50 protein-coding genes and 1 pseudogene (2 of these 51 cut by a window edge) are annotated in these 57671 nt (G+C 62.9%); 27 read left to right on the top strand and 24 right to left on the bottom strand.

The features are described 5' to 3' along the window. Nucleotides 1-16: the 5' end (the start) of a phytanoyl-CoA dioxygenase family protein gene (locus HV786_RS12305; RefSeq protein ID WP_128829683.1), read on the bottom strand. It extends 881 nt beyond the left edge of the window; the window shows 16 of its 897 coding nt (coding positions 1-16); the start codon lies at nucleotides 14-16; the stop codon falls past the left edge of the window. A 164-nt stretch (nucleotides 17-180) separates the two neighbouring features. Here HV786_RS12305 and HV786_RS12300 point away from each other — a divergent pair, with 164 nt between their 5' ends. Then, entirely contained in the window at nucleotides 181-477 is a 297-nt protein-coding gene (locus HV786_RS12300) for an acylphosphatase (RefSeq protein WP_128829682.1), read from the top strand. 70 nt (nucleotides 478-547) lie between these two features. On the opposite strand, the gene HV786_RS12295 is transcribed toward HV786_RS12300, so the two are convergent. From HV786_RS12295 to HV786_RS12270, 6 genes are all read right to left on the bottom strand, one after another. Beyond that, nucleotides 548-1456: an EamA family transporter gene (locus HV786_RS12295; protein WP_056327652.1), complete on the bottom strand. Its 909-nt coding sequence runs from the start codon at nucleotides 1454-1456 to the stop codon at nucleotides 548-550. Nucleotides 1457-1496: 40 nt separating this feature from the next. Then, on the bottom strand, nucleotides 1497-2555 hold the full coding sequence (locus HV786_RS12290) for a threonine aldolase family protein (RefSeq protein WP_175210970.1): 1059 nt from the start codon (nucleotides 2553-2555) through the stop codon (nucleotides 1497-1499). Between the two features lie 5 nt (nucleotides 2556-2560). Continuing rightward, a complete protein-coding gene (locus HV786_RS12285; protein ID WP_056327650.1) occupies nucleotides 2561-3295 on the bottom strand; it encodes an amino acid ABC transporter ATP-binding protein in 735 nt (244 codons plus the stop codon). Nucleotides 3296-3347: 52 nt separating this feature from the next. Then, nucleotides 3348-4037, bottom strand: coding sequence for an amino acid ABC transporter permease (locus tag HV786_RS12280; protein WP_128829681.1), 690 nt, complete (start codon nucleotides 4035-4037; stop codon nucleotides 3348-3350). 1 nt (nucleotide 4038) lies between these two features. Next, the gene (locus HV786_RS12275) at nucleotides 4039-4803 is read right to left on the bottom strand and encodes an amino acid ABC transporter permease (RefSeq protein WP_128829680.1); all 765 of its coding nucleotides are present in this window, start codon (nucleotides 4801-4803) and stop codon (nucleotides 4039-4041) included. 90 nt (nucleotides 4804-4893) lie between these two features. After that, entirely contained in the window at nucleotides 4894-5805 is a 912-nt protein-coding gene (locus HV786_RS12270; RefSeq protein ID WP_056327647.1) for an amino acid ABC transporter substrate-binding protein, read from the bottom strand. Nucleotides 5806-5976: 171 nt separating this feature from the next. Here HV786_RS12270 and HV786_RS12265 point away from each other — a divergent pair, with 171 nt between their 5' ends. Then, nucleotides 5977-6909 carry a LysR substrate-binding domain-containing protein gene (locus HV786_RS12265; protein ID WP_062839305.1) on the top strand — a complete coding sequence of 311 codons (933 nt, stop codon included), beginning with the start codon at nucleotides 5977-5979 and terminating at the stop codon, nucleotides 6907-6909. Between the two features lie 191 nt (nucleotides 6910-7100). Here the strand turns inward: HV786_RS12265 and gyrB are convergent, their stop codons facing one another. The 3 genes from gyrB to dnaA all read right to left on the bottom strand — a co-directional run bounded on the left by gyrB (nucleotide 7101) and on the right by dnaA (nucleotide 12218). Further along, complete coding sequence (gene gyrB, locus HV786_RS12260) at nucleotides 7101-9548, bottom strand: DNA topoisomerase (ATP-hydrolyzing) subunit B (RefSeq protein WP_128829679.1); 2448 nt, start codon at nucleotides 9546-9548, stop codon at nucleotides 7101-7103. Nucleotides 9549-9645: 97 nt separating this feature from the next. Next, on the bottom strand, nucleotides 9646-10755 hold the full coding sequence (gene dnaN, locus HV786_RS12255) for a DNA polymerase III subunit beta (RefSeq protein ID WP_056327779.1): 1110 nt from the start codon (nucleotides 10753-10755) through the stop codon (nucleotides 9646-9648). A gap of 2 nt (nucleotides 10756-10757) precedes the next feature. Then, entirely contained in the window at nucleotides 10758-12218 is a 1461-nt protein-coding gene (gene dnaA / locus HV786_RS12250; RefSeq protein ID WP_152383045.1) for a chromosomal replication initiator protein DnaA, read from the bottom strand. A gap of 390 nt (nucleotides 12219-12608) precedes the next feature. Between dnaA and rpmH the strand changes: the two genes are divergently transcribed. The 5 genes from rpmH to HV786_RS12225 all read left to right on the top strand — a co-directional run bounded on the left by rpmH (nucleotide 12609) and on the right by HV786_RS12225 (nucleotide 16945). Further along, a complete protein-coding gene (gene rpmH, locus HV786_RS12245; protein WP_006228069.1) occupies nucleotides 12609-12743 on the top strand; it encodes a 50S ribosomal protein L34 in 135 nt (44 codons plus the stop codon). Nucleotides 12744-12850: 107 nt separating this feature from the next. Then, nucleotides 12851-13222: a ribonuclease P protein component gene (locus HV786_RS12240; protein WP_056327643.1), complete on the top strand. Its 372-nt coding sequence runs from the start codon at nucleotides 12851-12853 to the stop codon at nucleotides 13220-13222. Continuing rightward, nucleotides 13219-13491, top strand: a complete 273-nt coding sequence (gene yidD / locus HV786_RS12235) for a membrane protein insertion efficiency factor YidD (protein WP_128829678.1) — start codon at nucleotides 13219-13221, stop codon at nucleotides 13489-13491. The genes HV786_RS12240 and yidD overlap by 4 nt, the downstream gene beginning before the upstream one ends. A 48-nt stretch (nucleotides 13492-13539) precedes the next feature. Next, nucleotides 13540-15216 (top strand): membrane protein insertase YidC, encoded by a 1677-nt coding sequence (gene yidC / locus HV786_RS12230; protein WP_062839302.1) that lies wholly within the window; start codon nucleotides 13540-13542, stop codon nucleotides 15214-15216. Nucleotides 15217-15499: 283 nt separating this feature from the next. Continuing rightward, nucleotides 15500-16945, top strand: a complete 1446-nt coding sequence (locus HV786_RS12225; RefSeq protein WP_056327640.1) for a catalase — start codon at nucleotides 15500-15502, stop codon at nucleotides 16943-16945. A 79-nt stretch (nucleotides 16946-17024) separates the two neighbouring features. Here HV786_RS12225 and HV786_RS12220 read toward each other — a convergent pair. Beyond that, nucleotides 17025-17129, bottom strand: a pseudogene (locus HV786_RS12220) (LysR family transcriptional regulator); the annotation flags it as partial. Nucleotides 17130-17144: 15 nt separating this feature from the next. Continuing rightward, nucleotides 17145-17750 (bottom strand): glutathione transferase GstA, encoded by a 606-nt coding sequence (gene gstA, locus HV786_RS12215; protein WP_128829677.1) that lies wholly within the window; start codon nucleotides 17748-17750, stop codon nucleotides 17145-17147. 132 nt (nucleotides 17751-17882) lie between these two features. On the opposite strand from gstA, the gene HV786_RS12210 reads away from it, so the two are divergent. Beyond that, nucleotides 17883-18788 carry a LysR family transcriptional regulator gene (locus HV786_RS12210; protein WP_175210969.1) on the top strand — a complete coding sequence of 302 codons (906 nt, stop codon included), beginning with the start codon at nucleotides 17883-17885 and terminating at the stop codon, nucleotides 18786-18788. A gap of 92 nt (nucleotides 18789-18880) precedes the next feature. Here HV786_RS12210 and HV786_RS12205 read toward each other — a convergent pair whose 3' ends face one another. From HV786_RS12205 to HV786_RS12160, 10 genes are all read right to left on the bottom strand, one after another. Further along, entirely contained in the window at nucleotides 18881-19759 is an 879-nt protein-coding gene (locus tag HV786_RS12205) for an ABC transporter permease (protein WP_128829676.1), read from the bottom strand. A gap of 11 nt (nucleotides 19760-19770) precedes the next feature. Continuing rightward, nucleotides 19771-20601 (bottom strand): ABC transporter ATP-binding protein, encoded by an 831-nt coding sequence (locus tag HV786_RS12200; RefSeq protein ID WP_175210967.1) that lies wholly within the window; start codon nucleotides 20599-20601, stop codon nucleotides 19771-19773. 1 nt (nucleotide 20602) lies between these two features. Then, the gene (locus tag HV786_RS12195) at nucleotides 20603-21646 is read right to left on the bottom strand and encodes an ABC transporter substrate-binding protein (RefSeq protein WP_128829674.1); all 1044 of its coding nucleotides are present in this window, start codon (nucleotides 21644-21646) and stop codon (nucleotides 20603-20605) included. Between the two features lie 43 nt (nucleotides 21647-21689). Next, nucleotides 21690-22598: a TauD/TfdA dioxygenase family protein gene (locus HV786_RS12190; RefSeq protein ID WP_175210965.1), complete on the bottom strand. Its 909-nt coding sequence runs from the start codon at nucleotides 22596-22598 to the stop codon at nucleotides 21690-21692. 178 nt (nucleotides 22599-22776) lie between these two features. Continuing rightward, nucleotides 22777-23976 (bottom strand): M20 aminoacylase family protein, encoded by a 1200-nt coding sequence (locus HV786_RS12185; protein ID WP_062839298.1) that lies wholly within the window; start codon nucleotides 23974-23976, stop codon nucleotides 22777-22779. Between the two features lie 111 nt (nucleotides 23977-24087). Beyond that, on the bottom strand, nucleotides 24088-25104 hold the full coding sequence (locus tag HV786_RS12180; protein WP_175210963.1) for an ABC transporter ATP-binding protein: 1017 nt from the start codon (nucleotides 25102-25104) through the stop codon (nucleotides 24088-24090). Beyond that, nucleotides 25101-26111: an ABC transporter ATP-binding protein gene (locus tag HV786_RS12175; RefSeq protein ID WP_128829667.1), complete on the bottom strand. Its 1011-nt coding sequence runs from the start codon at nucleotides 26109-26111 to the stop codon at nucleotides 25101-25103. The genes HV786_RS12180 and HV786_RS12175 overlap by 4 nt, the downstream gene beginning before the upstream one ends. Nucleotides 26112-26122: 11 nt before the next feature. Further along, on the bottom strand, nucleotides 26123-27043 hold the full coding sequence (locus HV786_RS12170; protein ID WP_056327777.1) for an ABC transporter permease: 921 nt from the start codon (nucleotides 27041-27043) through the stop codon (nucleotides 26123-26125). After that, on the bottom strand, nucleotides 27043-28017 hold the full coding sequence (locus tag HV786_RS12165) for an ABC transporter permease (protein WP_128829672.1): 975 nt from the start codon (nucleotides 28015-28017) through the stop codon (nucleotides 27043-27045). Before HV786_RS12165 ends, HV786_RS12170 begins: the two co-directional genes overlap by 1 nt. 19 nt (nucleotides 28018-28036) lie before the next feature. Beyond that, nucleotides 28037-29623 (bottom strand): ABC transporter substrate-binding protein, encoded by a 1587-nt coding sequence (locus HV786_RS12160; RefSeq protein WP_062839295.1) that lies wholly within the window; start codon nucleotides 29621-29623, stop codon nucleotides 28037-28039. Nucleotides 29624-29738: 115 nt separating this feature from the next. On the opposite strand from HV786_RS12160, the gene mnmE reads away from it, so the two are divergent. The 6 genes from mnmE (at nucleotide 29739) to HV786_RS12130 (ending at nucleotide 38885) form a co-directional block, all read left to right on the top strand. Further along, the gene (gene mnmE / locus HV786_RS12155; RefSeq protein ID WP_056327776.1) at nucleotides 29739-31091 is read left to right on the top strand and encodes a tRNA uridine-5-carboxymethylaminomethyl(34) synthesis GTPase MnmE; all 1353 of its coding nucleotides are present in this window, start codon (nucleotides 29739-29741) and stop codon (nucleotides 31089-31091) included. A 155-nt stretch (nucleotides 31092-31246) separates the two neighbouring features. Next, nucleotides 31247-33319: a type VI secretion system Vgr family protein gene (locus HV786_RS12150; protein WP_128829801.1), complete on the top strand. Its 2073-nt coding sequence runs from the start codon at nucleotides 31247-31249 to the stop codon at nucleotides 33317-33319. Then, nucleotides 33316-34263, top strand: coding sequence for a hypothetical protein (locus HV786_RS12145; RefSeq protein ID WP_128829671.1), 948 nt, complete (start codon nucleotides 33316-33318; stop codon nucleotides 34261-34263). Before HV786_RS12150 ends, HV786_RS12145 begins: the two co-directional genes overlap by 4 nt. Next, nucleotides 34260-37526 (top strand): T6SS effector BTH_I2691 family protein, encoded by a 3267-nt coding sequence (locus HV786_RS12140; protein ID WP_128829670.1) that lies wholly within the window; start codon nucleotides 34260-34262, stop codon nucleotides 37524-37526. Before HV786_RS12145 ends, HV786_RS12140 begins: the two co-directional genes overlap by 4 nt. Nucleotides 37527-37636: 110 nt before the next feature. Next, a complete protein-coding gene (locus HV786_RS12135; RefSeq protein ID WP_175210953.1) occupies nucleotides 37637-38395 on the top strand; it encodes a DUF6708 domain-containing protein in 759 nt (252 codons plus the stop codon). A 16-nt stretch (nucleotides 38396-38411) separates the two neighbouring features. Continuing rightward, the gene (locus HV786_RS12130) at nucleotides 38412-38885 is read left to right on the top strand and encodes a GNAT family N-acetyltransferase (RefSeq protein ID WP_175210951.1); all 474 of its coding nucleotides are present in this window, start codon (nucleotides 38412-38414) and stop codon (nucleotides 38883-38885) included. Between the two features lie 57 nt (nucleotides 38886-38942). Here the strand turns inward: HV786_RS12130 and HV786_RS12125 are convergent, their stop codons facing one another. Continuing rightward, on the bottom strand, nucleotides 38943-40322 hold the full coding sequence (locus tag HV786_RS12125; protein ID WP_128830288.1) for a ClcB-like voltage-gated chloride channel protein: 1380 nt from the start codon (nucleotides 40320-40322) through the stop codon (nucleotides 38943-38945). 489 nt (nucleotides 40323-40811) lie between these two features. On the opposite strand from HV786_RS12125, the gene HV786_RS12120 reads away from it, so the two are divergent. The 5 genes from HV786_RS12120 (at nucleotide 40812) to HV786_RS12100 (ending at nucleotide 46161) form a co-directional block, all read left to right on the top strand. Further along, nucleotides 40812-41489 (top strand): response regulator, encoded by a 678-nt coding sequence (locus HV786_RS12120; RefSeq protein ID WP_175210949.1) that lies wholly within the window; start codon nucleotides 40812-40814, stop codon nucleotides 41487-41489. Beyond that, nucleotides 41479-42963, top strand: a complete 1485-nt coding sequence (locus HV786_RS12115) for a sensor histidine kinase (protein WP_420809638.1) — start codon at nucleotides 41479-41481, stop codon at nucleotides 42961-42963. The genes HV786_RS12120 and HV786_RS12115 overlap by 11 nt, the downstream gene beginning before the upstream one ends. 118 nt (nucleotides 42964-43081) lie before the next feature. Beyond that, nucleotides 43082-44080, top strand: coding sequence for a Bug family tripartite tricarboxylate transporter substrate binding protein (locus tag HV786_RS12110; RefSeq protein WP_062839288.1), 999 nt, complete (start codon nucleotides 43082-43084; stop codon nucleotides 44078-44080). Nucleotides 44081-44200: 120 nt separating this feature from the next. Beyond that, complete coding sequence (locus tag HV786_RS12105; RefSeq protein ID WP_128829666.1) at nucleotides 44201-44638, top strand: tripartite tricarboxylate transporter TctB family protein; 438 nt, start codon at nucleotides 44201-44203, stop codon at nucleotides 44636-44638. Continuing rightward, nucleotides 44635-46161, top strand: a complete 1527-nt coding sequence (locus HV786_RS12100; protein ID WP_128829665.1) for a tripartite tricarboxylate transporter permease — start codon at nucleotides 44635-44637, stop codon at nucleotides 46159-46161. Before HV786_RS12105 ends, HV786_RS12100 begins: the two co-directional genes overlap by 4 nt. 152 nt (nucleotides 46162-46313) lie before the next feature. Here HV786_RS12100 and HV786_RS12095 read toward each other — a convergent pair whose 3' ends face one another. Next, nucleotides 46314-47480, bottom strand: coding sequence for a pyridoxal phosphate-dependent aminotransferase (locus tag HV786_RS12095; RefSeq protein WP_128829664.1), 1167 nt, complete (start codon nucleotides 47478-47480; stop codon nucleotides 46314-46316). 115 nt (nucleotides 47481-47595) lie between these two features. On the opposite strand from HV786_RS12095, the gene HV786_RS12090 reads away from it, so the two are divergent. From HV786_RS12090 to HV786_RS12055, 8 genes are all read left to right on the top strand, one after another. Next, nucleotides 47596-48618 (top strand): AbrB family transcriptional regulator, encoded by a 1023-nt coding sequence (locus HV786_RS12090; protein ID WP_128829663.1) that lies wholly within the window; start codon nucleotides 47596-47598, stop codon nucleotides 48616-48618. Between the two features lie 232 nt (nucleotides 48619-48850). Further along, nucleotides 48851-49057 carry a cold-shock protein gene (locus tag HV786_RS12085; RefSeq protein WP_056320589.1) on the top strand — a complete coding sequence of 69 codons (207 nt, stop codon included), beginning with the start codon at nucleotides 48851-48853 and terminating at the stop codon, nucleotides 49055-49057. Between the two features lie 3010 nt (nucleotides 49058-52067). Then, nucleotides 52068-53987 (top strand): tRNA uridine-5-carboxymethylaminomethyl(34) synthesis enzyme MnmG, encoded by a 1920-nt coding sequence (gene mnmG, locus HV786_RS12080; RefSeq protein ID WP_128829662.1) that lies wholly within the window; start codon nucleotides 52068-52070, stop codon nucleotides 53985-53987. Then, complete coding sequence (gene rsmG / locus HV786_RS12075) at nucleotides 53984-54673, top strand: 16S rRNA (guanine(527)-N(7))-methyltransferase RsmG (protein WP_175210947.1); 690 nt, start codon at nucleotides 53984-53986, stop codon at nucleotides 54671-54673. Before mnmG ends, rsmG begins: the two co-directional genes overlap by 4 nt. After that, complete coding sequence (locus tag HV786_RS12070; protein ID WP_062839281.1) at nucleotides 54670-55470, top strand: ParA family protein; 801 nt, start codon at nucleotides 54670-54672, stop codon at nucleotides 55468-55470. Before rsmG ends, HV786_RS12070 begins: the two co-directional genes overlap by 4 nt. A 9-nt stretch (nucleotides 55471-55479) precedes the next feature. Beyond that, nucleotides 55480-56301, top strand: a complete 822-nt coding sequence (locus tag HV786_RS12065; RefSeq protein ID WP_128829659.1) for a GNAT family N-acetyltransferase — start codon at nucleotides 55480-55482, stop codon at nucleotides 56299-56301. A 45-nt stretch (nucleotides 56302-56346) separates the two neighbouring features. Beyond that, on the top strand, nucleotides 56347-57264 hold the full coding sequence (locus HV786_RS12060) for a ParB/RepB/Spo0J family partition protein (protein WP_062839279.1): 918 nt from the start codon (nucleotides 56347-56349) through the stop codon (nucleotides 57262-57264). Continuing rightward, nucleotides 57257-57671 carry the beginning of an asparaginase gene (locus tag HV786_RS12055; protein ID WP_128829658.1) on the top strand. The gene runs 590 nt beyond the window's last position, so the window shows 415 of its 1005 coding nt (coding positions 1-415); the start codon lies at nucleotides 57257-57259; its stop codon lies off the right edge, out of view. Before HV786_RS12060 ends, HV786_RS12055 begins: the two co-directional genes overlap by 8 nt.

The following is a 57671-nucleotide window of genomic DNA, read 5'->3' as shown; positions in this document are numbered from 1 at the left end:
AACTGGTCTCTTCCATAATGGCTTCTCCAAGCTCTCGGTAATGGGTATTTCTAAGCTGGCACGTTTTGACATGTGCTCTAACGTATCGCTTCGAAGCCCGCCGGGCCTATAGACCATCCGCTGTAGCCGATTCCGCCTACGTATCTGGTGCGTGGCGGCGCATCATCCGAAGGAAAAACCATGCAAGACCCTAAGGCCGATTCCCATATCGAAACCGTCCACGTCACCGTCAGCGGCACGGTCCAAGGCGTGGGCTACCGGCACGCGACGGTGCGGCGCGCCCACATGCTGGGCGCGAAGGGTTGGGTGCAGAACATGCTGGACGGCACGGTCGAGGCGCTGGTTCAGGGCACGCCCGACCAGGTGGACCATATGCTGGAATGGCTGCGGCGCGGTCCACCCGGCGCGTCCGTCGAGGAAATCATCACGCGACGGGAGTACACCGATAAGCGTTACATCCGCTTCGAACAACTTTGATCGCCACCGCCCTAGCCGGCACGATGTAATCCGGCCGGACGAGACGGCAATGGCGCAAGGGCTGACGGCGTCAGCGCGAGCGCATCCAGCGTCCGCCGACCTGGTTGATGACCAGCCCGGCCAGCACGCAGGCAGCGCCCAGCCATTGCAGCGGTTGCAGGCGCTCGCCGAAGGCCATGGACGCGGCCCACAGCCCCACCACCGGCACCAGCAGCGAAAACGGCGCAACCTTTGCGGCGGGGTGGCGCGACAGCAGCTGCGTCCACAACGTGTAGGCCAGCAAGGTCGCCAGCACCGCCAGGTACAGCACCGATAGCGCCTCGCCCCAGCCGATGCCGGTCACCATGCCCACCACCGGCTCCCAGCCGTCGATCAGCACGGCCAGCGCCAAGAAGGGCAGCACCGGCGCGGCGCTGCTCCAGGCAATGAATGCGAAGGGGTCGTAGCCGGGCGCCTTGCGGCTGGCCAGCCGCACGATCATGTTCGATACCGCCCACATGAACGCGGCGCCAAGCGTCAGCACAAAGCCCAGCATCGTCATCTGCCCGGGCCCTTCGCCGCGCCCCCCGGCAATGACGGCCAGACCCATCGCCGCCACGCCAAGACCGAACCAATGATGCCGGCGCGCCCGTTCATGCAGGACCGGCGCGGCCAGCAGCAGCGTGAAGAACGCCTGGGTCTGGATGACGAGCGAGGCCATGCCCGCCGGCATGCCGAAGTTCAACGCGGTAAACAGCAGGCCAAACTGGCCCAGCCCCTGGACCAGCCCATAGGCCGCGACCCAGTGCCACGGCAGCCGCGGCATGCGCACGAAAAGGATCAGGGGGAAGGCCGCCAGCGCGAATCGCAACGCGCCCAGCATCATGGGAGACAGGCCCCGCATGCCGACCTTCATGACGACGAAATTCAGGCCCCAGATGACCACCACCGCAAGGGCGCAGAAATAGTCTTTTCGGGAAAGATGAGTGGGGGTGGACATGCGGGGCATTATCGCATCGCCCACCCCAAAGCCGGCTGAATCAGCGCGCGTCCAGCACCGCGGCAAACGCCTGGACGGCCGCATCGATATCGGCATCGCCGATATGCCGATGCGTGACGCAACGCAGCCGCGTGCGGCCCCAGGGGCGCGTCAGCACGCCTTGCGCCTGCAGGGCCGAGACCCACTGCGCGTTGGTCATGCCGGTATCCGCGGTCTCGACCTGCACGATGTTGGTTTGCGGCACCGTGGCCGTCAGCGCCGGGGCCAGTTTGTTGATGCCGTCGCTCAGGCGGCGCGCCCGCACGTGGTCTTCGGCCAGCCGGCCGCTCATGTGCTGCACGCCCTCCAGGCCCGCGGCGGCCATGATGCCGGATTGGCGCTGCGTGCCGCCCAGCATGCGGCGCAGCGAGCGCGCCTTGGCCACCACCGCCTGGCTGCCGGCCAGCACCGCGCCCACCGGCGCGCTCAGGCCCTTGGACAGGCACAGCGACACCGTATCTGTATGGCGGGTGATCTCACCGGCCGGCACGCCCAGCGCCACGGCCGCGTTGAACAGTCGCGCCCCGTCCAGGTGCACCGGCACGCCGCCCGCGCGCGCCATGCCGTACACGGCCTGCATGTGGTCCAGCGGCAGCACGGTGCCGCCCGCGTTGTTGTGGGACGTCTCCATCGCCACCAGCGCGGTCTTGAGCCGGTGCCCGCCGGTCAGCAGGGCGTCCTCAAGCCGGTTCAGGTCCATCGCGCCCGCGGTTCCCGGCACGCCTTGATAGAACAGTCCCGTGAACGTGGCCGCGCCGCGTTCGGACGTGTACATGTGGGCAGTCGATTCCAGCGCCACCTGCTCGCTGCGCTGCGTCTGCGCCAGCACGGCCAGCAGGTTGGCCATCGTGCAGCTGGGCACGAACAGGCCCGCTTCCTTGCCCAGGCTGGCCGCCACACAGGCTTCCAGCTCGCGCACGGTGGGGTCGCCATCCAGGCCATCATCGCCGATCGGCGCGGTGCGCATCCGCTCGTACATGGCCGCGGTCGGGTGGGTGACCGTGTCGCTGCGCAGGTCGACGGGCGGTGGGGAAGGTTCGGCGGGGGTCCGCTGGGTCATGGCTTTCAGTGCTGCAGAATTTTGGAAAGAAACTGGCGCGTGCGCGGGGCACGTTCCTCGACGTTGCCGAAGAACTGCTCCTTCTGGCAGTCCTCGACGATCTTGCCGCCGTCCATGAAGATCACACGGTCGGCGACGCGGCGCGCGAATCCCATCTCGTGGGTCACCACCATCATGGTCATGCCTTCGCCCGCCAGGTCGGTCATCACGTCCAGCACCTCGTTGACCATCTCCGGGTCCAGCGCCGACGTGGGTTCATCGAACAGCATCACGACCGGGTCCATCGACAGCGCGCGCGCAATCGCCACGCGCTGCTGCTGGCCGCCCGACAGTTCGCCGGGATGCTTGTCCTTGTGCGCCGACAGGCCCACGCGCTCGAGCAGGGCAAGCGCACGCTGGCGCGCTTCGTCCTTGCCGCGCTTGAGCACCTTGATTTGCCCCAGGCACAGGTTTTCGGTCACCGACAGATGCGGAAACAGCTCGAAGTGCTGGAACACCATGCCGGCCACGGCGCGCAGCTTGGGCAGGTTCGTGCGCGGATCGCCCACGGACACGCCGTTGACCACGATCTCGCCCTTCTGGAAGGGCTCGAGCGCGTTCACGGTCTTGATGAGCGTCGACTTGCCCGATCCCGATGGACCGCACACCACCACGACCTCGCCGCGGCGCACCGTGGTCGAGCATTCGTCCAGCACCTGGAAGTCGCCATACCACTTGCTGACCTGGCGGATCTCGATCATCGGAGGATTGGAAGAGAGTTGCATCGTTGAACCTGTGGATAACCTGGACGGCTCAGCGCAGCACGCGCGTGCGCTTTTCCAGATGCTTGACCAGACGCGATGCCGTGAAGCAAATCACGAAATACACCACCGCCACGAAGAGATAAAGTTCGACCAGCCGCCCGTCGCGCTGGCCGATCTTGGACGCCGCGCCCAGAAAGTCGGTCAGCGACAGCACGTAGACCAGCGAGGTGTCCTGGAACAGGATGATGACGCGCGTGAGCAGCGCCGGCACCATGTTGCGCAGCGCCTGCGGCAGCACCACATACCGCATGCCTTGCCAATGGTTCAGGCCCAGCGCCATGCTGGCCGACACCTGGCCGCGTGCAATGGACTGGATGCCGGCGCGCATGATCTCGCAGAAGTACGCGGCCTCGAACAGCGTGAACGTGATCACCGCCGAATTGAACGCCCCTACGCGCAGCGGCGTGGGCGATCCCACGACCCATGCCGCTATGTACGGCATCAGGAAGTAGAACCAGAAGATCACCAAGAGAAGCGGGATCGACCGCATCATGTTCACGTAGATGCCTGCCGGCACCGACAGGATCTTGTAGCGCGACAGCCGCATCATCGCCAGAAGCGTGCCCAGCGCCAGCCCCATCACCGCCGCCAGCACGGTCAGCGTCAGCGTGAACGTCATGCCGGTCTGGAACAGGTACGGCAGCGCGCCCCAGATGACATCGAAATCGAATTTGCCCATGCTAGCGCCCCAATCCCGCGGGCGACTTTGCCGCCGTGCCGATCAGTCCGGGCACCGCGATGCGGCGCTCGAGCGTGCGCATCCCCAGCACGACGATGCCGTTCAGAATCAGGTAAATCACGGTCGCGGCCGAAAACGCCTCGAAGATGTGGAAACTGAACTCCGCCATCGACCGCGCCTGTCCGGTGAGCTCCAACAGGCCGATGGTCAGCGCCACCGACGAATACTTGATCGTGCCCATGAACTCCGAGGTCAGCGGCGGCAGCACGATGCGATAGGCCTCGGGCAGGATGATGTGGCGATAGACCTGCGCCTCGGTCAGGCCCAGGGCGGTCCCCGCCTGAAACTGGCCGCGCGGCAACGACTGGATGCCGGCGCGCAATTGCTCGGCCACGCGCGCCGAACCGTAAAAGCCCAGGCACAGCACCGCGGGCACGAACTGCCCCCACGGCTGCGGCATCTGCTTCATCGCCAGGCCCCATGCATGCGGCAGCAATTCGGGCAGCACGAAATACCACAGGAACATCTGCACCAGCAGCGGGACGTTGCGAAACAGTTCCACGTAGGTGGCGCCGATGGCGTTCATCAGACGGGACTGCACCGTGCGCATCACGCCCAGCCAGGATCCCAGCAGCAGCGAAAACACCCATGCCGTCAACGCCAGCGCAAGCGTCCAGCCCACGCCGATCAGGATCGTCTCCAGGAAGGTATGCACGCCGTCCGGCGACATCTCCAGGAAGACGCTCCAACTCCAGTTGTAATTCATGCACTCGCCCTTGATCGCGGCGCCGGTCGCTGCCGGCGTCCTTGCCCCTTCATGCGCCGCGGGGGCGCGCTGCGCCCCGCGGCATGCTGCTTACTCGTAGGCTTTGGGATCGCCCGAGTCGGTGGGGTTGGCCAACGCGCGCTTGAGCGCGTCGCTCATGGGGTACTTCAGGTTGATCTGCTTGGGCGGGATCGGCGAATTGAAGTACTTGTCGTACAGCGCGGCAACCTTGCCGGTCTTCATGAGATCGATCACGGCGTCGTCGACGACCTTCTTGAACTTCGGATCGTCCTTGGGCTGCATGATGCCGTAGGGCGCCATTTCCAGGCCCTTCTTGCCGATCACGAAGGCATCCGGGTTCTTGGACGACGCGACCGCGCCGTAGGCGATGCCGTCGTCATTGGCCGAACCGGCCGCGCGGCCCGATTCCACCATCAGGATGGTTTCAGCGGTGTCCTTTGTGGGCGCCATCGAAATGCCCAGGTTGCCCTGCGCATTCAGTTGCGAGATCAGCTTGAACGTCTGGCCGCCGGCCTGCGCCGCGATGGTCTTGCCGCGGAACGAGGACAGGTCATTGGGGTCCACGCCGCCGTCCTTGCGCGCCACCAGCACCACTTGCGCCACGAAGGTCGTGGGCGCGAACGACACCAGCTTGTGGCGCGCTTCGTTGTTGGTGGTGTTGCCGCATTCCAGATCGATCGTGCCGTTGGCCAGCAGCGGAATGCGCGTGGCCGACGTCGTCGGGTTGTAGCGCACTTCCAGCTTGGGCAGCTTCAGCGCGGCTTGCACGTACTTGGCGACTTCCTGGCAGATCTCGACCGTGTAGCCAATGGGCTTCTGATTGCCGTCCAGGTAAGCGAACGGCACCGACGTCTCGGGGTGGCCGAGCGTGATGACGCCGGTTTCCCGGATCTTGTCCAGACGGCTGGGACCTTCGGCATGAGCCGTCGCGGCGCTGCCCAGAAGGGTGGCGGCGACGGAGATCGCGGCAAGTGCTTTCATCTGATTCCCTTGGCGCCGTGCGTGCGGCGCGTGTTTATGTTCACGATCGGCGGATCCAGGCTTGCTGGTGACCGCCGCGTCCCGCGATGAGCCCCGCGGCTGGCAAAAAGTATCAACTAGCAGTATGGTTTTATCCAGTTCCAATCAAGTATTCCTCTATACGGATTTGACATGGCCATTCCCCGGATGGGCTTGCGACACATCGAGGCGTTCCGCGCCGTCATGATGACCGGTTCCATGACGGCGGCGGCCCGGCGAGTGCATACCTCGCAGCCGCACGTTAGCCGCTTAATTGCGCAATTGGAAGCCATCACCCAGTTTCCCTTGTTCGACCGCAATGGCAGCCGGCTCAGTCCGACCCAGGACGGCTCGCGCTTCTTTCAAGAGGTGGAAAAGACCTTCATCGGCCTGGCCGGCCTGGAATCGGCGGCGGCCAGCATCCGCTCGTTCAGCGCCAGCCGCCTGAGCGTGGCCGCCATGCCGCGCCTGGCGGGCGGCCTCTTGGCGCGCATCGTGGCCGCCTTCAAGACCGAGTACCCGGAGGTCATGGTGGCGATCCACTCGGGCAACGCCAGCACGGTCCACAACTGGATCAGTTCGGGCTTCTGCGACACTGGCCTGGCCATGCTGTCGGGCGAAACCCCAGGCATCCAGGTCGAACCCGTCCTCACGATGAGCTGCGTGGCCGTGCTGCCGCGCGGACACCGCCTGGCCAAACTGAAAAAGCTCAAGCCCGCCGACTTCGCGGGCGAGCCCTTCATCGCCTTTCCCAGCGGCACGCCGCTGCGCGAAAAGATCGACGCCGTCTTCAAGTCCGCCAAGGTCGAACGCCACACGGTGGCCGAGGCCGGACTGGGTTCGTCGGTCTGCGCGCTGGTGGGCGCGGGCCTGGGCGTGGCGCTGATCAACCCGCTGGCCGCACGCGAGGAATACGAAGCCAACGGCGTCGAGGTCCGCCCGTTCAGCCCGGCGGTGCCGGTCACGGTGGCGCTACTGTATCCGCCGTATCACACGCGCACGCGCCTGGTCAGCGTGTTTTCACGCTACGCGCATCAGCTCATGCTGGAGGAAATGGGAGACCTGAAGGCGCGGCCGCCCAGGTAGAAGGGCGCTACGGCGGGACGCCAGGGCCAGGTAAGCCAGGTGTCTGACACCCGCTGAGACACCACCGCAAGCCCCCGATCATCTCCCCAGGGTGTCAGACACCGTTGCGGCAAGTCTGGAAGACTCTCGGGGCCACAAAACCAAAGGCCAGCCCTCTCGGGCTGGCCTTTGGTGACAAAGCAGGCGTGCGATCAGGCGTCGATGTTACCCGCCGACAGCGCGTGCGTTTCGATGAAGTTGCGGCGCGGTTCGACGTCGTCGCCCATCAGCGTGGTGAAGACTTCGTCGGCCGCAATGGCGTCCTCAATCTGCACGCGCAGGAGACGGCGCACCTTCGGGTCCATCGTGGTTTCCCACAGCTGCTCGGGGTTCATTTCACCCAGACCCTTGTAGCGCTGCTTGGAGATGCTGCGGTCGGCTTCGCTGCGCAGCCATTGCATAGCCTCGCGGAAGTCGGACACCGGCTGCTCCTTGCGCTTGTCACCTTCGCCGCGGGCGGCCAGCGAGCGCGGACCGACCTTGCCCAGGAAGCTCTTGGCGGCCTTGGACAGGATGGCGTAATCCGAGCCATTGATGAAGTCGGCGTCGATGATGCTGACGCGCACGTTGCCGTGATGCATGCGCTGCACGGACAGGCGATGGCGTTCGGTGGCCTCGTCGAACTGCGGCACGACTTCGACGCCGTTGCCGTTGACGGGATCGCGCATCGCGTCGGCCAACCGCTTGGCGGAGTCCGCGGCGGCCTCGGCCGTATCCAGATTGATCTCCACGCCTTCGGCCATGGCCGACAGCGCGCCCACGTCGAACACGCGCGACAGACGCGCGATGACGCCGTCGGCCGCCACGTACTGGCGGGCAAGGTCGTTCAGCTCTTCGCCGCGGATGATGTTGCCGCCCGAGATGATCTCGGCGTCCTTCAGGGCGAGCGTCAGCATGAACTGCGCTTCTTCCTGGTCATCCTTCAGATAGCGCTCTTCGCGGCCAACCTTGACCTTATAGAGCGGCGGCTGAGCGATGTACACATAGCCGCGCTGCACCAGCTCGGGCATCTGGCGGTACAGCAGCGTGAGCAGCAGGGTGCGGATGTGCGCGCCGTCCACGTCCGCGTCGGTCATGATGATGAGGCGGTGGTAGCGCAGCTTTTCCACGTTGAAATCCGGGCCGATGCTGGTGCCCAGCGCCGTGATCAGCGTGGCAATCTGTTCGCTAGCGATCAGGCGGTCAAAGCGTGCCTTCTCGACGTTCAGCACCTTGCCGCGCAGCGGCAGGATGGCCTGGAACTTGCGGTCGCGGCCTTGCTTGGCCGAGCCGCCTGCGGAGTCGCCCTCGACGATGTACAGCTCGCACAGCGCGGGGTCCTTCTCCTGGCAGTCGGCCAGCTTGCCGGGCAGGCCGGCGCCTTCCAGCACGCTCTTGCGGCGCGTCATCTCGCGCGCCTTGCGCGCGGCTTCGCGGGCGCGGGCGGCCTCGACGATCTTGTTGCACAGGGCCTTGGCGTCGTTCGGGTGTTCGAGCAGCCAGGTTTCCAGCGTGCGGGCCACGGCTTCTTCAACGGCCGGACGCACTTCGCTGGACACCAGCTTGTCCTTGGTCTGGCTGCTGAACTTGGGCTCGGGCACCTTCACCGACAGCACGCAGGCCAGGCCTTCGCGCATGTCGTCGCCGGACGTCTCGACCTTGGCCTTCTTGGCCAGTTCGTTGTCGGTGATGTACTTGTTGATGATGCGCGTCATCGCGGCGCGCAGGCCGGTCAGGTGCGAACCGCCGTCGCGCTGCGGGATGTTGTTGGTAAAGCACAGCACGCTTTCGCTATAGCTGTCGTTCCACTGCATCGCCACTTCCACGCCCACGGACACGCCGCCGGCCGCGGACTCGGTGCTAACCGAAAACACGTTCGGATGCAGCACGGTCTTGGCGCGATTGATGTATTCGACGAAACCCTTCACGCCGCCCGAGAAGGCGAAGTTCTCTTCCTTGCCCTGACGCTGGTCGATCAGGCGGATCTTGACGCCGTTGTTCAGGAACGAGAGCTCGCGCAGGCGCTTGGAGAGGATCTCGTAGTGGTATTCGATGTTGTTGAAGATGATCGGATCGGCCAAGAAGCGCACTTCGGTGCCGCGCTTGTCGGTCGTGCCGGTCACGGCCAGGGGCGCCACGCGCTCGCCCTGGCGGAATTCCATCTGGTGCACCTGGCCGTTGCGGCGGATGGTGAGACGCAGCCATTCGGACAGTGCGTTCACGCAGGACACGCCCACGCCGTGCAGGCCGCCGGACACCTTGTACGAGTTCTGGTCGAACTTGCCGCCGGCGTGCAGTTCGGTCATGACGATTTCGGCCGCGCTGCGGTGGAATTCGTCGTCCTTGTGGATATCGGTCGGGATGCCGCGGCCGTTGTCCGTGACGGAAATGGAATTGTCGGTGTGGATCGTGACGACGATGTCGTCGCAATAGCCGGCCAGGGCTTCGTCGATGGCGTTATCGACGACCTCAAACACCATGTGGTGCAGGCCCGTGCCGTCGGACGTGTCGCCGATGTACATGCCGGGGCGCTTGCGCACGGCCTCCAGCCCCTTGAGCATCTTGATCGAGTCAGCGCCGTAGCCGCTGGTCTCGGGAGTGGTGTTCTGCTGATCTGACATGTCTGTATCGATAACGCTTTAAAGAACGGCCTGGCGGCCGGACCGCCCGCGGACCAACCGGTCCGCAAGCGGCACAAACCCACGGGGGGAGTGCGGATCAGATCCGCATGGGCATGACGACGTACTTGAACTGGTCGTCTTCGGGCAGGGTGATGAGCGCCGACGCGTTGGCATCGGGCATGACCGACCACTGGATGTTGTCGACCTTCACGTTGGACAGCACGTCGAGCAGGTAGCCGACGTTAAAGCCCACGTCCAGCGCTTCATGGCTGTAGTCGATGTCGATTTCTTCCTGCGCCTCTTCCTGCTCGGCGTTCGAGGACGAGATCTTCATCTGGTTCTGCGCCAGTTGCAGGCGCACGCCCTTGAACTTGTCCGTGGTCAGGATGGCGGCGCGCTGCAGGCTGCCCTGAAGCGCTTCGCGGCCGACGAGGAAATGGCGCGTGTAGTTCGTGGGGATCACGCGCGTGAAATCGGGGAACTTGCCTTCGACCAGCTTGGAGACCAGCTCGACGTCGCCAAAACGGAAACGGATCTGGCCCGGCGCCACGTCGATGGAGACGGTCTCGTCGGAGTCTTCCAGCAGGCGCTGCATTTCTAGCACGGTCTTGCGCGGCACGATGACTTCGTGGCGCTCGGCGATGCCGTCGGCTTCGGTCGAGCAATGCGCCAGGCGGTGACCGTCGGTGGCCACGGCGCGCACGCGGCCCGGTTCAAACACCAGCAGCATGCCGTTCAGGTAGTAGCGGATGTCCTGCTGGGCCATGGCGAAATGCACCATGTTGAACAGGTGGCGCAGGGTGCGCTGCGGCATGGTCAGCGACACGTCCCACTGCTCGGGCTGAGCGACGGTGGGGAACTCGCTGGCGGCCAGCGTCTGCAGCGCAAAGCGGCTCTTGGCGGATTGCACCGACAGCTTGTTGCTGGCCAGGGCCAGGCGCACGTCGCCGGTATCGGGCAGGGCTTTCAGGATGTCCAGCAGCTTGCGCGCGGCCACCGTGGTGGACTCGTTGTCCTGGCCGACACCAAAGTCGGCGTGCGTGGTGATCTGCACTTCCAGGTCGGTCGCAATGAAGGCAACCTTGTTGCCTTCCTTGCGCATCAGGATGTTCGCAAGAATGGGCAGGGTATGACGTCTTTCGACGATGCCCGCCACAGTCGACAGCGGTTTCAGCAATGCATCGCGTGTGGTTTGTACGAGTTGCATGTTCATCCTTTTAGAGTTTGTTCCAACACGTGCAGGGTATGGTTGAGCTCCGCTTGCTTGGCGCGGGCATCGGAAATCTTGCGAACGGCGTGCAGCACCGTGGTGTGATCACGGCCGCCGAATAAATCGCCGATTTCCGGCAGGCTTTTCTGGGTCAGCTCCTTGGCCAGGTACATCGCGACCTGGCGCGGCAAGGCGATATTGGCCGGCCGGCGTTTCGAGTACATGTCGGCGACCTTGATCTTGTAGAAGTCCGCCACCGTCTTCTGGATGTTTTCGACGGTGATCTGGCCGTTGGACACCGACAGCAGATCCTTCAGCGCTTCCTTGCAGACATCGACCGTCAGCACGTCGCGGCCGTGGAAACGCGCATAGGCAAGCACCTTGCGCAGCGCGCCTTCCAGTTCGCGCACGTTGCTGCGCAGATGCTTGGCGATGAAGAACGCCACTTCCTCGGGCATGGGCACGCCTTCGGACTCGGCCTTGCGCAGCAGGATCGCCACGCGCATCTCCAGTTCCGGCGGCTCGATGGCCACCGTCAGGCCCGAGTCGAAGCGCGAGATCAGGCGGCTGTCGATGCCCGACAGTTCCTTCGGATACGTATCGCTGGTGATGATGATCTGCTTGCGCTGCGCAACCATCGCCTCGAACGCGTAGAAGAATTCTTCCTGCGTGCGGTTCTTGCCGGAGAAGAACTGGATATCGTCGATCAGCAGCAGATCGAGCGAATGGTAGTAACGCTTGAAGTCGTCGAACGCCTTGCGCTGATAGGCCTTCACCACGTCGGACACATACTGGTCCGCATGCACGTAGCGCACGCGCACCCCGGTGCCCGCCGCGACCATGGCGTTGCCGATGGCGTGGATCAGGTGGGTCTTGCCCAGGCCGACGCCGCCATACAGGAACAGCGGGTTGTACGAGGTGCCCGGGTTTTCGGCGACCTGCAGCGCGGCGGCGCGCGCGAGCTGGTTGGCCTTACCGGTCACGAAGTTCTCGAACGTGAGGTCGGTGTTCAGGCGCGACCGCTCGTACACGATGTTGGCGGCGTCCGCGTTCACGGCCTGCGCAGCGGCGGTCGTGGCGGGCGCCGGCGGCGCGGTCGTCACGGTGACGGTCACTGGCGGCGCGGCGCCGGAGGGGGGAGCCGCGGACAGGTGCGGTTGCTGGGCGGGCTGCTGGGCGCGCACGGGCGCGACCGGCATGCGCGGTGCGGCGCCGTGCGAAGGCAGCTCGAACAGAACCTGCACCGGACGCTTGAACCACTCCGCGGCCAACGCTTCGATCTGGTGGGAAAAGTTCTTGCGCACCCAATCCAGCTTGAAGCGGTTGGGCGCGGCAACGCGCAGCACCGCCTGCGTTTCGTCGTACGCAAGCGGGACCAGCGGTCGTATCCACGCGCTGATTTGTTGGGGGGGGAGTTCCTGCTCAAGACGACTGACGCAGGTCTGCCAGAATTCTTTCATGTCGCTCTTATTCAAACCTCGATTCTACCTTGCCTGGGCTGGGGTTATCCACAGGGAGGGCCATAAGCGTCTACATGGCGCCCCCTTAACTGTTTGACAAGACAGGGAAAACTTGCTGAAATGGTGGGCTTTTCCGAATTCTGTCTGTCAGAAGGTTTCGCAGAAAGCTGGCCGGACACGCTCCTACAAGAGCAATTTGTCCGGTTTTTAGCTTTGCTGAATAGGTCGCCCGAGATGAAATTCTCGGTACAGAGCCCCGTCTTAGAGTCGTTTTTTGCACCGGTTGCGAAACCCGTTGCAAAAATGCTCCTAGATACCCGCTTCTGCTTAGCGCGACGTGGAACCCTCCGGGCAGGTCCCTTCTGACTTTGTTCTTTTTGTGGATCGTCCATGAAACGCACCTACCAACCTTCCGTTACCCGCCGCAAGCGCACCCATGGCTTTCGCGTGCGCATGAAAACCCGCGCTGGCCGCGCGATCCTGAGCGCCCGTCGCGCCAAGGGCCGCAAGCGTCTGGCCGTCTAAGTCCAGTTTTCCGGTTTTCCGGAATCTGACTTTCGCACGGACCGACCATATTGCAAGACCTCTCGCAATCCTGTCCCGGTTCCGCGCAACCGCCTGACCCGCAGTCCATGCCGCGCTCCACGCTTCCTCCGGAGGCGCGGCTGCATCGCCCCTCCGAGTTTGCCGCCGCCCTCAAAGGCCGGCGTCTTGCCCGAGGGGCATTCTTCATTGTGAGCGCGGCTCCCAATGATCTGCCTCCCGGCCAGGACGCCTGTGCTCGCCTGGGGCTCGTCATCGCCAAGCGGTTTGCCGCCCACGCTACCACGCGCAACGCCTTGAAGCGGGTCATCCGTGAAGCGTTCCGCCATCGGCGCCTGGCGCTGCCGGCGAAAGATTACGTCGTGCGCCTGCACAGCAAGGTCGCTCCCGCCACGCTCACGGCGCTTAAACGCGCCGCCAGAGCCGAAGTGGACGCTCACTTTGAGCGCATCGCGCGATGATCAAGGCTCTACTCATTGCCCCGATCCGGTTCTACAGGTTTTTCCTGAGTCCCTGGATTGGCAGGCAGTGCCGTTTTACTCCGACCTGCTCGGCGTACGCGATCGAAGCGATCGAGCGCCACGGTGCATGGCGCGGCTTCTGGATGGCGGTCCGGCGCATAGGCCGGTGCCATCCCTGGTCACCCGGCGGGCTGGATCCTGTTCCGCCGGCCAAGGGAACCAACGACGCCCCGTGCTGCTCCCACAGCCACCGCATCGAGCACGATTGACGCTAAACTGGCGGGCTTTGCTGGCCCGTATTCACTTCAGTAGGCACCATGGATATCCGACGAACCGTCCTCTGGATGATTTTTTCCTTTTCGCTGTTGCTCCTTTGGAACAACTGGCAAATCCATAACGGCAAGCCGTCGCTGTTCGGGGCCCCGCCCGCGGCCAGCACGACCGAATCTCCGGCTGCCGCCAACAATGCGACGCCGTCCGTGCCCAGCGCGCCGACCGCGACCGCCGCGCCGGCCTCCACAGTGCCTGGCGCCGCTACCCCCGTCCCCACACGTTCCGAAGAAGTCGTCATCACCACCGACGTGCTGCGCCTGACCTTCGACACGATGGGCGCCCAGCTGGTTCGCGCCGAGCTGCTGAAGTATCCGGCCACCGGCCAGCCCGACAAGCCCACGGTGCTTCTGGACCGCTCGGCGGGCCTGAACTACGTGGTGCAGACCGGCGTGGTCGGCGCACCCAGCGGCCAGAGCTTCCCCACGCACCAGACGCCGTTCCGCCTGGTCTCGCAAGAACGCGAACTGACCGGCGACAACCTGGTCGTCACGTTCGAAGGCGAATCCGGCGGCGTGAAGGTCACCAAGACGTTCACCCTGCATCGCGGCCGCTACGACATCGACGTGCGCCATGACCTGGCCAACGTCGGCGCCGCCCCCGTGGCCCCGTCCCTGTATCTGCAGATCGAGCGCGACGGCAACGATCCGGCCGATACGTCCAGCTTCTATCACACGTTCACGGGCTTTGCCGTCTACTCGGAACAGGACAAGTTCCAGAAGAGCACGTTCAGCGACATCCAGAAGAAGAAGGCCAGCTACATCAAGCAGGCGGACAACGGCTGGATCGCCGTGGTCCAGCACTACTTCGCCACGGCCTGGGTGCCCCCGCAAGGCAAGCCGCGCACGAACGAACTGCTCGAAGTCCAGCCGAACCTGTACGCCGGCCGCAGCATCGAAGCCGTCGGCGAGATCGCCCCGGGCGCCGCCGCACGTGTCGACTCGCATCTGTGGGTCGGTCCGCAAGACCAGAAGGCCATGGCCGCGCTGGCTCCGGGCCTGGAACTGGTCGTCGACTACGGCTGGCTGACCATCATCGCCAAGCCGCTCTTTACCCTGATGACCTGGCTGCATTCCATCCTGGGCAACTGGGGCTGGACGATCGTCGCGCTGACCGTGCTGATCAAGGCCGTGTTCTACCCCCTGGCCGCCGCCAGCTACCGCTCGATGGCCCGCATGAAGCAGGTGGCTCCGCGCCTGCAGGCCCTGAAGGAAAAGTACGGCGACGACAAGCAGAAACTCAATGCGGCCATGATGGAGATGTACCGCACCGAGAAGATCAACCCGCTGGGCGGCTGCTTGCCGATGGTGGTTCAGATTCCGGTGTTCATCTCGCTGTACTGGGTGCTGCTGGCCAGCGTGGAAATGCGCGGCGCGCCGTGGATCCTGTGGGTGCACGACCTGTCCGTCCGCGATCCGTTCTTCATTCTGCCCGCCATCATGATGGCGACCATGTTCCTGCAGATCAAACTGAACCCGACGCCGCCGGATCCCATCCAGGCCAAGGTCATGATGATCATGCCGCTGGTGTTCGGCGGGATGATGTTCTTCTTCCCGGCCGGCTTGGTGCTGTACTGGTGCGTCAACAACATCCTGTCGATTGCACAGCAGTGGTCCATCACCCGCGCCATCCAGAAGAAGTCGGAAGTGGCGGCCAATCGCTGATCGCCCTTCAGAAACAAGAAACCGGCCTTTCGAGGCCGGTTTTTTTTCGCCCGTTGCGACTGAAACGCGGAGGGCACGCTCAGCACTTTCCATGCCCACAAGGCTTATACATAGGTATTACTTATCGCCAAAGCAGGATCAATCAACTTCACACAGCCAACCATGGCACCTATGATGGCTCTGAATTTGCCCTCCGGCGTCCTGCCCGCCGGAGTTTTTGCTGCAACGCGCGCGGCCCGCAAGGCGGATCCGCGACATCCAGGAATGACTTAGGGAGTGTGCCATGACCGACAAGAAGCCTTTGACCACCGCCTCGGGCGCCCCAGTGCCGGACAACAACAACACCTTGACCGCCGGCCCCCGCGGTCCCGCCCTGCTGGAAGATTTCTGGCTCATTGAAAAACTTGCCCACTTCGACCGCGAACGCATCCCCGAGCGCGTCGTCCACGCCAAGGGCTCCGGCGCCTACGGCACCTTTACCGTCACCCACGACATCAGCCGCTACACCCGCGCCAAGATCTTTTCCCAGGTCGGCAAGCAGACGCCGCTGTTTCTGCGCTTTTCGACGGTCGCCGGCGAACGCGGCGCCGCCGACGCCGAACGCGACGTGCGCGGATTTGCGATCAAGTTCTACACCGAGGAAGGCAACTGGGACCTGGTGGGCAACAACACGCCGGTCTTCTTCATCCGCGACCCCCTGAAGTTCCCCGACTTTATCCACACCCAGAAGCGCGATCCGAAGACCAACCTGCGCAACGCCACGGCCGCCTGGGACTTCTGGTCGCTCAACCCCGAATCCCTGCATCAGGTCACCACGCTGATGAGCGATCGCGGCATCCCCGCCAACCTGCGCCAACAGCACGGATTCGGCTCGCACACGTTCAGCTTCATCAACGCCAACAACGAGCGCTTCTACGTGAAGTTCCATTTCAAGTCGCAGCAGGGCATCGCCTGTCTGACGGACGAGGAAGCCGCGCAGGTCGTCGCCCATGACCGCGAAAGCTCGCAGCGCGACCTGTTCCAGAACATCGAAGAGGGCAACTTCCCGAAGTGGACGCTGAAGGTGCAGATCATGCCCGAAGCCGAAGCGGCGACGTATCACATCAACCCCTTTGACCTGACCAAGGTCTGGCCGCATGGCGACTATCCGCTGATCGAAGTCGGCGTGCTGGAACTGAACCGCAACCCCGAAAACTACTTCGCCGAGGTCGAGCAGGCTGCGTTCACGCCGGCAAACGTGGTGCCGGGCATCGGCTTCTCGCCGGACAAGATGCTGCAGGGACGCCTGTTCTCGTACGGCGACACGCACCGCTATCGCCTGGGCATCAACCATCACCAGATCCCGGTGAACGCGCCCAAGTGCCCGTTCCACAGCTTCCATCGCGACGGCGCGGGCCGCGTGGATGGCAACGCCGGCGCCACGATCAACTACGAGCCCAACAGCGCGGGCGAGTGGAAGGAAACCCCGTCCGCCGCCGAACCGCCGCTGGCGCTGGACGGCCAGGCCGCGGCCCGCTGGAACCATCGGGTCGACGACGACTACTACTCGCAGCCAGGCGCGTTGTTCCGCCTGATGACGCCGGCGCAGCAGGAACAGCTCTTTGGCAACATCGGCCGCCACATGGCGGGCGTGCCGGAAGTCATCCAGCGCCGCCAGCTGGACCACTTCAAGAAGGCCGACCCGGCCTATGCCGAAGGCGTGGCCAAGGCGCTGGGGTTGAAGCTGTAAACGTTACGCGCCAATCGTAAGAAAAGGGGGCGGCATCATCATGGCCGCCCCCTTTTTCATTTCACCCTGACTCCAGCCCCGCATTTCGCCGCGGTGATTGCCTGATATGCAACTTCTCCGCTGCACGGTCGAAGAGCAGTTCTTCGGCAACCGCCAGGAAGCAGCGCAGATGCCGAAATTGCATCGCGCCCTCTCGTCGCTACTGCAAGGCTTCGGCCCGTAACGCGGCCTGCACGGCAGGCCGAGCGCCGACCCGCTTCACATAGGCCGGCAGCGCAGGCCAGCGGCTGAGGTCGATAGAGAAGAAAGTGCACCAGCCCAGCACGGTGAACAGGTAGGCATCGGCCACGCTGAAAGCTGCACCGGCCAAATATTCCTGCCGCGCCAGGGTGTCTTGCAGGTAGTCGAATCGCTTGAACAGTTTTTCGCGGAAAAACGCTTTGGCTTCCTCGGGTAACGCAGCGTTGAACAGCGGAGCCGAACCAGCGTGGATTTCGCTGGTGACGAAGTTCAGCCACTCTTGCAGGCGCACCCGCTCCGAGGTGCCCGCAGCTGGTGCCAGTCCGTTCTCCGGCTTGAGGTCGGCTAGGTACTGCACGATGGCCGGGCCTTCGGTCAGGACTTGGCCATCGTCCAGTTCCAACGCGGCGACGTAGCCCTTTGGGTTTACGGAGCGGAAGTCGCGGCCGTCGGCGGTCTGTTTGGTTTTATTGTCTACCTTGACCAGCTCGAATGGCAGGTCTAGTTCGCGCAGCACGATGTGCGGGGAAAGCGAGCAGGTATAGGGGGCGTAATACAGCTTCATGAAGACTCCGATGGGAAGTTGAAAGCCAGTCGCGCGGGACGTTGCGTGCGCTGCATGCCAATGTGCTTGCGGAGAGCAGTTCTGTAAAATTAATGTTTAATCTTTAATGTATTAGCTGAACTACTGAAAATCATGATGAACCTCCTGCACTGGCGCTTGCTGGTGGTCGTGGCCGAGGTGGGCAACATCTCGCGAGCTGCTGAGCGCGTGGGCATCACCCAGTCCGGTGCCAGCCAGGCCATCGCCCAGTTGGAAGCCGCGCTGGGTTTCCAGGTGTTCTCCCGGGAGCCGCGGCATGTCGGCGTCACGGCGCTGGGCGAGCAGGTCATCGAGCACGCGAGCGCCATGCTGGAACGGCTTGACGCCATCCGTGTACTGGCCGATGACAGCCAAGGATTGAGCGGCGGGCGCATCCGTCTGGCGAGCTTTCCGTCGGTGATTTCGACGTTGCTGCCCGGCCTGCTGCGCGACTTCCAACGCCGTCATCCCGGCATCGAACTGGTGGCACTGGAAGGCACAGACGAGGAAGTGGAAGACTGGTTGGCCACCGGCACCGTTGATTTGGGTGTGGTGCTGAACCCCGCGCCGAGCCGGGCGGCGGCGATGCTAGGGCACGATGCCTGGGTGGCGGTGTTGCCGGCCAGCCATCCGCTGGGGCGTCGCGCTAGCGAGAGCGGCGTCACGCTGGAAGAACTGGCCGCGCAGCCCTTCATCCTCGCCACCGGCGGCTGCGCCGTGAATGGGCAGAGGCTGGTCGAACAAGCAGGCCTGCACCTGTCAGACTTGCGGGTGACTGTGCGCGATTGGGCCAGCGCTTGCGTACTGGTGCGCGAAGGCATGGGCGTGGCGTTGGTGCCTGAATCGACCTTGCCCGTTGAGCAGCGCGGCCTGCGCGTGATGCCGCTGGTGCCAGTAATCCACCGCGAGTTCGGCCTAGTGTGCTCGGATGCCGGGAAGACATCGCGGCCGGTTCAAGCGCTGCTGGAAGGGCTGCTGGAAGGGCTGCTGCGCAAAGATGGATCTGCCGGCAAAAGATAGCTGCCGGTGCTATCCGATTGCGGGCCTACGCTACCTCCCAAGCACCGTCGCGGCGATCCGTTTTCATTCTGATCGCTCGATCACTGCAACCATCACCGCTGCATTCCCCAACGCCGAACCGTCAACCGTTCCAGCGTATCAAACGCCAGGTTTTCCACAAGCAGGCCAATGATGACCACCGCGGCCAGGCCTGCGAACACCCGGTCTGTGTATAACTCGTTGCAGTTCTGAAAGATGTACCAGCCCAGCCCGCCCTTGCCGCTGGATGCGCCAAACACCAGCTCCGCGGCGATCAGCGTGCGCCACGCAAACGCCCAACCAATCTTCAAGCCGGCCAGAATGGCGGGCAGGGCGGCCGGCACCAGAATCTGCAGCACATAGCGCAACCCGGTCAGCCCGTAATTGCGCCCCGCCATCCGCAGGGTGTCAGACACCCCCAGAAAGCCCGCATACATGTTCAGCGCCAACGCCCACAGCACGGAGTGGATCAGCACGAACACCAGGCTGCCTTCGCCCAACCCGAACCACAGCAACGCCAGCGGCAGCAGGGCAATCGCAGGCAAGGGGTTGAACATCGCCGTCAGGGTGGACAGCAGATCGCGGCCGAACCGCGTGGACACCGCCAGCGTCGTCAGCACGAAGGCCAGCACCACACCCGCCAGATAGCCCTGCACCAGCACCCGCAGCGATTGCCCGGCGCGCGCCAGCAGCTCGCCGCTGGTCACGCCTTGCACAAAAGCCTGGGCTGTCTGCCAAGCCCCGGGCAAAAGCAGATCGTTGTCGGTATAGCGCGCCGCCAGTTCCCAAAGCCCCGCCAACAGGGCAAGAATCACCCCCTTGCGCACGCTGGCATGCTGCCACACCCGCTCGTGCCAAGGCAGCGGCGTCTCGGCGGCTTGCGGGGGCAGGGGCGGCAGGTCGTATTCCACCTCGGGGCGGATGAACGCCGATCCGGCATGGCCGATGCTCATGCGCGCTCCTTTCATGCCGCCGCACGCTCGGCCTGAGCCAGCGGCGGGGTATCGAACAACAGGTCGTGAATGCGGCGCGACGCCGCCTGGAAGGCGGCCGATCCCTGGCTGTGCAGGTCAAAGGCATGCGCATTCAGTTCGGCGCGCACACGGCCCGGATGCGGGGACAGCAACAGAATGCGGCTGCCCAGCACCAGCGCTTCTTCGATCGAATGCGTGACAAACAGCAGCGTGAACCGCACGTCGTCCCACAGCGCCATCAGTTCTTCCTGCATGCGCCGCCGCGTCAGCGCATCCAGCGCCGCAAACGGCTCATCCATCAGCAGCACGCGCGGCTGCATGGCCAGCGCCCGCGCAATGGCCACGCGCTGCTTCATGCCGCCGGAAAGCGTGTGGGGATACGCATCGGCAAACGCCGCCAGTCCGACCTTGTCCAGGTAGTGCATCGCCCGTTCGTCGGCCTCGCGCCGATTGAGCTTGCGCGACGCCACCAGCGGAAACGCCACGTTCTGGCGCAGCGTCTTCCACGGCGGCAGCTGGTCGAACTCCTGGAATACCACGATGCGGTCCGGGCCCGGACCTTGCACGGTCTTGCCGTCGATCGCGATCCGTCCCTCGGTCGGTTCGATGAATCCGGCGATCGCCTTGAGCAGGGTCGATTTCCCGCAGCCGGACGGCCCCAAAAGGATGAATCGCTCGGCGCCATGCACGTCGAAGCTGACCTGATGGGTCGCCCGCACCCGCCGTTCACGCGTCTTATATTCGATCGACACCTTATCCACAGCCAGCAAAGGCGTGGGCCGATCAACGTTATCCACAGGGGTGGCGCGGCTCACGGGCATGTCAGCTTCCCTGTGCCGTGACAGGATCGTCGAAGAAGTAGTCGCGCCAGCTTGCCGGCGCATTCTTGATCGCGCCGACCTTGTGCATGAACTGCGCCAGCGCGTACGTGTTCTGAGGCGCCAGCTTGAACTGCACGTCGGGATTCTTGATGACCTTGATGAGGAAGTCGCGGTCCTGCTTGGCGCCCGTGACCCGCAGATAGATGTCCGCCGCCTGTTCCGGATTGGCCGCCGCAAAACTGGCCGCCTCCTTCAACGCTTCCTGGAAGGCCTTGTAGGTCTTGGGATTCTCGCGGCGGAATTTCTCGGTGGCAAAGAGCACGGTGGACGAACTGGGCCCGCCCAGCACGTCGTACGAATTGAGCACGATGCGCGCCTTCGGGTTTTCGGCCAGTTCCTGCTCCTGGAAGGGCGGATTGCCGAAATGGCCCGTGATTTCCGTGCCGCCGGCGATGATGGCCGCCGCCGCGTCAGGGTGCGGCAGCGCCACCGAGATCTTGTCCAGCTTGTTGTACTGCGCATCGCCCCACAGCTTGGCCGATGCCAGTTGCAGCACACGCGATTGCACCGACACCCCCACCGCCGGCACGGCGATGCGATCCTTGTCCGTGAAGTCGGCAATCGTCTTCACGTTCGGATTGTTGGTCACCAGGTAGTACGGGAAGTTGCCCAGCGACGCCACGCCCTTCACGTTCTGCTTGCCGTGCGTGCGATCCCAGATCGTCAACAGCGGTCCCACGCCCGCCCCCGCGATATCCACAGCCCCGGACAGCAGCGCATCGTTCACGGCCGAGCCGCCGGACAGCTTGGCCCATTCGACCGAGATATCCACACCTTCGGCTTTGCCATGCTTTTCGATCAGCTGCTGGTCCCGTGCGACGTTCAGCAGCAGATAGACGATGCCGTATTGCTCGGCAATCCGGATGCGTCCTTCGGCCTGGGCGGGCGTGGGCGAAGCCAGCGCCAGCACGGCGAGCATCAGCGCCAGGCCGGCGCCCGTGGCGGTCTGGACCAGTCGATCCCGTAGCGTGGAGGTCAAACGCATGGCGTTCCTTGTGGATAAGTGGTGTGAGGTCATGAGCGCGGTGTCAGAAGGGCGCATCGCCTTCGATCGTCGTGCGGTAGAGCTTGCGGCGCAGGTGATCGGGCGTGCCGCCGGCCAGGTGGATCAGCGACCGGTTGTCCCAGAACACCAGGTCATGCGGCTGCCACTGGTGGCGGTAGATATGTTCTGGCCGCACGCTGTGGATAAACAACTCGTTCAGCAACGCCCGGCTTTCGTCATCCGGCAGGCCCTCGATCCGGGTGGTGAATCCTTCGCTCACAAACAGCGCGCGCCGGCCGTTCTCGGGGTGCGTGCGCACCACCGGATGCACCACCTCCTGCACCTGCGCAATCTGCGCTGCGCTCAGATTCGGGCGCCAGTTGCCTTCCTTCTGCAGTTGGCCATATTGCGCCAGATAGGAATGCACGCCGCGCTTGCCGTCGATAGCGTTCTTGAGCGCCTGCGGGAGCGTGTCGTAGGCCAGGTGCATGTTCGCGAACAAGGTGTCTCCGCCTTCGGCAGGCAGTTCCTGCGCGTGCAGCAGCGAACCCAGGCTGGGCAGTTCCTTGTACGAGATATCCGAATGCCAGTATTTGCCCGCGTCGCCCAGACCGATCGGCTTGCCGTCTTCCACGATGTTCGAGACCGTCAGGATCTCGGGATGGCCGGGCAGATGGAATTGGTGCAACACGTGGATCATCAGGCGGCCGAAGCGGCGGCTGAAATCGATGTGCTGCTGCGGCGTGATGCGCTGGTTGCGAAACACCAGCAGGTGATGGTCCAGGTGCGCCTTGTGCACGCGGGCAAAATCGGCAGGCGCCAGTTCACGCGACAGATCCAGGCCGATGACCTCCGCGCCAAGCGGACCGGGCAGGGGGCGCACGTCAAACGTTTGCGTGTCAGGTTGGGAGGCGGCGTGCGCTTCGCGCCGCAAGGCATTGCTCTGGGACATCGGTCGCTCCGGTTCGCCTTATCGGCATGGCAGGAACGACCGATTATGAAAACGCCGCCATCCATCTCAAACGAAGTTATCGGCGTTTGATCAAAGCTTTACGTCATATAGCAAAAAGCCGCGGGGGCGCCCCGCGGCTTCATGGCCAACCGCATATAAACAAATAGCGGATCGGTCGTTACCGGGCCGGCAAGAACGCTTCGACCAGCTTCACCCAGTACGTCGCGCCCACCGGCAGCAACGCGTCGTTGAAGTCGTAGTTGGGATTGTGCAGCTGGCACGGACCCATGCCGTGATAGGTTTCCATGCGGTGGTCGCCGTCGCCATTGCCCAGGAACAAATACGAGCCCGGCACGGATTCCAGGAAGAACGAAAAGTCCTCCGCCCCCATGAACGGCGGCATGTCGCGCAGCACGTTCTCCGCGCCAAAGGCGTCTTCGGCGACCTTCGCCGCAAAGGCAGTTTCCTTTTCCCAGTTCACGAGAGGCGGATACGCACGCACGAAATCCAGCTCGCCCGTGCCGCCATACACCTGCGGCAAGGTGGTCGCGATGCGCCGCATGTCGGCTTCGATCTTGTCCAGCGTTTCCACCGAATACGTGCGCACCGTGCCGCGCAGCACGGCTTCGCCGGGAATCACGTTGTAGGCATCGCCTGCGTGGATCTGCGTGATCGACAGCACCGCCTGCTCCAGCGGATTCTTGCTGCGCGAAATGACCGTCTGCAGCGCATGCACCATGTCGGCGGCGACGATGATGGGGTCGACCGACGAATGCGGCTGCGCGGCGTGGCCGCCGACACCCTTGATGACGATGTCCCAGCGATTGCTGGAGGCCATCGTGGGGCCGGACCGGAACCCGAATTGATTCACCGGCATGCCGGGCATGTTGTGGATGCCGAAGACCGCATCGCAGGGAAACTTGTCGAACAGCCCGTCCTGCATCATGGCGCGCGCGCCGGCGTTGCCGCCTTCCTCGGCCGGCTGGAAGATGAAAACCACCGTGCCATCAAAATTGCGATGCGTCGACAGATACTGCGCGGCGCCCAGCAGCATCGTCGTGTGGCCATCGTGGCCGCAGCCATGCATGCGCCCGCTGATCGTGGACTTGTGGGCAAACCGGTTGTGCTCAGGCATCGGCAGCGCATCCATGTCGGCGCGCAGGCCGATGGTCTTGCCGCCGCTGCCGGCGCGCAGAATGCCCACTACACCGGTTTTCCCCAGCCCCGTGTGGACTTCCAGCCCCCAGCCGCGCAGGCGCTCGGCCACCAGGTTGGACGTGCGCGTTTCTTGAAACGCCAGTTCGGGATGGGCATGGATATCGCGCCGCAGCGCAGTCAGGTCCCCGTGTACGCGTTCGATTTCGGCAATGGTTTTCATGGCTGTGGATAAGCTGTCTGGGTGGATGGATGGCGCATGCGCAAAAGGCTTGCCTGTGCGGGAATTCTCGCGCCGCCCCGCGCCCCGCGTCCAGCCCTTTTTCGGCGCAGGTCAGGCGCCATCGTTCAAATGGCAGGCGCTGAACTGCCCGGGCGCCACTTCCCGCAGGAGCGGGCGCTCCGCCTTGCAGCGCGGCATCGCATGGGGACATCTGGGGTGAAACGCGCAACCGGAGGGCGGATCCAGCGGCGAGGGCAGCTCGCCGCGAATGGGTTGATACGCCCGTCGCCCGGGCGTCAGGGTGGGCAGCTCCTTGAGCAGCGCCTGCGTGTAAGGATGGTTGGCGCGCGCGAAGACCGTATCGGTATCGGCCAGTTCGACGATGCGTCCCAGATACATGATCGCCACGCGATCCGAAATGTGGCTCACGACGCTGAGATTGTGGCTGATGAACAGATACGTCAGGTCCAGGTCCGCGCGCAGTTGTTCGAACAGGTTCAGCACCTGCGCCTGGATCGACACATCCAGCGCAGCCACTGCCTCGTCGCAGACGATCACTGAAGGCTTGAGCGCCAGCGCCCGCGCAATGCCGATGCGCTGGCGCTGGCCGCCCGAGAACTGATGGGGATAACGCTGTGCAAAGCTCGGATCCAGGCCCACCTGACGCATCAGCCCGGCCACGTACTCCAACTTGTCGCGCGAGGCAATCAGGCCATGCGCCGCAGGCGCTTCGCCGATGATGTCGCGCACCCGCATGCGCGGATTCAGGGACGCGTACGGATCCTGAAAGATCATCTGCACGCCCAGCTCGTACGCGCGCCGCTCGGCGCCCTTCATGGCATGCACGGGCCTGCCCTGATAGTGCACCTGTCCTGCGGTGGGCGGCAGAATGCCCGACACGATGCGGCCCAATGTGGATTTTCCACAGCCCGATTCGCCAACGATGCCGATCACTTCGCCGGGCGTGACCGCCAGGTCGACGCCCGCCACGGCGTGCACCACCTGCGTCTTCAAGCCCGCACCCAGCAGGTTGGCGATACGGCCGGCCAAATCCACCGGTTGCACGAAGCGTAGTTCGACTTCGTTCAGCGCGAGGATCGGCGTGGGACTGATTGCAGCTTCGGTCATAACGTGTCCGGCGCTCCGGCATGCCAGCAGCGCACCCATTGCGCCGGGCGGACTTCGACAGGCGGCGGTTCGGCCAGACACGCGTCCGTCGCGCGTGGACAGCGCCCCCGGAATGCACAGCCCTGCGGCAGGTTCAAGAGCGACGGCGTCATGCCGGGAATCGGCACCAGCGGCTTGCCTCGCGACGCAGGCGTCGGAATCGACGCGATCAACCCATGCGTGTACGGATGCATCGGATGGCTGATGACCGCCTCGGTGCTGCCCGTTTCCACGACACGGCCCGCATACATCACCGACACACGGTCGGCCAGGCCCGCCACCACGGCCAGGTCATGCGTGATCCAGATGAGGCCCGTGCCCGTTTCGCGGCAGAGCTTCTGCACTTCGAACAGAATCTGCCCTTGTATCGTGACGTCCAGCGCGGTCGTGGGCTCGTCCGCAATGATGAGGCGCGGCGAATTCAGAAGCGCAATGGCGATCGCCACCCGCTGGCGCATGCCGCCGGACAGCTGATGCGGATACGTCCGCAGGCGCTCTTCCGGAGAAGGAATGCCCACCATCGCCAGTGTCTGCAGCGCGCGCTTTCGCGCCGCTTCGCGCGAGACCTTGGCGTGCGCCTGCACCGCCTCGATCATCTGCGTGTCCACCCGCAGTACCGGATTGAGCGTCATCATCGGATCCTGGAAGATCATCGCGATCTCCTGTCCCCGCAACTGACGCCATCGTGCAGGCGTGGCCGCGCGCAAGTCCTCACCGTTGAGCCTGAGAACACCGTCGACGATGCGGCCGGGCTCATCCAGCAGGCCCATCAACGAAAAACCCGTGATGCTCTTGCCCGATCCGGACTCGCCCACCAGTCCCAGGATCTCTCCTTCGGCCAGCGTCAGGTCCACGCCATCCACAGCCTTGACCGCGCCATTGCGCGTGAAGAAATGCGTCTTCAGGCCATGCACCTCGAGCACTGGGGCCGGACCTGGCAGGGATCGCTGCGCCGCGTTCGTCTGCATCGCCCCCGTCCTCAATTTGCGTGCCGCGGGTTGAGCACATCGCGCAGGTGGTCGCCCACCAGGTTGATGGCGATGATGGCCAGCGCCAGCGCAATGCCGGGAAAGAACGAAATCCAATACTGGCCGGAAAGCAGATACTCGAAGCCGTTGTAGATCAGCATGCCCAGCGACGGCTCGGTGACCGGCACGCCCACGCCCAGGAACGACAGCGTTGCCTCCAGCGCAATCGCATGCGCCAGGTCGATCGTAGCGATCACGATGAGCGGCGGCATGCAGTTCGGCAGCACGTGCCGGAACAACACGCGCGACCACGACAGCGACATGCACCGCGCCGCCTCCACGTATTCCTTGCCGCGCTCGACCAGCGCCGCGCCACGCGCGGCCCGCGCAAAATACGCCCATTGCACGACGATGAGCGCGATGATCACCTTATCCACACCCTTGCCCAAAATGGCCAGCAGCATCAGCGCCACCAGGATCGCCGGGAACGACAACTGGATATCCACAACCCGCATCAGCAGGGCGTCGATGCGTCCGCCAAAGTACGCGGCAATCAGCCCCACGGTGGCGCCGATGCCAAAGGCGGCCAGCACCGACACCGTGGCCACCATCAGGCTCGTGCGCATGCCGTAAAGAATGGCGGAAAAAAGGTCGCGCGCCTGGCCGTCGGTGCCCAGCCAATGCCGCATCGAACCGTCCCCGCTTTCGCTGCCCGGCTTGAGCTTCGAATCCATGATGTCCAGGCTGGCCAGATCATAGGGATTCTGCGGCGCGATCCACGGCGCCAGCAGCGCCGCCCCCACGATCACGACCAGCATCACCAGACCCAGCGTGGCCAGCTTGCTGGCAAAGAAGTCCGACACGAAACGGCGCCAGGGCGACTGCTCTTTCGTCGGCGCCGGGGGCGAGGCAGCGGTGGCGGGCGTATTCATCATCGGCGGCTATCCATGCGTACGCGGGGGTCCAGCACCGTGTAGATGATGTCCACCACCAGATTCAACATGACCAGGAAGAAAACGATCAGCAGCAGATACGCCACCACCACCGGCCGATCCAGGTTGATGATGGAATCGATCAGCAGCTTGCCCATGCCCGGCCACGAAAACACGGTCTCCGTCACGACGGCAAATGCCATCACCTGACCGAACTCCAGGCCGGCCACCGTCACCACGGGAATCAGGATGTTCTTGAGCAGATGCACGCCCAGGACGCGCTTTTCAGACAGGCCCTTGGCGCGCGCGAACTTGATGTAGTCCATGGGCAGCGCTTCGCGCGTGGCGGCCCGCGTCACGCGGATGATCATCGCGCACTTGGCAAACGCGATGGTCGCGGCAGGCAGGGCCAGGCTCAGCCAGCCGTCCAGCGTCAGCACGCTCAGTTGCAGCGAGCCGATGCTGACCGTGTCGCCACGGCCGCCGGCCGGCACCCAGCCCAGCATCACCGCAAACACCATGATGAGCATCAGCCCCACCCAGAAATTGGGAAGCGAAAACCCCAGCACAGAGCCCGTCATGATCGCGCGCGAGCCCACCGCTGCTGGCTTCAAACCCGCCAGGATGCCGAGCGGAACGCCGATCAGCACCGACAGCAGCATGGCCACACAGGCCAGCTCGACCGTCGCCGGCATGCGCTCCAGGATCAGGTGCATGGCCGGCTCGCCGGTCAGGAAACTATTCCCGAAATCGCCGCGCACGGCCTGGCTCATGAAGATCAGGTACTGCCGCCACAAGGGCTGGTCCAGCCCCAGCGATGCACTGATCGCGGCGCGCTGCGCCTCGGTCGCTTCCGGACTGGCCAGCATCGAGACCGGATCGCCGACCATGTAAATGCCGGCAAAGACCAACGCCGACATGACAAGCATGACGACGATGGTCTGCAGCAGCCGTCTGACAATGGTTGCAAGCACGAGATATCGCCCGGCGCGCTTACTTCTTCAGCGTAGCGTTCTGCGCCAAGGTGACCTGATCCGGACGGCCTTGATAGCGGATGTCGTTCTTCATCGCCCAGACCGACAGCTCGAAATGCACAGGCAGCATGGCGAAATCATCCATGGCGATGTTGCTTGCCGTGGACAGCAGCTCCGCGCGCTTGGCGTCATCCATCGTGGACGAAGCCTGCTTCACCAGTTCGTCCATCTTGGGGTTGGAGTAGCGGCTGCGGTTCGTCGTGCCCTGGCCCGCTTCCGGGTTGCGCGTCATCAGCAGCGACGTCAGCGCGTTCGACATTTCACCGCTGGTCACCGACCAGCCCGCCAGATAAGCCGAGAACGAATAGCTGTCGCGGTTCTTGAAGAACACCGGGGGCGCCATCGCATCCACGCTGGTCTTCACGCCGATGCGCGTCCACATCGATGCAATGGCCTGCGCCACCTTCGAATCGTTGACGTACCGGCCGGACGGCGAGCCCAACGTGATCGAAAACCCGTTGGGGTAGCCCGCTTCCTTGAGCAGCGCCTTGGCCTTTTCCACATCGGCCTTGGGCGCCTTCGAATGTTCCTTGCTGGCGCCGAACATCGGATACGGCAGCAGGTTGCCCGCCGGCAGGGCGACGCCGCCCATCACGCGTTCGACCAGCGCATCGCGATTGATCGCCAGCGACAAGGCCTCGCGCACGCGCTTGTCCTTCATCGGATTCTTGTCAGTGCCCTGCACGCCGGGCGAGGGCTCCGCGTACTGGTCCAGCGCCACGTACACCACACGCACCGACGGCGTTTCCTCGACAAAGAGCTTCTTGTCCGACTTGAGCTTGGGCAGGTCGTCGGTGGGAGGATCTTCGATCATGTCCACGTCGCCCGCCAGCAGCGCAGCCACGCGCGCGGCGGCGTTACTGATCGGACGATAGACCACGCGATCCCATTCGGGTTTCTTGCCCCAATAGTTATCGTTGCGGGCCAGCACGAACTCCGCGCCGCGCTTCCAGGACACGAACTTGTAGGGCCCCGTCCCGATGAGGCCGTCGCCGCTGTTCAATTCAGTCGTCGTCTTGCCTTCCGCGGCGGGGCCAGACGCGGCCTTCTTCGACATGATGGGCAGCTGCGCCAGGTTCACCAGCAGATTGGGCGCGACGTCCTTGGTGGTGATTCGGATCGTCATCGGATCGACCGCTTCGGTCTTGGCGACAGATCCCAGATACAGCGTGAACGGCGAGGGGCTGTTGGGCACCTTCGGCACGCGGTCGTATGTGAACACGACGTCCTCGGCGGTAAACGGCGTGCCATCGGAGAACTTGACGTTCGGGCGCAACTTGAAGGTCCAGACCTTGCCATCGACCGTCCAGGATTCCGCCAGCGACGGCTGGGGCTTGAGCTGCGCGTCGGTGGCGACAAGCGTATCGAAAATGGTTTGGGAGATCTGCGTGTTCGGCGTCAACGCGTGGTATTGCGGATCCATCGAAGACGGCTCGGTCTTCAGTCCAATCACCAGGTCGCGGGCCATGGCCGCACTGAATGTGCCACAGGCCATCACCACCGCGGCAGCGCCGCAGGCCAAGACACGCGAAAACCGAGATGCCATCGTGATCTCCCAGAGTTGTTTCGGGTTTTGAACCTCGGGGCCACAGTAACCAGCAAACAACGCGCCGCGCAACAGTTATATTCCCCTATTGTTTCGCCTTGTCATCTACGTCGATATGTCCGCTTACGCCCCCATTGCCGCCATTGCCACCGCTCCCGGAAGAGGCGGCATCGGCGTCGTGCGCATTTCTGGTGCGGACCTGTCCGAATTGGTGCGGCGCCTGTTTCAGCGCGATCTCACGCCCCGCCATGCGCACTATCTTCCCTTCAAGACCGTCGAAGGCGAACTGCTGGACGAAGGCATCGCCATCTACTTTCGCGCGCCGCATTCCTACACCGGCGAAGACGTGCTGGAACTGCAGGGCCACGGCGGTCCGGCCGTGCTGCGCCGCGTGCTGGACAGTTGCCTTGCCGCCGGCCGCGACCTGGGCGTGCGACTGGCCGAACCTGGCGAATTCACGCGCCGCGCCTTCCTGAACGACCGCATGGATCTGGCGCAGGCCGAAGCGGTGGCCGACCTGATCGAAGCCTCGTCGGTCGCGGCCGCGCGCGGCGCCATGGCGTCGCTATCGGGCGAATTCTCGGCACGCGTCAACGACCTGTCCGACCGCATCATTCACCTGCGCATGCTGGTCGAAGCGACGCTGGATTTTCCCGAAGAAGAGATCGACTTCCTGGAAAAGTATCAGGCGCGTCCCACCCTGGACGCGTTGGCCGGCGACCTGTCCGCGCTGATCGCGCAGGCGCGCCAGGGCGTCATCCTGCGAGAAGGCCTGCATGTGGTGTTGGCCGGCCAGCCCAACGTGGGCAAGTCCAGTCTGCTCAATGCGCTGGCGGGCGACGACATCGCCATCGTCACCCCAATTGCCGGCACCACGCGCGACAAAGTGGTGCAGGAAATCCATATTGATGGCGTGCCGCTGCATATTGTCGACACGGCCGGCCTGCGCGAAACCGAAGACACTGTCGAAAGCATCGGCATCGCGCGCACCTGGCAGGAAATCGAACGCGCCGACGTCATCCTCCATTTGCAGGATGCCACCCAGCCGGGCGACGAACTCGACGCGCAGATCACCGCGCGCCTGCCCGCCCGCACGCCGGTACTGAAGGTATTCAATAAGGTCGACCTGCTGCCCGAGCCGTTCGTCCCCGGTCCCGGCGAACTGGGCATCTCGGCCAAACGCGGCGCGGGGCTGGACGCGCTTCGCGCCGAACTGCTGCAGATCGCAGGCTGGAACCCCGGCGCCGAGTCGCCGTGGCTCGCGCGCGAACGGCATCTGCACGCACTGCAGGAAGCGGCCGAACATCTGGAACTGGCCGCCGCGCATGCCAGCCAGGATGACCGGGTGCTGGACCTGTTTGCCGAGGAACTACGGCTGGCGCACGATAGTTTGTCCAGCATTACCGGCAAATTCACCAGCGATGATTTGCTGGGGGAGATTTTTTCCAGTTTTTGCATCGGGAAGTAGTCAGGGTCTTTACCCTGCAACATGCTTGCGCACATCCGTTTTCTTAACTAATAAGACTCTTCTGATTTACACGAAATATCGGCGGCTTTTACAACCGGTGGTGCCCTTTGGCACCAAGGACGACCCGAGCGGTCTGTCCCAACCGGAAGCTCGCCATGCCTACCCAATCCGATCTGCGCTTCACGTTCGCCATTGGCGAAGAGCCCTTCGAGGTCGTCGAGTTCTCGCTCCAGGAAGGCTTGTCCGAGCCTTTCACGTTGCAAGCGGAACTGGCCAGCGCCAATCCCGCCATCGATTTCGGCGCGGTGGTGGACCGCGCTGCGCTGCTTACCATCTGGCACGGCGACACGCCTGTCCGGTACGTGCACGGCGCGGTGTCCTCATTCGTCCAGGGCGAAACCGGCTTTCGGCGCACGCGCTATTCGGCTGTCGTCGAACCGCGTCTGGCACGCCTCGCGCTCAGTTCTGACTGGCGGATATTCCAGGCGCTGACCGTTCCACAGATTGCCGAGGCCGTGCTCAAGGAGCATGGCCTCAACCAGGACTACGAGCAGCGCAGCACCACCGAGCACCAGTCCCGCGAGTACTGCGTGCAGGCCGGCGACACGGACTATCACTTTGTCGAACGCATCATGCGCGAGGAAGGTTTCTTCTATTCCTTCCGTCATGGCGCCGAAGGACATCAACTTGTCCACAGCGATCGCCTCTTTATTCACGGCCGCGTCGGCGACGCGCCGGTGCAGTACAACCCCATGCCCGGCGGCGATCAGCCGCAGCCTGCGCTGCGTCGCTTCACCTATACCGAGAACGTTCGCACCGCGCGCCAGACGCAGCGCGACTACACCTTTCACCATCCCCGCTATACCCACCAGCACAGCCGCGATGGGCGCGACTTGGACCATCAAGGCCGCCGCTACGAGCGCTACGACTACCCCGCCCGCGCCAAGTTCGACGAGGCCGGCAAGCCCTTCGCCGAGAATCGCCTGCGCGGGCATCGGCGCGACGCGCGCATCGCCTTGGTCGAAGGCGATGACCCGCGCTTGCAGCCTGGCATCTCCTTCACGCTGGCCGGGCACCCACGCGAGGACATGAATCGCGGATGGCGCCCGGTCCGCATCGTCCACCGCGGCATCCAATACACGAGCCAGGCCGAAGAAAGCGCCGATGCCGCGTCAGGGACTCGGTACCACTACGAGGCTGAATTGGTACCGGACGACGCCGAATGGCGCGCAGAGCCATTGCCCCGGCCCCGCATCGACGGACCGCAGAACGCCGTGGTGGTCGGCCCACCCAATGAAGAGATCTACACCGACGAATACGGCCGCGTGAAGGTCCAGTTCGCCTGGGACCGGCTTGGCAAGGAAGACGAACACAGCTCCTGCTGGATACGCGTATCCCAGAACATCGCTGGCGCCACGTGGGGCCACATGGCCATTCCCCGCATCGGACAAGAGGTCATCGTCTCGTACTTCGACGGCGATCCCGACCAGCCTGTGATCACTGGCCGGGTATACAACCGTCTGCAATTGCCGCCCTACGAACTGCCCCGCCACAAGACGCGGATGACCATCAAGACGAAGACCCACAAGGGCGAGGGGTACAACGAACTGCGCTTTGAGGACGAGAAGGATCAGGAAGAAATCTACGTCCACGCGCAGAAGGACCAGAACATCCACGTCAACCACGATGAGTCGACGTTCGTGGGTCACGACCGCAGCGAGCAGGTCGAAAACGACGAAACCATCACCATCGGCCACGACCGCAGGGAGACGGTGGGCAATGACGAGCAGGTGAACATCGGCCAGGATCGGCGGCATGACATCGGGCGAGATGACTTTCTGACGGTGGGACGTAATCACACGATCTACACCGGCAAGGACCGCACCGAGGAAGTTGGCAACAACCGCCGAGACAAGACTGTGGCGAATCATTGGGTGAGTATTGGCGGGCACCAGGAGCAGACCGTGGCGGGGCGAGCGGAACTGCAGGCGGGCCAGGCCATCCGACGTCGGACAAGGGACTACTCCCTGCATGCTGGAGAAGAGCTCATCATTAAAGGGCCGGGTGGAACCATTCGAATAGATAGCACCGGCATAACCCTTGACGCTATCTCCATCCAGATTAAAGGTCCGCTCAAGATGCAGGGGGGCGGCGGCGGAAATGAACTGGTTCTGGGCTGCGAGGTTCTGGAAAGCGCACATTCTGATTGTCTGGAGCGTGCCAGATGATGCAGAGCGCCGTACAAGCGTTTGCCCGTCTCGAACGCGCCCCCAGCGACTATCTTTACCTCTTGCTGGACCCGCTCGCGCCGTGCGAGCCACAAGATCCCCTTAGCATTCAGTCGCTAACCCACGCGTTGGGCGAACAGGCGATCGCACGCGTCATCCGGCCAGACCTTGCCCATACGCCCGACGCGTGCCCGGCGCTTATACAGCTGGCCGCGCCAGAAGGTGCCGCGGACATTTCTCTGCTCGCAGCCGCCGAACGTTCCGCGCGTGATGATGCCAACTATAAAAAGCGCTATGTGTGCGGATGGCTGACCAGTGATCAATCCCTCGCTGCGCTCGCCGATCACTTGGCAGCGCGCTGCCTGGATGTCATCGTGCCTATAGCTGGAAAACGCATGACGCCGTGGTTCGAGCCGTTGCGGCTCGAACTGCTCGCGGCATCAATGGAACACGCCTTTCCTGCTCTGCTATGGCCCGTCAAACGTTGGCTTTGCCCGACCAGCTGGGGCGCCTTCACCTTACTTCGCGGCTCCCCCACCGAAGCCGGCTCGGATGCCCCTGCACTCGTTCGACAGGCACTGCAACTTGCACCGCTCGTCAGCGATTTCCTGGATGTCTGGCGCGCCGCGCTCCGATTCCCCGTGACGTATGCCCCAATGCGCTGGCGTGGTCCCACGATTCTTCCGCCCCAGGCCGCCGTGCACGCTTTCCGGATGATCCGTGACGCACAGAACTCACGCTTGCGCCTGAGCGCCGACATCATCGACCTGTGCATGCATCGCGTCTTCATTCATCCCCATCTGCCAAGGCATCCAGAAATACAGGACGACATCCAAGCCGCCGTCGCAGGGCAGTCCACATTGCAAGCCCGCTTTGAAAAATACGACGACTTTGCGTGGCAGCGCATCGTTGCGTCATTACCTCCCGCCGCGAACTACACATGAGCATCAGCAAGACCCTGACCCAGGCCCGGCGCCAGGCGGCGCCCAATCCCACCGGCACGTGCAGCGCGTGTGAACGTACCGGCTTACCGATCCTGCCGCTACGGCTTGCCATCATGCCGGTCACAGGCGGACTCAAGCAGCATGGCGCACTCAGTCACGAATCTATTCAGACCGCATTGCGTGTATTGCGGCAGGGGTATGTCTATGTGCTGCTGGACAAAGAAATCTGGCATGCCTATCAGGTCACCCCGGAAGGCTATCTGCGCCAGTTCAATCCATTCTCCATGCCACGGGCGGAACCCGAGCCCCTAGCCAAAGCTTGCCTGGACGCCGGACACGATCTGCGCTCGGCGTTCATCAACATCGACACCGCAACGCACAAGCAGGCCTGGATCGCGTTTTCACAGGACCCTTGGCCTAAGGCAACACTCGATGCCTATCGCACCGGCAAGCACGCTGATGGAAAGGCATTGCCCGCTGATTATCGGGAGCGGTTCAGGGTGGTCAATCTGATCACGCTCAAGCAGGATCCGACAGGTGGCAACCAGGCGCTTGCCCTTGAGCACGGTGATGATCTTGCCCAGCATGTCGCCGAGTACGCCATCGGCACGCGCGACTTCGGTAGCGTTCATGACTGGCATCCCCGTCATGCCCGCCTTGAAGCCATGCAGGCGCAATTGCGCATGCTCGAAAAGCAGCATGGGCTTGCGAAGGGGGTTGCAGGACTCATTCTGCCCGATCCGGTGGGCATGGCCGCAGAGCTCAACAGTCTGCGTCTTTCTGTCAACACGATGCGCCAGCGGTGGCGTGAAGAGCCAACACGGCGGTATGCCTACCTCACCTCGCAGTGCCTGCTCGGAATCAAAAGTTACATCGCCCAGCAAGTAGAGGCTGCACACCCGCCACCGCCGCCACCCAGCGACTATTGGACGTCCAGCGAATCCGGCGTCCCGCCCGTATTCCACGACCCAGCACAACAACGTGCTGGCGTGATCAATCGCGAGACCGGGCGTCGCATGGCCCGGCTGGAAGATCGTTACTGGGAAACTGGCCCTGCGGGGCGAAAGACTTTTCAGGATGCGTATGACAAGGAAGACGACAGCTTTCAAAAGCAGATCGACGCTTATGCAACCGACTGGGCCGACCTGGTGGCTGGCGCCAGTTGGCGCCGGATCATCGCATTGGACTATGCGGACGCCGATGCGCGTTCGCAGCAATGCCGCCTGAGCACCACCGCGGCTTGTCTCGCGGGCGGCATCACGGATGCCCCGCCACAGCAGACAACGCCGGCGGACGAGAGCCAACCCGGCGAAAAGCCCACGCCGCAAGCGTTGGGTCCTAGCAGCAGGGCATGGAAAGACCTGCTGTCCGACGCAGGTAGTCCGGCCTACATCGCGCTCAATGGGCAATACACCGACTTGCAGCAGGCGTTCGAACCCTTGTTCTCGAACGCGATGCCCTCAGAAGCAGGCAAGAAATACTATGACGCGATAAAAATGGTCGCCACGAGCAAGGAGGGAAGCGATTGGCGCCGGACGCTCGTTGTTGAATCTGCCGATCAGTTGTTGGCGGCCATTCACGATGCGAGTAATCGCCTCGAAAACACCCTGAGCATCGGCACCAAGGCGGCCTTGGACAACCTCCAGTCCGGCGCCGCCTGGCTGTACGGTAAGGCCAAATTCACCCAGGTCACCATCCAGCTCACGGTGGGGGAGTGCTTCGAGCTGCTGTCGAGCGAGATTCGCGAGCACGCCAACGCCGCCCAAAAGGCCGCCGGCAAGCGCGCACGTGCGATGTTGCTGGGCAGTCTGATCACCATCCCCAATGCCAATGTCCGCAATGTGCTCATCGACGTCACGCTATGGGCGCATGGAACTGCAGAAGAGGTCAAGAAGCGCATCCTGGATTTCAGCCGCGAAGCCAGGGAGGGCGCGCAAGACATCAGGCAGGCTGCTGGCGCACTTGGGCAAGAGATCAACAGAGAAGCCAAATCTGCGCTACGCCAGGTCAACGCCGGCCTGAAGAATCTGGAACCCGCTGCCGCCGCGGTGCTCGAGGGCCTGCAAGTTGGCGCGGCGGGGGCGCGTCGTATTGCAGGGAGCACCTTTGCAAGCTTGAAGAGCCTGGCCGTGGGTAGCGTGGATGGTGGCTTGTCTTTCATCGGCCTGTATTTTCTGCAGGACAGCTTGAAAAGCACGTTAGCTGACCTGGATGCGAAAGTCGGAGCCCGGCATCCGGAGGCTGTGGCGGCGTTTTATAGCGTGGCGCTGGGCTTCATGGGTGCGAGTGTTGAAGCCGCTGGTTTGGCGATCAAGGTACCGGCGGAGGCTGCCCGGGGGTTCGTGCTGCGCTGGGGTGCGGAGAAAACTCCCGTGCTCACGCGCGTCGTCGGGTTGGGTTCAAAGATGGTGATGGTGGGGGGAGCGATTTCGGCTTTGGCGGGGATTGCGGATGCTGGTGCTAGTTTTCGTGCTGCCGCTCGCGTTTCTAAAGCTGGTGACGTAGGTGCCCGTCGGGCCCACATATTTGCTGGGGCTTTATCGATTTTCGGGGCGGCCATGATCTCTTTTGGAGCTGTAGGTTTACTCTCGCTGATCGGGGGGCTGGGAGCGGGTATCGCGATCGGACTCGCCGCCTTCGCAGTATCGCAACTCGCAAAGATCCTCGAATCCGATGCATTGGAAAAGTGGGCCCGGCGATGCTATTTCGGTCAAGCGGATGAGCGCTGGCGCCATCCGGCAGACATGGAAGTCTCAATTGCTGCACTTAATGCGGCAGTGATCGGCATGGATGTGGACCTCCGCTTCTCTAAGGAAGACCGAGCGATGTCAACAGATGAGCTCTACAACGAAGACATCGGAATGATCAAGAACCGGGGCGCATTCAAGAAAGAAAAAGCGCTTGTTTACAGCGCAACTTTTCCTGGATTTGATGCCCAAAAATCTCGATACCGCTTTACGCTTACCACCGAGCGCTTTGGTTTAGCACAAGGCGCTAAACGCACTCCCCATCTATCTTCCCACGTCATCGCATCCGGGCAAATCAACGATACAGCCCCACCCATGCCTGTTTCCACCTTGAATAGGCCGGATTACACGTTGGATAGTGAGACTGCACCGACGTCCTCTCGGCCAATCCTCAGCGGCCGGTTCTGGCTAGATTCGCTCAACAATATCAAATCGGCAACTTTCGTTGTGGCGTTCTGGCCAGATAAAAGCGATAGCTCCGGCTACGCAGCCATAGAAATCACTGAGCAACTCTAATGGCAAGACCTCGACTGAATCCCTCGTGCACCGGCTGGCAACGCGATCTGCCAGGCCCCAACGACGCTCTCAATGAACCCCCGATGTTGCTCTGGCGGTCTCCGACTCACATGGATGAAACATATGTCGAATTCGCTCGGAATACCTCAAGTATCCGCGGTGCTTTATTTTTCCTATTACTGCTAGTCGCATGGACAGATGTCAGTCTTGTAGTGTTTGCCGCACAGGACATCTATGCGACAAGTACGGCAGCTGCCGGAGTTACCTTTGAGCTTGCAGGAATCTTCCTACTACACATTGGCACACTCGCGATCGGAATCTGGACGGCATTTGTTCTTTATCGTGCCGAGGTCTGCCCACCGCGAGATCTCCCGCTCCGCTTCAATCGCCTACGTCGCAAGGTCTACGTTTATGGCTTCCATTCAGTCTGGTGGAATCCGTTCGAGCGCGGGTATGTGACGACGGCGAGTTATGACTGGGACAATCTGCGCGCAGAGAAATGGAAAGTCCGCGGCGCGACGCCAGGCGGAGGTCTCATCATCAAAGAAGGCGTCTCCATCGCGGTGGTGGAGCCGGGTACCAACAACGTCGTGACGCGCTTTCACTTAAACACCGACGCTGCGAACACCTCCAACTTCTGGGCGTATGTGTGCGCCTACATGCAGAACGGCATCAACGGCCTCGACCCCGACCGTGCCGAACAGCGTGACGCCAACGACGTCGCTCCCTACAACATCGCCTTACGCCTGGCTCCCAGAGTACAGTGGCCCGCGGATATGGATCTTGAATCACGAACGGCGCCGGACATGGACTCCGTGTTAGATTCGACCAGTCAGATTGCACCTATCGCTTTTGCATCGGGAAAATAACCGGAGGCGCGTCGTCATGAATACGAATCCCACCCCCTTTCGTATCCGCGCCGCGACACCCGCCGATGTCGCCCGCATCGAGCACATCGTCCGCGAGGCTTACTCCCCCTACATCGCACGCAACGGCGCCACGCCCGGCCCCATGCTGGACGACTATCCGGCGCGCGTCGCGCAAGGCTTGGTTCATGTGCTGGAATCGGACGCTGGCATCGAAGGCCTCATCGTGCTGATACCCGAACCCGACGACGGCTGCATGCTGCTGGACAACATCGCCGTGTCGCCAACCGCGCAAGGAAAAGGGCACGGCCGGACACTGCTGCAATGGGCCGAAGACGCCACGCGCCGCGCCGGCTTTTCACGGATCCGGCTTTACACGCAGGAAGCAATGACCGAGAACATCGCCATCTACACGCGGCGCGGCTATGCGGAAACGCACCGCGCCACGGAGATCGGGCTGAACCGCATTTTCATGCAAAAACCCCTTATATAAGGCGTTTTTGCAGCGCTCTCCGCCGCACAAGAACGGGCAAACCGAATATATGAGCTTTTACTCGTAATTTATCGGTCTACCTTTTTTTGCCATCAGGTGAGCGGAAATCCGGTTGTTCGCCAGCGATTTCGCATAGACGGACGCCGGCCGGATGCGCTGTGCAATCACGTATCCCGTCATGCATGCCAGCATCAGCGGCAACATGACCTCATAGCTCAGCGTCATCTCGAAGATCATCAAGATCGACATCAGCGGCGCATGCGTGGTGGCGGCCAACAGCGCCCCCATTCCCACGACCGCATAACTGGACACGGCCGACAGGCTGCCGGCTGGAAACAGGCCCTGCAGCGCAGTCCCGTACAGCGCGCCCAGCGCCGCCCCCACAAATAAGGTCGGCGTGAAGACGCCGCCCAGGGCGCCGGACCCGACGCTGGCCGCCGTGGCCAATGTCTTGAGCAAGAGCAGGGCGGCTACCGCCTGCCACGCCCAATCCGTATGCAGCATGCTGTTCACCACACTGTAGCCGTTGCCCCACACCGCGGGATCGATCACGGACAGCGCCCCCACGACCAGCCCGCCTGCCGCCATCCTGGCCCAGATCGGAAACGGCAACCGGCGAAACGCCGCGCGGGAAAAGTCCAGGAATCGCAGGAATTGGGGCGCGGCCAGACCCGCGATCAGGCCAAGTCCCAGGTAATTGATCACTTCCCAGCCCGACACGAACTCGAAATGCGGCATCTGAAAGACCGCGTCGTAGTGCAGCACCTGCCGCGTGACGATGTTGGCGACAACAGAAGCGACGGCCAGCGGCACCAGCGTCGCCGTTGAAATCACGCCGTACACGATTTCGGAAATGAACACCGCGCCCGCGATTGGCGCGTTGTACGCCGCGGTGATGCCTGCGGTGGCGCCGCAGGCCACCAGCAGCCTGAGATGACGGGGCGGCAGCACTAGGTAGCGGCCCGTCAACGAGGCGCACATTGCCGCCAGTTGCACCATCGGCCCCTCGCGGCCAATGGATGCGCCGGAACCGATCGAAAAAATGGAGGACAGGCTGCGCGCGACCGTCTGGCGAAAGCCGATGACGCCACGTCCGATGGAAATGGCTTCCATATAGTCGGCGGCCCCGCGCCGGGGCAGCCATCGGGTGGCCGCCTGCAGGATCAGGCCGGCGATCGCGCCCCCGGCCGCTGGCATCAGAAATCGCTGCCAGGGATCCAGTCCCCGCGCCAGCGACACCATGCCGTGGGGAACCTCGCCGCCTCCCACCAACAATTGCATCCAGCCCAGCAGTTCGCGAAACACCACCGTTGACAGCGCACCCAGGGCGCCAACCACCGCGGCCGCACACAACGTCAAGGCCAGGTTTTCCACCAAAAGTCCGCGTCTCAACCGTCTGGCCCAGGCCGGTCGGCGCAGTTTCAAGTCGCTATCCATGGCCGGATTCTACGGCGGATTCTGCTCACTTTTTGTTCAGTTCACCGTCAGCGGGCCGTGCGCGTCTCCCCTCGAATCCCCGATTCCGAACGTCGCTTAGCGGCCCGTTTTGAGGCGCTGCAAGGGCAAAAATCAGGGTAGGCGAAGGGCGGTTTTCCGGGGTAAAAGAGCCCTTTTCGAGGCTCGGTTGCCAGATGAGGCCTGTGGATAACTCCTAAGTAGCGCTGTTGTGCACATGTTGTGGAGGCAAGTTGAACAAGCAGGGGTTTCGGACGAGGTCCAAAATCTTGTCCAACTTCAGCTTTTTTCCCACACAGAGTTCTTGCACAGGCAAAAACGGACGCAAGGCAATGAAAGCAAAGAGGTTTTCAAGGTTAAGGTAGTTATCCACAGCCCTTATTAATCATTAGTCTTTATATAAAGAAAAAAAAAGGAAAAGCCAAACATGCTTTCCCATTCCGCCCATCCACCGCCCCCCGGACTGCGTCCATGCGTATCCTGCTAATCGAAGATGAAGCTGAACTTGCCCGCTGGTTGTCCAGAAGCCTGGCCAGACATGCCGGCTTTGTCGTGGAGTGGGCAGATGACGGACTGGTCGCCGAAAGAAGGCTGGCCATCGAGGATTTCGATGCAGTCATCCTCGATCTGGGATTGCCGGGCATGGATGGCCATGCTTTGCTGGCGAAGATTCGCGCGCGGGACGACCGTACGCCGGTGCTGGTCTTGACCGCGCGCGATTCCTTGGCCGAGCGGATCGGAACACTTCACGAGGGAGCGGACGATTTCCTGCCGAAACCCTTTGTTGTGGAAGAGTTGGAGGCGCGCCTGATTGCCTTGATTCGCCGCAGTCGCGGCCGCGAACATCCCCGCCTGACGCTGGGAGACCTGGTTTTTGAAACTTCCGCGCAAAAATTCACCGTGAGCGGACAGCCTTTGCAGTTATCCCCACGTGAACACGCGGTACTGCGGGTGTTGATCCAGAAAAGCGGTGAACCCATCAACAAACAGCAGATCCTTGACCGCATCCTCACCGACGATGCGGACGTCAACCTGGAAGCCATCGAGGTCCTGGTTCACCGGTTGCGCAAAAAATTGGCGGATACCGGTGTGCAAATCGTGACCATGCGCGGCATGGGGTATTGCCTGGAGAACCTTGTTGACAACTAGAAGTCCGAAAAACAGCGTTGATTTTTCAGCAAAAAAACGCGCCCGGACGCTCAAGACGCAACTGCTCTGGTGGCTGATTCCGACCCTGGTGTTCGTGATGATGGGCGCGCTCTGGCTGTCCAACCACCAGTTGCGCAACCAGGTCGACATTGCCTATGACCGGTCTCTCGCCGGCGCGCTGCGCGCGATCGACCACAACATATCCACAGCCAGCGGTGGATTAGCCATGGAGCAGCCCTACCTGATGCTTGAATTTTTCGAGCTGACGGCCAATGGCAGCGTGTTCTACCGGGTGGCGACCGAGGACGGGCTGGCCGAAATCGGCCATCCCGGGCTGCCCCTGCCGGACCAGCCCCTCGTGTCGGGCGAGCCGCGGTTTTTTTATGCAACCTACCAGGGGCAGCCCGTCCGGGTGGCGGCGCTGGCGCGGCCCATGGATCCGCCGCTGTACGCCAACCAGGGCGGGCGGGTCATCGTGCAGGTCGCAGAGGGCCTGGAAAGCCGCCAGGCGTTCCTCCACAAGGTTTTGGTGCGCTCGGTGGAGCGGGACCTTGCCGTGATCCTCATCAGCGTCCTGGTGATCGTTTTGGGCGTTTTCATGGCCTTGCGTCCCCTGGAGCGTCTGCGTCAGGAAGTCAAAGGCCGGTCTGCAGACGATTTAAGCCCCGTCAGCGCGTCCGAGATGCCAGGTGAGGTCCTACCCCTGGTGGCGGCCATAAATCTCCACATGGCCCGTTTTGCGGCCTTGGGGAGGGTGCAGGCGCAGTTCCTGGACGACGCATCGCATCAGTTGCGCACGCCTTTGTCGGTTTTGCGGACCCAGATGGCCTATGCCCTGCGCGAAACAGACCCCCAGGAGGTCCGTACAGCCCTTCTGGCGATGCAAGAGGGGTTGGACAGGGCCGTACGCACCACCAACCAGATGCTCGCCCTGGCGCGCGCTAAGGACGCCTCGCTGGCCGAAGGCGGTTCGGCACCCGAACAGGTGGACCTGGTTGAGCTGGCGGACGCGGTGATCCGCACCCAATTACCCGATGCCCGCGCCCGGCAACTGGACATCGGTCTGGAGGCCGACCGCAGGCCCGTCGTGGTCAGCGGGGCCGAGTGGCTGTTGCGCGAGGCGGTCAGCAACCTGGTGGACAACGCCATCCGGTATGCGGCAGCGGGCGGCGTGGTCACGGTCCGGATCGACGCGGACGCCAGCCAGGCCCGCCTTGCCGTGGAAGACGACGGTCCCGGCATGTCGGACGAGGACATTGCCCGGGCCTGCGTGCGGTTCCGGCGGGGCGCGGCGGGCAAGAACACATCCGGCGCGGGCCTGGGCCTGGCGATCGTGGGCACGATTGCCGAAATCCTGGGGGCGCGTCTCGTGCTGGAAAACCGGAACGGGCAGCCGGGATTGCGCGCGGCGTTGGTGTTTTCCCTGGAAACGGGCCAGGATGCTGCGCCGCGTCACGAAATCGGCCGGAATTGAAAGGTTATGGAAAGGTTCGATTTTGTACGGTGGCGTCCACTGGAGCCGTGGGACGCGATCAACCGCCGCCGCGCCGCTGCCAGCGATACCTAGACCAATAAATCCTGGAGACGCAAGAATGCAGACGAGTCTGAAGCTGCGCATCGCAGCCCTGGCGGCGCTTGGCGCCATTACCTTGTCCCTCGGCGCGGCGCATGCCGCCGACGAGCCCCGCCGTCCGGAATGCATCGCCCCGGCACAGCCCGGCGGCGGCTTCGACCTGACCTGCCGCCTGGCCACCGAAGGCCTGAAGCAGAGCGGGGCGCTCAAGACCGCGATGCGCATCGTCTACATGCCCGGCGGCATCGGCGCCGTGGCGTACAACAACATCGTCGCCCAGCATCCGAACGAGCCGGGCACCATCGTCGCGTTCTCCGGCGGCTCCCTGCTCAACCTGGCGCAGGGCAAGTTCGGCAAGTACAACGTCAACGACGTGCGCTGGCTGGCCGCGATCGGCACCGACTACGGCGTGGCTGTGGTCCGCAACGACTCGCCGTACACCGACCTGAAGGGCCTGATGGAAGCCTTCAAGCAGGATCCGACCAAGATCGTGCTGGGCGCGGGCGGCACCGTGGGCAGCCAGGACTGGATGAAGGCGGCGCTGACTGCCAAGGCGGCGGGCGTGGACTTCAAGAAGATGCGCTTTGTCGCGTTCGAAGGCGGCGGCGAAGCGGTGACGGCGCTGCGCGGCGGTCATATCCAGGCCTACATGGGCGACGCCGCCGAAGCCTTCACCATGCTTGAGGGCGGCGCTCCCATCCGCGTGCTGGCCGTCTTCAACGACCAGCGCCTGCCGGGCAAGCTGGGTTCGGTGCCTACCGCCAAGGAACAGGGCTACGACATCGTCTGGCCCATCATCCGCGGCTTCTACGTCGGTCCCAAGGTGTCCGACAGCGACTACCAGTTCTGGGTCGACGCGTTCAACAAGACCACGGCCGCGCCCGAGTTCGAGAAGCTGCGCCAGCAGCAGGGTCTGTTCCCCTTCAACAAGACCGGCCCCGAACTGGACGCCTACGTAAAGAACCAGGTCAAGCAGTACGGCGAGCTCGCCGACACCTTTGGCCTGATCAAAAAGTAAGCCAGCCGCCAGGCTGATTCCCGACAGCGCCCGCAAGGGGCACACCTGCCGCCCGCCTTGGGCGGCGGCAGGGCCGGGCCCGCTGCGCCGCGCCATCCGACTTGAACGGAAACCTGGACCATGAATGATCGAATCCTGGGCATTGCCGCCCTGGCGCTGGCCGTCTTCATGACGGCTGCCGGCTGGAGCATCGAGGCGCCCTTCGCCTACGAACCCGTCGGCCCGCGCGCCTTTCCCCTGCTTGTGGCGCTGATCATCGGCCTGTGCGGGTTGCGTCTCGTCTACAAGGGCGGCCATGCGGTCGAGCGCAATTCCGCCGGCGCCAACGGACGCATCGCGCTGATGGTCGTGTTCGCGACCGCCTATGCCTTTCTCTTCCAGTGGCTGGGCTTCGTGATCGCAACTTCGCTCATGACGATCTTCGTGGGACGCCTCTTTGGCGGCAGCTGGATCAAGTGCGCGATCGGCGGTGTGGTCATGAGTCTTTTCTTTTTCGTGCTGTTCGACAAGGTGCTGGACGTCGTCCTGCCCGGCGGACTGCTGGAGAACCTGATATGAGCGGCATTCTCGATCATCTGTCGATAGGCTTTGGCGTCGCCTTCTCCCTGACGAACCTGCTGGTCGCGGCCATCGGCTCCTTCATCGGAACCATGGTGGGCGTGCTGCCAGGGCTCGGGCCCGTCAACGGCGTGGCCATGTTGATCCCCATCGCCTTCGCCATGAATCTACCGCCGGAAACGGCGCTGATCCTGCTTGCCGCGGTGTATGTGGGCGCCGAGTATGGCGGCCGTATCACGGCGATCCTGCTGAACGTGCCGGGTGAAGCCAGCGCCATCATGACGACGCTGGACGGCTACCCGCTGGCGCGGCAGGGTTTGGCCAACGTGGCGTTGACGCTTTCCGCGTGGTCGGCTTTCTTTGGGGCGATCGTGTCGGTAGTGGGCATCATCCTGCTTGCGCCGATGCTGGCGAAATGGGCGCTCGCGTTTGGCCCCGCCGAATACTTCGTGCTGATGATTTTCGCGTTCTGCTGCCTGACCAGCCTGCTTGGCAAGCAACCGGTCAAGGGCGTGCTGGCCGCGATGATCGGCCTGTCCATTTCGGTAGTGGGCGTGGACGCGAACTCGGGCGTGTATCGCTATACCTTCGAGTCCGTCCACTTGGCCGACGGCATCGATTTCGTCGTGGTGGTGATTGCGCTGTTCGCGGTCAGCGAGATGCTGGAAATGCTTGAAAAGGTAGTGGCTGGCCACAGCGTCGAGGTCAAGCCCAGCGGGCGCAAGCTGTTCAATCTGAAAGAGATGGCATTCACGTGGTGGAGCGTCGTGCGCAGCGCGCTGGTCGGCTTCGGCGTGGGCGTGCTGCCTGGCGCTGGCGCCAGCGTGGCCGCGGCCGTCGCCTATTCGCAGGAAAAGCGCATCATCGAGGCCAAGGATCCCGATGCCAAATTCGGCAAGGGCGACATGCGCGGCCTGGTCGCGCCGGAAGCGGCCGCGACGTCCTCGGCCATCGGCTCGTTCGTGCCGATGCTGACGCTGGGCGTGCCCGGCTCCGGCACTACCGCCGTGATGATGGGGGCGCTGACGCTCTACAACATCACGCCGGGTCCGGTGCTGTTCGACACCAAGCCTGAATTGGTGTGGGGCCTGATCGCCTCGCTGTTCGTGGCGAACGTATTGCTTTTCGTGATGAATGTGCCGCTGGTCCGCTTGTTCTCCAAAGTGCTGTCTGTGCCGGGTTGGCTGATGGTGCCGGGCATTCTGTGCATCAGCTACATCGGCGTGTATGCAATCAACGCAGGCACGTTCGATCTGCTGCTGGTGGCGGGCATTGGCACGCTTGGGTACTTCCTGCGTAAGTTCGGCGTGCCGATGGCGCCGCTGGTGCTGGGCGTCGTGCTGGGCAACATGATGGAGCAGAACTTGCGCCGCGCCTTGTCGATGACGGATGGCGACGTGGGTGTGCTGTTCGCCAGCCCGGTCTCGATTGCGCTGTGGACGGGCGCCGCGGCGGTCGTGATCGTGCCGCAGGTCCTGCGTCGTGTGCGGGCCGCAAGAAAGGTTGCCGCTGGGCCGGTCTGATGGCGCGGTGATGCGCCCCTGACGGTGCGCACACCGGCTCAAATCCAGGCCGGCAAACGTTGAGGGGCGCCTTTCGGCGCCCCTTTTTTTCAGGCGTGCCGCACAAGGTGGCACGCCCGTTTATATATGAGCTTTTGCTCATATATTGAATGTCAGACCTGCTTCAAGCGCTCCAGCGCCGCATCCAGCGTCGTGTCCTTCTTGGCAAAGCAGAAGCGCACGATCCGATGATTGGATTCGGGCGCATCGGGGTGGCGGTAGAACGCCGACACGGGAATCACGGTCACGCCATGATTGACGGTCAGGTCGCGCGCGAAGTCGGCTTCGTTCTGCTTCGAGATCTGGCTGTAGTCAGCCAGCAGGAAGAACGTTCCGGGGCTGGGCAGCGGCCGGAAGCGCGTCTTGGCCAGGCCTTGCGAAAGACGGTCGCGCTTGGCCTGGTAGAACGCCGGCAGTTCCAGGTAGGGCTTGGGATCGCGCATGAACTCGGCCAGCGCGAACTGCATGGGCGAGGGCACGGTGAACACCATGAACTGATGCACCTTGCGCAGTTCGGCGCTCAGCTGCCGCGGCGCGCAGCAATAACCGATCTTCCATCCGGTGGTGTGATACGTCTTGCCAAACGAAGAGATCACGAACGCATGTTCGGCAAGCAGGGGGCGCCGCGCCACGCTGGCATGCGGCTTGCCGTCGAACACAATGTGTTCGTAGACCTCGTCCGACACCAGCAGCACACCCGTGTCGCGGACGATGGCTTCCAGCGCATCCAGGTCGCTGTCGTCCAGCACCGCACCCGTGGGATTGTGCGGAAAGTTCAGCATCAACAGACGGGTTTTGGACGTGATGGCGTCGCGCACGCGTTGCCAGTCGATGCGGTAGTACGGATCGGCTTCGGTGGGCGCGCGCAACGGCACGGGAACCGCGGTGCCGCCAGCCAGGCGAATCGCCGGCAGGTACGAGTCATAACAAGGTTCGATCACCACCACTTCGTCGCCGCTGCCCACGGCCGCCAGCACCGTGGCCATCAGCGCTTCGGTTGCGCCGCTGGTCACGGTGATCTCGGTTTCGGGATCGTAGGCATGGCCATACAGTTCCCGGGTCTTGGCCGCGATGGCCTCGCGCAGGGGTGCGACGCCGGGCATGTACGGGTACTGGTTGTGCCCGTCGGCCATTGCCTTGGTGACAAGCGCGCAGAGCGCGGGATCCGGATCGAAGTCAGGAAAGCCCTGGCCCAGGTTGATGGCCTTGTGCTCGATGGCCAGGCGGCTCATCACGGTGAAGATGGTGGTGCCGACGTCGGGGAGTTTGGAGCGGATCATGTTGGACGCGAAGTAAACACGGGTAGCCGAGGAAATTTCTCGTAAGTATCCCACTAACTCATAATTCCATTTTCAAGAGTTTTCCAACGCGGACGGGATTGTGGTTCAGAACAGGATGGCCCGAGTGCTGGCTGGATTTTGTATTGCGCTGATCGGCGCGTTGTTGGCGGTGTGGGCGCACATGCCGCTGCCGTGGATGTTGGGCGCGCTGCTATTGACCGCGGCCACCCGGATTGCCGGATTGCGAACGGCGTGCCCGAGGCCAGCTCGCAATGCGGGCCAGTGGGTCATCGGCGCCTCGCTGGGGCTGTACTTCACGCCGCAGGTCATCGGACATATCGGCAGCAACGCCGGCCCCATCATTGCCGGCATGCTGTTTGCGCTGGCGCTCGCATTTCTGTGCACCGCGATTCTGCGTCGTTATACCGATGTGGACTTCAAGACCGCGTGGTTTTCATCGGCCATCGGCGGTGCAAGCGAAATGGCCAACCTGGCCGAGCGCCACGGCGCGAGGATCGATCGCGTGGCCACCGCGCACAGCGTGCGCGTCTTGCTGGTGGTGGTCACCGTACCTTTCATCTTTCAGTGGTGGGGCGTGGCGGGGCTGGATCCGACCGTGCCGGGGCCGCGCGATGTGCATGCGGTGGGGCTTGCGGCGCTGGTGGCCCTGACTATCGTGGGCGGCGCTGCCTTCATGAAGTTTCGGCTGCCCAATCCCTGGGTGCTGGGGCCCATGCTTGTCGCCATGATTCTCACCGCGTCGAGCATAGAGCTATCCGCGTTGCCGGACTTTGTGCCCAAGGCGGGGCAACTCCTTATCGGCTGGTCGCTGGGCGATCGTTATCGCCCCGACTTCTTTCGTGCCGCACCGCGATTCATGGCGGCGGTGGCTGGCTTCACGATCCTTGCGCTGGCACTTGCATTTGGCGTGGGCTCATTGCTTTCGCTATGGTCCGCCGCACCAATTCCCACGCTGATTCTGGGCACGACTCCAGGCGGCATTGCAGAGATGGCCATCACCGCCAAGGTGCTGCAGTTGGGCGTTCCGGTGGTGACCGCTTTTCACGTCACGCGCATGGTTTTCGTGGTGATCGTGACCGGTCCTATTTACGCGATTCTGGCGCGTCGGCAAGGCTAATTCCGTCAGGCGGTATTGCCGTTCCAGTGAAAAAAAGCGACATTGGGGTAAACAACTATATGACTCGGTAATGCCGGATGAGTATGCTGATTCCGCAGTTGATTCAAGCAGCGCGCGGACTCGGTCTGCCGCTCTGGCGACAAGCGGGAACACTGGTTTTGCACCGATCGTTCAGTTCGCACGGCGTCCTTGATTCATTGCATTTCGATTTAATTACAGGACGCTAGAGAAAATGGCTCAGAAGGGCAAAGTCAAGTGGTTCAACGCTGACAAGGGTTTCGGTTTCATCACGCCGGACGTGGGCGGCACCGATGTGTTCGCACACTTTTCCGCCATCCAGGGTCGCGGCTATCGCAGCCTGAACGAAGGCCAGGAAGTCGAATACGAAGTTAAGGATGGTCCGAAAGGACCTCAAGCGGCCGACATTCGCCCGCTCTAAATCGGGAAATCCCAATTTCCCGTCCGCCAGGCCCGGCCTGGCTACAACGCCCCAAGACCTCCGGGTCTGGGGCGTTGTTTCATTTGGCCTCCCATTTTGTGGCGCCTGGCAGTCTGGTCGTGCCTATTAAAAACACGCGCTGTTAGTGTTCACTAACATATTCTCGACCACTGGATAACTCTGTGGATAATTATTCCCGGCGTCGTTGATTTTGCTGCTCAGTAATGAAGCAATCTGACAGTGGTCAATCCGGTTTTGCACAGATATCAGCATCAATAACGGCAACCAGATTGGGTTTCCCGTGAATAATCATTCTGCCTGCGCTCGAGCGCTGTAGAGAGGGTTTAATCCGCGTTCTCATAGGGAAACTCGCGGATTTGCGCATTATTTCCAGCTCGCCCGCGGGCTTTTTCCTGCGCTGACAGGCGCGCCGTTCGGGCTCGGTTTGGCGAGTCCGGGCTTGAATCCTGTCTGTTGTTCACAAAGATATCCCCATCCCGGTTATGCACAGAATTACGCCTCTGGGTGCCCAAATTGAGGGTCTGTGCCTGTGGATAGAAGTGGGGATATCGACGAAAGGGTTAGGGTCCGGGAACGGGAATTGCGGAGTTATCCCGATGCTTGGCGTGAGCAGGACGAGCTTCGCCAAGCGGTTGGCGCGCCACGTTGCATTGATGATTTGAGAGGGTCGGACAGGAACCGGGCACTGGATTATCCCAACGATGCCTGCGACTCACTCGTCGTACGGAGAATTGCTCATGGATCTTCTTCCGCCGACTTTTCCACAGCGTTTCACATGAAGTGTTGTCGTCTCGGCCATATGGATGATGGTGCGGGCGGCAGAGTCCGAGCAAGATGATTGTCGGGTCAATGAAGATCGATGCCGTGGGCATGTGCATTTCGGTGGATTCTTGGGGTGGGGATAATTTTGTGAATAACGTGCCCTCCAGTAGTCTGCGCGGCGAGTTTGCTTAAGGTGGCCGGCAGCATCATGCCGATGTACGCCGCCGATTTTGGTCAGCGTGGCCGCAGTCCGCGCTGGCATTAGCATGCCTGCCAACGAGATCGTGGTGTGAGGCCGACGTCGGCAGATCGCGGTGCAGGAGCTGTGGATAAGACAACCGTTGAAGCCAGCCGTGCCTGCTGGTGTTGCGGGAACCCGCGGCAGTTGGGCCTTCGGTGGCTTGTGCTGTTGTTGATGGTATGCACGGGTCTTCAATGCATGGCGTGTACTGGCTTGCACCCTTGATGGCCTGTTGATAAGAATGTGCGTAACCCGAGTCTGGCGTTGAGCAATTCGAACGTTTTCATAGAGCGCGGCGGTTAGCCGTTGTCTGTGGATAAGCCCTAGGTTTTACGCTGGGAACACATGCTTCATGGTTCCTGCTTGCCGTTCGGTTGGCATCAACCTGTGTTGAAGTTTCATGCTGCCGGCCGTCGGAACGGAATGTGAGAACCGTTTCGCTTGCCGCATTCAGCTACCTGGTTGGCTACCCCGGGAACTTTAATGCGGCTTTCGAATCATCCTCTGAGGTTTTTTCCAACCGCTGTGGTCTGAAAAATTCGTTTTTTTGGGCTAGGGGTAGGGTAGGGTGGAATAAATCGATATTTTTCTGCTTTCTTACTTTTCCTGGATCACACGCTGCTGATCGAGGCATTGCTTATTGATGTGGGCCTTCCCGCAGAAAGTGAGATGTGGCGGTGGGATAGACGGCGGCTGCTTCGGGTGTTTCACGTGGAACATAGCTGCTGGCCAGCCGCGTGATCTATGTCTTGGATGTTCCACGTGAAACATCGGCCGTCTTGAGCGGAGTGCGAGTGACGGTAGATTCGGGATGATCTCGAGACCACGACTTCAGCTTGTTGGGGATGCGGTCCAAAGGAACGACTCGCATCTACGTTGCTTTGGCCGTGCTGGTAGAGCGCGCGAGCAGCGTCGAATACCGCGGCCATATCAATCACCGACAGAACACCGAAAACTAGTTCGAACGGCCGACGGCCAGCTGGCATCGAGTACAGCGAGGTTAACCACAACCGTCCATTGGTGCCCGGTGTTCCACGTGAAACACTGGATGGTGTTGAATAACGGTGGTGCGCATCGGGCCCCCTCTGGTGAAGGCGTTTCCGGACTTCGATACTCGAGGTCTTGGCACCCATATATCGCCTCATCAATTCGTACGGATTGGCCCATATGGCTGCCGCTTATCGATGTGCGCCATCGGTACCCCCCCGAACTAAGCGCTTGTTTCACGTGAAACACCCGTTGGTCCGCAGCCCGGATAGGGGCTCTGTGTGGCGAGGAATGATTGCCTAAAGTCCGAATGCACAGGCGGTTGGCAGGCGTACCTGACCCAAACATAGCTGACGGCAGTCTCCGCTGTCTAAGCGTGACGTCAGCGTGCGGTGCAAAGAATTCGGTCATCCGCGCCCGGGGATCTCAGATACCGCTACACGTCCTATGCGCGACGATGTTGACGGTGGGCGAGGGGACATAAGTATGGAGCCCGCCATTGGGTCTAAAGGGACCAACCCGGCTCGCTTGCGATTCGATGCTGCCCCGCGGAATGTTCCACGTGAAACAGTCTCCTGCCCATTTTCCAGTTCCTCCAAGACTCGCCCGCCGCCTAGACCCATACGTCCGGAGTTCGCCTGCGGGATGGCGGAGGAGGCGCTATAGGCACGGACTTCAGCCCTCGCGCCGATGCCTCTGGCCATCTAGGCGAACCACCAAGTCCCCTAACGAATGAATGTTCCACGTGAAACAACGCACGAGCCTTGTTGCGGCGTACTCAGTCGACAAGCGAAGGGGATGTTTCACGTGGAACATCAGCCCATAACACCGGCAGATGCCGATACTTTCAGACCTGTGGGCCCATCTCCCACAAGCTTTCGGGCGACCCGATACAGGCCTGTTGGCGCAAAACACACTCCCCAAAATGTTTCACGTGAAACATGCAAACCCTGCCTCTATAATGAGCGCCGAACGCTCTCTTCTTTACCTTCCCCCATCATGGACTATCCCCGCGAATTCGATGTCATCGTCGTCGGTGGCGGCCACGCCGGCACCGAAGCGGCTCTGGCTGCAGCCCGTACTGGTGCGCAGACGCTGCTGCTCACGCACAACATCGAGACCCTTGGCCAAATGTCTTGCAATCCGTCCATCGGCGGAATCGGCAAGGGCCACCTCGTCAAAGAGGTGGACGCTCTCGGCGGGGCCATGGCACTGGCCACGGATGAGTCCGGCATCCAGTTCCGAATCCTGAACGGCTCGAAGGGGCCGGCTGTCCGTGCCACGCGCGCGCAGGCGGATCGTGTGCTGTATCGCAAGGCCATCCGCGGCCGCCTCGAGAACCAGCCGAACTTGTGGCTGTTCCAACAGGCGGTTGAGGATCTGATGGTGGAGGGCGATCGCGTCGTTGGCGCCGTGACGCAGGTTGGCCTGAAGTTCCGGGCCAAGACGGTGGTGCTGACCGCCGGCACATTCCTGAACGGCCTGATCCACGTTGGCCTGCAGAACTATTCGGGCGGACGCGCCGGCGACCCGCCGGCTATTTCGCTGGGTCAGCGCCTGAAGGAACTGAAGCTTCCCCAAGGCCGCCTCAAGACCGGTACGCCGCCCCGCATTGACGGGCGCACCATCAACTACGCCATCCTGGAAGAGCAGCCCGGCGACCTGGACCCGATTCCCGTGTTTTCGTACATGGGCAACGTGGCCATGCATCCGCGCCAGCTGCCGTGCTGGATCACCCACACCAACGCGCGCACGCACGACATCATTCGCGGCGGTCTGGATCGCTCGCCGATGTACAGCGGCGTCATCGAAGGGGTGGGTCCGCGGTATTGCCCGTCCATCGAAGACAAGATCCACCGCTTTGCCGATAAGCAGTCCCACCAGGTCTTCCTTGAACCGGAAGGGTTGGACACGCACGAGGTGTATCCCAACGGCGTCTCGACCAGCTTGCCTTTCGACGTGCAGCTGGATTTGATCCACTCGCTGCCCGGGCTGGAGAATGCGCACATCATGCGGCCCGGCTACGCCATCGAGTACGACTACTTCGATCCACGTGGACTCAAGAGCACGCTCGAGACCAAGGCCATCGAAGGTCTGTACTTTGCTGGCCAGATCAACGGCACCACCGGCTACGAAGAAGCGGCCGCGCAAGGATTGCTGGCTGGCGTGAATGCGGCGCTGAAGGCGCAGGATCGCGAACAGTGGACCCCGCGCCGCGATGAGGCTTACCTGGGCGTGCTGGTCGATGACCTGGTCACCCGTGGCGTGACCGAGCCCTATCGCATGTTCACTTCTCGTGCCGAATACCGACTTAGCCTGCGCGAAGACAATGCCGATCTGCGCCTGACCGAGATCGGCCGACAACTCGGAATTGTCGACAATGCACGCTGGGATGCGTTCAACCGCAAGCGCGACGCGGTCGCGGCCGAGGTCGAACGCTTGAAGTCGTCATGGGTGAATCCGCGCTTGCTGCCGGCCGAGGTCGCCGAACCGCTGCTGGGCAAGGCAATTGAACGTGAGTACTCACTCGCTGATCTGCTGAAACGGCCGAACGTTTCCTACGAAGCCTTGATGGGCGCCCAAAACGCCGATGGCACATTGCTCGCCGGCCCGGGGGTCGTTGAAGACGACGTGCTGTCGGAACAGGTCGAGATCCAGGTCAAGTACGCCGGCTACATCGCACGGCAGCAGGACGAAGTGCAAAAGCACATCGCCCATGAACAACAGCCGATTCCGGCGGACGTGGATTACGACGCCGTGACCAGCCTGTCCTTTGAAGTGCGCCAGAAGCTCAAGACGCATCGTCCGGAAACGATCGGCCAGGCCGCGCGCATTTCCGGCGTCACCCCGGCTGCGATCTCGCTCCTGCTCATTCACCTGAAGCGCCTGCATTACGGCTCGCGCAAGCAAGCGGCATGAGCGCGCCCGCCAATCAGGCCGGCATCGACATGGCCGGCCGACTCACTCGTGCATGCGAGCTGCTCGGCCTGCGCCCCGACGACGACACCATCGCCAAACTGCTCAATTACCTGGCGCAGATGCAGCGCTGGAATCGCACCTACAACCTGACCGCCATTCGCGATCCGCAGCAGATGCTCGTGCAGCATCTGTTCGACAGTCTCGCGGCCGTAAAGCCCTTCAGCGAGGCGCTGGCCGCGCCCGACGCGCCAGCCAAGGTGTTCGACGTCGGATCGGGCGGTGGCCTGCCTGGCGTCGTTCTGGCGATCATGCAGCCCCATTGGTCCGTGACTTGCGTCGACGCCGTCGAAAAGAAGACCGCGTTCGTGCGCCAGATGAGCGGCGCGCTGGGTTTGCCCAACCTGCAATCGCGGCACGCGCGCATTGAAACGCTGGATCCCGCCGAGTGCGACATCGTCACCTCGCGAGCGTTTGCATCATTGGATGATTTTGCGCAACTCGCGGGTCGCCATGTAGCCAAGAATGGTACCCTCGTCGCCATGAAGGGCAAGGTCCCCGAAGAAGAAATCCAGGCGCTGCACGCGCGCGGGGAATGGCAAGTCGACCATATTCAGCCGCTCCAGGTGCCGGAGCTGCAAGCAGAACGCTGCCTGATCTGGATGCGCCGCAGTCAAGGAACCCTATGAAGAACATACCCCCCAGCACATCCGCCCGCGTTTTCTGCATTGCCAATCAGAAGGGCGGCGTGGGCAAGACGACAACCGCCATCAACTTGGCGGCGGGTCTTGCCACGCACAATCAGCGCGTGCTGCTGGTGGATCTGGATCCGCAGGGCAATGCCACGATGGGCAGCGGCATCGACAAGAACTCGCTGGAGTCCAATCTGTACCAGGTGCTGATCGGCGAGACCACCATCGAGCAGGCGCGCGTGAAGTCCGAGTCCGGTGGTTACGACGTGCTGCCGGCCAACCGCGAACTGTCCGGCGCCGAGATCGATCTGGTGCAGATGGACCAGCGCGAGCGTCAACTGAAGGCCGCCATCGACACCGTCGCGACCCAGTACGACTTCGTACTCATCGACTGCCCGCCCACGCTGTCCCTGCTTACCTTGAACGGCCTGGCGGCCGCGCATGGCGTCATCATTCCCATGCAGTGCGAATATTTCGCGCTCGAAGGCTTGTCGGACCTCGTCAACACCATCAAGCGCGTGCATCGCAACATCAACGACGACCTGCGCGTCATCGGTTTGCTGCGCGTCATGTTCGATCCGCGCATGACGCTGCAACAGCAGGTGTCCGCGCAGCTGGAATCGCACTTCGGCGACAAGGTCTTCAAGACCGTCGTGCCGCGCAACGTGCGTCTGGCCGAAGCACCCAGTTACGGGATGCCGGGTGTTGTGTATGACCGCGCGTCACGCGGCGCACAGGCGTATATCTCGTTCGGCGCCGAAATGATCGAGCGCGTCAGGAAAGACCTGAACTAGCCGTCCCCGATGCCCGACGCCGCGCTCTTTTTTCCGCCACAGCCAACCCTCTCCACGCCGCCCGCCGACGTGCGCGATGCGCTGCGCGTGCGGCTGGAAGACGCGGCGCTCAATGCCACTGCCGTGGGCGCGCAGGTGATCTATGATGGTTGGCTTGTGCGTTTTGCCCGATCGTCGGCCAAGCGGGTCCGAAGCGTCAATGTGCTGGGGTTATCCACACGTCCTTTGGATGAGCGGCTGGCGTATTGTTCATCGTTGTATGCGCGCCAGGGTTTGCCCATGGTGCTGCGCATCACCTCCATCGGCCCCGATTTTTCCCTCGACGCCGAGCTGGAGGCCCGCGGTTATCTCTACACCGGTGAGACTCGCGTCATGAGCACGCCGCTCGCTCCCCGCGCAAGCGTCATGAGCGATCTGCATTTCAGCATGGTCGATGCCGAGCGCTTTGCAGCGGCGGTCGGGGCGCTGCGCGGCTCATCGGCCGCGCACATCGCCGAACACCACGCGCGCCTTGCCGGTCTGGCTGTGGATAAGCAGCCGGTGCTCGCCACCGACGCGGCAGGGCAGGTGGTCGCTGCGGGGATGGCCGTGCGTGAAGGCGACCTGCTTGGCCTGTTCGACATCGTTACCCATCCTGGGCATCGGCGCAAAGGTTACGCCGCTGTCCTGGTGGAGCATTTGCTGGCCGAAGGGGCTGCCGGCGGCGCCAGGACGGCCTATCTCCAGGTCGAGCCGGAAAACATCGCCGCGCGGACCCTGTATGACCGCTACGGATTCAAAGACTGTTACGCGTATTGGTACCGCCTGCCCGCCGAGCAGGCGGACGCCTGAGCCCGGCGCTCAGGATACAAAGACAGAAGGAAAGAGGATTTAATTATGGCCACCAAGAAACCCAAGGGATTGGGTCGCGGACTGGACGCCTTGCTGGGCGCCGATGCGCCCGCAATCGACAACATCGGCAAGGCTGTCGCCAAGCCCGAGGGTCCGCCGTCCACCCTGCCCATCTCGAAGATGCGCGCCGGCAAGTACCAGCCGCGCACGCGCATGGACGAGGGGGCCCTGGGCGAGCTGGCCGAGTCGATTCGCACGCAAGGGATCATGCAGCCGATTCTCGTGCGCGCGCTGGGCGATGCGCCCGGCCACTACGAGATCATCGCAGGCGAACGCCGCTTTCGCGCCGCGCAGCTTGCCGGCCTGAAGGAAGTGCCGGTCCTGGTGCGCGAGGTCGCCGATGAAAACGCCGCCGTCATGGCGCTCATCGAAAACATCCAGCGCGAAGACCTGAATCCGCTCGAAGAAGCGCACGGCGTGCGCCGCCTGCTCGATGAGTTCGGCCTGACGCACGAACAGGCCGCGCAGGCCATCGGCCGTTCGCGTTCCGCCACCAGCAACCTGCTGCGCCTCTTGAACCTGGCCGCGCCCGTGCAGACCATGCTGCTGGCCGGCGACGTCGACATGGGCCACGCCCGCGCGCTGCTCGCGGTCGATGCGGCTACGCAGATCCAGCTCGCCAATCTCATCATCGCGCGCCGCCTGTCGGTGCGCGAGGCCGAAAAGCTCGTTGCTAAGACGGCCAAGGAAGCCGAGGCCTCGGCGTCGCCCAAGAAGAAGACCAACGGCGTGTCTCGCGACCTGACGCGTCTGGAAGAAGCGCTGTCCGATCATCTGGGCACGCGCGTGGCGCTGAAAGTGGGCGCCAAGGAAAAGGGTCAGATCGTCATCGACTTCCACGGCTGGGAGCACCTGAATTCGCTCCTCGAGCGTCAGGGCCTTTCCGGAGCGGTGGATGCCTGAGAACGCATTGCCCGTCATCGCGGTGCTGGCGACGGGGGGCACGATTGCGGGGGCCCAGGCCGACGCCACGTCCGCCGGCTACAAGTCGGGCACTTTTTCCGTGAATGACCTGCTCGCGGCGGTGCCGCAGCTGGCCGGCATCGCAGAGATCCGCGCCGAGCAGGTTGCCAACGTCGGCAGCCAGAACATGACGCACGACGTCTGGCGCTCGCTGGCGCAGCGCGTGGACACGCTTTGCCAGGACGCCTCGGTGGCAGGCATCGTGATCACCCACGGGACGGACACGCTCGAGGAAACCGCGTATTTCCTCAGCCTGGTGAACCGTCATGACAAGGCCGTCGTGCTGGTTGGCGCCATGCGTCCGGCCACGGCCCTGGGCGCAGAAGGTCCGGCCAATCTGTACAACG

This window comes from Achromobacter mucicolens (assembly GCF_902859725.1).
Taxonomy (GTDB): Bacteria; Pseudomonadota; Gammaproteobacteria; order Burkholderiales; family Burkholderiaceae_B; genus Achromobacter; species Achromobacter mucicolens.
This window is presented reverse-complemented; position numbering and strand designations above follow the sequence as displayed.

Bases quoted from the DNA above. Each gene is read 5' to 3' on its own strand.
- HV786_RS12300 (WP_128829682.1), top strand. From the start codon at position 181: ATGCAAGACCCTAAGGCCGATTCCCATATCGAAACCGTCCACGTCACC.
- HV786_RS12295 (WP_056327652.1), bottom strand. From the start codon at position 1,456: ATGTCCACCCCCACTCATCTTTCCCGAAAAGACTATTTCTGCGCCCTT.
- HV786_RS12290 (WP_175210970.1), bottom strand. From the start codon at position 2,555: ATGACCCAGCGGACCCCCGCCGAACCTTCCCCACCGCCCGTCGACCTG.
- HV786_RS12285 (WP_056327650.1), bottom strand. From the start codon at position 3,295: ATGATCGAGATCCGCCAGGTCAGCAAGTGGTATGGCGACTTCCAGGTG.
- HV786_RS12280 (WP_128829681.1), bottom strand. From the start codon at position 4,037: ATGGGCAAATTCGATTTCGATGTCATCTGGGGCGCGCTGCCGTACCTG.
- HV786_RS12275 (WP_128829680.1), bottom strand. From the start codon at position 4,803: ATGAATTACAACTGGAGTTGGAGCGTCTTCCTGGAGATGTCGCCGGAC.
- HV786_RS12270 (WP_056327647.1), bottom strand. From the start codon at position 5,805: ATGAAAGCACTTGCCGCGATCTCCGTCGCCGCCACCCTTCTGGGCAGC.
- HV786_RS12265 (WP_062839305.1), top strand. From the start codon at position 5,977: ATGGCCATTCCCCGGATGGGCTTGCGACACATCGAGGCGTTCCGCGCC.
- gyrB (WP_128829679.1), bottom strand. From the start codon at position 9,548: ATGTCAGATCAGCAGAACACCACTCCCGAGACCAGCGGCTACGGCGCT.
- dnaN (WP_056327779.1), bottom strand. From the start codon at position 10,755: ATGCAACTCGTACAAACCACACGCGATGCATTGCTGAAACCGCTGTCG.
- dnaA (WP_152383045.1), bottom strand. From the start codon at position 12,218: ATGAAAGAATTCTGGCAGACCTGCGTCAGTCGTCTTGAGCAGGAACTC.
- rpmH (WP_006228069.1), top strand. From the start codon at position 12,609: ATGAAACGCACCTACCAACCTTCCGTTACCCGCCGCAAGCGCACCCAT.
- HV786_RS12240 (WP_056327643.1), top strand. From the start codon at position 12,851: ATGCCGCGCTCCACGCTTCCTCCGGAGGCGCGGCTGCATCGCCCCTCC.
- yidD (WP_128829678.1), top strand. From the start codon at position 13,219: ATGATCAAGGCTCTACTCATTGCCCCGATCCGGTTCTACAGGTTTTTC.
- yidC (WP_062839302.1), top strand. From the start codon at position 13,540: ATGGATATCCGACGAACCGTCCTCTGGATGATTTTTTCCTTTTCGCTG.
- HV786_RS12225 (WP_056327640.1), top strand. From the start codon at position 15,500: ATGACCGACAAGAAGCCTTTGACCACCGCCTCGGGCGCCCCAGTGCCG.
- gstA (WP_128829677.1), bottom strand. From the start codon at position 17,750: ATGAAGCTGTATTACGCCCCCTATACCTGCTCGCTTTCCCCGCACATC.
- HV786_RS12210 (WP_175210969.1), top strand. From the start codon at position 17,883: ATGATGAACCTCCTGCACTGGCGCTTGCTGGTGGTCGTGGCCGAGGTG.
- HV786_RS12205 (WP_128829676.1), bottom strand. From the start codon at position 19,759: ATGAGCATCGGCCATGCCGGATCGGCGTTCATCCGCCCCGAGGTGGAA.
- HV786_RS12200 (WP_175210967.1), bottom strand. From the start codon at position 20,601: ATGCCCGTGAGCCGCGCCACCCCTGTGGATAACGTTGATCGGCCCACG.
- HV786_RS12195 (WP_128829674.1), bottom strand. From the start codon at position 21,646: ATGCGTTTGACCTCCACGCTACGGGATCGACTGGTCCAGACCGCCACG.
- HV786_RS12190 (WP_175210965.1), bottom strand. From the start codon at position 22,598: ATGTCCCAGAGCAATGCCTTGCGGCGCGAAGCGCACGCCGCCTCCCAA.
- HV786_RS12185 (WP_062839298.1), bottom strand. From the start codon at position 23,976: ATGAAAACCATTGCCGAAATCGAACGCGTACACGGGGACCTGACTGCG.
- HV786_RS12180 (WP_175210963.1), bottom strand. From the start codon at position 25,104: ATGACCGAAGCTGCAATCAGTCCCACGCCGATCCTCGCGCTGAACGAA.
- HV786_RS12175 (WP_128829667.1), bottom strand. From the start codon at position 26,111: ATGCAGACGAACGCGGCGCAGCGATCCCTGCCAGGTCCGGCCCCAGTG.
- HV786_RS12170 (WP_056327777.1), bottom strand. From the start codon at position 27,043: ATGAATACGCCCGCCACCGCTGCCTCGCCCCCGGCGCCGACGAAAGAG.
- HV786_RS12160 (WP_062839295.1), bottom strand. From the start codon at position 29,623: ATGGCATCTCGGTTTTCGCGTGTCTTGGCCTGCGGCGCTGCCGCGGTG.
- mnmE (WP_056327776.1), top strand. From the start codon at position 29,739: ATGTCCGCTTACGCCCCCATTGCCGCCATTGCCACCGCTCCCGGAAGA.
- HV786_RS12150 (WP_128829801.1), top strand. From the start codon at position 31,247: ATGCCTACCCAATCCGATCTGCGCTTCACGTTCGCCATTGGCGAAGAG.
- HV786_RS12145 (WP_128829671.1), top strand. From the start codon at position 33,316: ATGATGCAGAGCGCCGTACAAGCGTTTGCCCGTCTCGAACGCGCCCCC.
- HV786_RS12140 (WP_128829670.1), top strand. From the start codon at position 34,260: ATGAGCATCAGCAAGACCCTGACCCAGGCCCGGCGCCAGGCGGCGCCC.
- HV786_RS12135 (WP_175210953.1), top strand. From the start codon at position 37,637: ATGGATGAAACATATGTCGAATTCGCTCGGAATACCTCAAGTATCCGC.
- HV786_RS12130 (WP_175210951.1), top strand. From the start codon at position 38,412: ATGAATACGAATCCCACCCCCTTTCGTATCCGCGCCGCGACACCCGCC.
- HV786_RS12125 (WP_128830288.1), bottom strand. From the start codon at position 40,322: ATGGATAGCGACTTGAAACTGCGCCGACCGGCCTGGGCCAGACGGTTG.
- HV786_RS12120 (WP_175210949.1), top strand. From the start codon at position 40,812: ATGCGTATCCTGCTAATCGAAGATGAAGCTGAACTTGCCCGCTGGTTG.
- HV786_RS12110 (WP_062839288.1), top strand. From the start codon at position 43,082: ATGCAGACGAGTCTGAAGCTGCGCATCGCAGCCCTGGCGGCGCTTGGC.
- HV786_RS12105 (WP_128829666.1), top strand. From the start codon at position 44,201: ATGAATGATCGAATCCTGGGCATTGCCGCCCTGGCGCTGGCCGTCTTC.
- HV786_RS12100 (WP_128829665.1), top strand. From the start codon at position 44,635: ATGAGCGGCATTCTCGATCATCTGTCGATAGGCTTTGGCGTCGCCTTC.
- HV786_RS12095 (WP_128829664.1), bottom strand. From the start codon at position 47,480: ATGATCCGCTCCAAACTCCCCGACGTCGGCACCACCATCTTCACCGTG.
- HV786_RS12090 (WP_128829663.1), top strand. From the start codon at position 47,596: ATGGCCCGAGTGCTGGCTGGATTTTGTATTGCGCTGATCGGCGCGTTG.
- HV786_RS12085 (WP_056320589.1), top strand. From the start codon at position 48,851: ATGGCTCAGAAGGGCAAAGTCAAGTGGTTCAACGCTGACAAGGGTTTC.
- mnmG (WP_128829662.1), top strand. From the start codon at position 52,068: ATGGACTATCCCCGCGAATTCGATGTCATCGTCGTCGGTGGCGGCCAC.
- rsmG (WP_175210947.1), top strand. From the start codon at position 53,984: ATGAGCGCGCCCGCCAATCAGGCCGGCATCGACATGGCCGGCCGACTC.
- HV786_RS12070 (WP_062839281.1), top strand. From the start codon at position 54,670: ATGAAGAACATACCCCCCAGCACATCCGCCCGCGTTTTCTGCATTGCC.
- HV786_RS12065 (WP_128829659.1), top strand. From the start codon at position 55,480: ATGCCCGACGCCGCGCTCTTTTTTCCGCCACAGCCAACCCTCTCCACG.
- HV786_RS12060 (WP_062839279.1), top strand. From the start codon at position 56,347: ATGGCCACCAAGAAACCCAAGGGATTGGGTCGCGGACTGGACGCCTTG.